Raw genomic sequence first — 57,671 nt, forward strand, 5'->3', positions numbered from 1 at the left:
AAATGGCTCGTAGCGGATGTAGGAATAAACATTAAACCCACACCAACTAAAAGAGAAACTCCGCTAACAACAAATGTTCGTTCTTCATGCAGAACCTTCTTCAATTCCTTCAGCGATAATCCAACCATCTTCACAAAGATAACGAATGTAACGGCATAGCCTATAGGCGCTGGAATACCGGATATTACGTTCATTATTGGCGGAAACAAGGATACAGAGATGACTAAGATGCATCCAATTAAAAACGATTTCCGTTCCCTCATCCCTGTTTGTTCAACATATCCCGCCGCTCCCGAAATAGGCACTGAGCCAATCGCTCCGAAACTGCCACCAATAAAATGGGTAATGCCAGAAGTAAATCCGGCACGCAAATAACGGTTATGATCCAATTTCTTTTGTTTCATAACGGTCTCCATCAACCGAATAGACGCAAGCGCATTGGTTATTAACAATAGTGTTAATAGAAAGGCCGTTGTGACTGTCCCGCTATCAAATCTTGGACTTCCAAAAGGAAATAGTTTTGGCAGTTTAAATAGTGTATCCGCCGGTGAAATCACCGGCATCTTGTCGCATATGATAAACAATAAGCAGCCTATCGATATACTGATTATTACTGAAAATTGGCGCAGCAAAACAAAGCGACTGTTCCCTAACCCAAAGGTAATGCAAATCACAATCACACTCAGCAAGAACACTTTAACATCTAACAAGGTGTGGCTTGACGTGATCCCCATCATACCTTTCATAAAAGAACCGCTTAATTGAAAGATCAATAAGAGCAAATATATAAAAGTGACCGTTGGCGTAAATAGACGAGCGATTTTATCCATCAGCTTAAATGCTGAGATTAGGATAAATAAAACTCCACTACAGATCATTCCCCCACTTAAAGCTTGCAGGGCAGCTATATTCGAAGAATACAATACCCCCACTAAACTTGCGTAAATAGTGAAAATGCTCCACCATAACCCTGCTGGACCTTCATGAATAGGGAATTTATGGCCGATGACGCCTTGTAAAAATCCAGCTATTCCTAAAGTAATTAGTGTGCTCTGGATAAGTCCAGAAGCCTCCATGGGTGTTAGGTTATATAAATCTGCGATAGCAATTGGCGCAGCAATTGCACCTGCGATCATAAAAATCATCCACTGCAATCCAGACAGTACTACCTTCATTTCTTTCTCACTCTCTTTTCTTACTACACTACTCTTATCGGTAGATTAGCTCTCAATGGCTGTGTTAAGAGCGATTTCGACCATTTCATAAAATGATTGTTCACTTTCTTGATGAGTTAAGTGCTCCTGTGTTAACAATTGACTACCTACTGTCAAAATAGATAGCGCTTTCACGCCATATTTAGCGGCTAACGTATATAGGGCTGTGCTTTCCATTTCAACTCCTAATACACCAAAATCCATAAACTTGTGAAGTCGATCTAAGCTCTCACGGTAGAATTCATCGGAGTTATAGATGTTGCCGACAAAGACATTTACTTGTTTAGCTTGTGCTTGTTGATACGCTTTCATTAACAATGAGAAATCTGCTGTAGGTGCATAATTACAGCCATGGAAGATCTTATCCGTCATATTACTATCTGAAGACACGGATTGGGCTATTACAATATCGCGGATATTAATTTCTTTCTGCATCGCGCCACATGTACCAATACGAATCAATTTCTTCACTTCATAATCGACAATCAATTCCGTTGCATAGATGCTCATCGATGGATTTCCCATCCCTGTCCCCTGAACTGATACCCGTATCCCCTTGTATAATCCAGTGTACCCATACATGCCTCTTACTTCGTTATAACAATTGGCCTCATCTAAAAAGTGTTCTGCTACAAATTTTGCACGTAAAGGATCTCCTGGAAGCAAAACGATGTCCGCTATTTCTCCTTTTTTTGCGCCTAAATGCCTACTCATATTTCTGCCTCCTACTCTCAATGTTGAACTCAGGCTTACCGAAATCTCTTCCGCTTGCCTTCAAGAAAATCTGTTCGGAAAGTACATTGAGCATAAGATTTTTCAGCATAACAAACTAGACCAAATTCTTACGAAGGATACGGGAAATAATTGATCAAATTATAAAAGTAATTCTTTACGAATATTGTCCAGATCTCTTTTAGACGGGATCGTAGAGATAATAACAACAGGCACGGTCTGCAATGCAACAGGGATATTACTAATGACAAAATCGATCTGATGTTGCTGCATCATTTCGTCGGAGAGCCCTTTCATTATGGAAGTAATGATGATCAGCTGATCCCCAATTTCCTTCTTAATCAAATCCGCTATGTAATGACGAATTGAAAATTCTTCTCCAATTACCAAGAAGGCCCTTTTCCTTTTATAACGTAAATTGGAACGAACAATTAAGGTTAGTTTGGTTAAATGAAAATTATTGTACAAGACGGCTGGATAAGCTTTACTCCACGTTTGCATGCAGGTTTGCAGTTCTTGATAAAGCTGTTGGCATTCCTTTTGAACATAAGCCGTTAAATTACTTTGTGAAATCATCATCCATTCAGGAATTGCATTATCGATTAATAACTTGTCAAAGAATGCGTATATCTCCAATAGAAATCGTTCTTCCATCTCCAAGTTAGGGTATATTTTGGCTAGTAGCCTTAGAAGCAGATTACCCATTTGATATTCTTCTTTGTCCTTATGCAATTCAACTTCTTTCATCGGCGTTATTTCTGATCCTTCATAATAATGATATTGGCTGAGACTGACCAGGGATTGCATAAAGTAAATTTCACTATGGGGAAAATCAATGGTAAGCTTCTCTCCAAGACTCTTGGCGAGGGTCTTCACAGGCATATAAAACATCCCCTTTTCCCAAGTGTAAGCACTTTCGTCGATTTTTACGTATTTCCCTTTAGCGACTCTTTCCACAACAATGGCCAACAAAAAAGATAATCTCCGTTTGGAATTGATAAAATACACAATATTTTTCTCATTCTCTGTATTTGTGATTAACTGATTGATATATGCAAAATCGACATTCGCAAAGGGCCATCCTGTGAACTCATACGCATCACAATATAACTTCCAATAGAAATATCGGATATTCATTTCATTCCCTTTGATTATCGGGGTTGAATATGTAATGCGTAACTTATACGCTTTTAGATCATTATTATTTAATTGCACGATCAGTTTCTTCAACGACGAGGTACTCATAAACATGACTCCGGCAAGCTCCTCCACGGACAGTCGATCCACATTCGTGAACAAAACATTCATCAGTCGATAAAAAATGGTTTGTCTGAACATTGAAGAAATCACTTCACTCATCGTCTCACTTCGCCCATCGCGCCGAAGAACGATTCCCTTTCCTCTAGAAACTTCTATGGTTACCGTAGGGGGTAATTGCTTGCTGATTTCCTCAACCATCTTACGTATGGTTTTATCGGAGATACCTAAACTTTTTTCAACTTCAGCTAAGGTAAACCATCTTTGTTCCGTATCAAGCAGCGTTAATAGTTGATTAGCTAATGTAAATCCTTTATCCATGTTTCCACCCTATTTCAATGTGATTTGAATGTCATCGTGTTTTTGGCTAATGAAACGTCAATTCCCTCATAAGAAAAGAATCGGCTCTTTAATGTATTTAAATACGATCTATGATAAACCAGTGTGAATAAGCTTAAACTATCCAATGCGTTAGTTCAATCCATATACAAGTCGACCCTTTCGACCACACCATGATATGATTTCCCTTTTTTATCCATAAAAAAATCCCCTCCGCTAGACAAGATTAAGTCCATCTTAACAGATGTCTTTTTTTTCTTGTCTACGAAAAGGGGATAAAAGCAATTTATATCTATAAATCTTATACTTTAATATTCAATTTGTGTTGTCTTCATAAAGATTAAGATTTCTTTCAAATTGTTCTTCTAAATGCTCTGCGTAACTGACAACTTGTGGGGATTCCAGAAACCTACCTACTACACAATATAATCCAATCAAAATACATACAGATATAATGATTTCAACAATGAATGGCATCATTCTTCCATATTCTCTCCTTACCAGGTAACGTCTAAGTCGGCCCACGTTAGATTTGATTATTTGCTTGGTTATCCACTACCATTCGACTTGGTCGAAACGCATGTTTTTATAGTAATACTCTCTGTCATGATCGGTGATTTCACGAAGGACCCTGCAGGGATTACCCACAGCGATAACATTACTAGGAATATCCTTGGTTACCACGCTTCCTGCACCGATCACACTACCCGCACCAATAGTAACTCCTGGCACAATCACAGCGCAGCTACCGATCCATGCGCCATCCTCGATGACTACCGGTAGGGCGAACATTCCACCTTCTTTGCGCTTTTCTGGGTGTACTGGATGATTGGTTACAGCAATCGTGACATTTGGACCAAACATGACATCGTTTCCAATCGTGACTTTATAGTCATCGACAACAGTTAAATTAAAGTTGATATAGACATTGTTGCCTACTGTAGTGTTTGATCCATACGACATCCGAATAGGAGGTTCCATCCAAACATTTTCACCAATACTACCGAAAAGTTGTTCCATCAGAGTCTTACGCATTTCAATATCATCGGGATGTAAGCGATTGATCTCATAACATAGTGCCTTTCCTCGTTGACGCGCCCGAGCCAGATCAGAAGCTTCCTGTGGATAATTCGCATCGTGATCCGTAAACAGTTGTCGGCTTGCCATTCGTTCTGTAATATTCATGCCTTAGTCTCCTCTGAATTTAATCTAATCTATTTATTTTAGTTGACCTTACATTCTTTGACCGTCTATTTCTTAACCTACTGGTGAAAAAGTCCTTGTAATATTATTTAGCCATTTGTATTGGCGATAACGGTAAAATGCCAATGGCAACTTAATGATCTCATCCAAACTAATGACGATATATAATACAAGGGGTGATACGTGCCAGACAAAAGCACAGAGATAACCAAGCGGCAAAATAATACCCCACATTACAATCGAATCACACCAAAAGCCAAATTTAGAGTCACCACCTGCAGTAAATATTCCTGAGATATTAGTGGCATTAATGGATTTAGCAATACAATAAAATGCACTGATATATAACATTCCATCCAAGTAGTTTTGAGAAATGACATTTAGATTTACTACGGAGAAAACAAGCGGTTTTATCAGGATAATTGTACATCCTGCTAATATTCCAAATAGTAAAGCATAAAGATTCATTCTGCTTCCCACCTGTTTTGCTTTGTCGATCTCCCCTTTACCTAGATATTTCCCAACCAATATAGATCCCCCACTAGCAATACCTCCACACAGGACAATGGTTAAATTCTTAACCACGGATGCAACAGAATTCGCTGCAACCATATCAACACTTACATGTCCAATAATTGCGGCAGTCGCAGTTAGTGCCCCTCCCCAAACAATGTAATTGCCTTGTACAGGCATGGTGTATTTCAGGAAATCCTTTAGGAGATTGCGCTGAATTCCATCCCATATGGGAAAACGAAAGCGAATCGATCCTCTCGTCACTGAGTATATAACACAGCAGCCCAACTCAATAAACCGAGCTAAAACTGTAGCAAGAGCTACCGCCATGATTGCCATTTCAGGTCTGTCTGGGAAAAGGACAAAGATACATAACGCATTAAACAAAATGTTTAACATTAAACATAGTGAACTAATCCAAGCGCTTAGTTTTGCATTTTCCATACTTCTAATCACGCTAAGATACATTTGTGAAATGCCCATTGCAAGATAAGAAAACGAATTCATCTTTAGAAATATTGAACCAAATCGAATTAATTCACTATCATTTGTAAAAAAACGCATTAACGTTTCAGGATATAAAAAAGATACTAAAAAAAACAAAATAGAGATACTAAATGAGAACAAGCAGGCAGTGCTGAGAATACGCTGTATGGTTTGTACATCCTTCTTCCCCCAATATTGTGCAGTCAAAACCCCTGCTCCCGTAGCCATTCCCATGTAAAACAATGTTAATGCGAAGGTGATTTGTCCCGCTAGCGATACGGCCGACATTGTAGATTGGCTAATCATTCCCAACATAACTACATCAGCTGATACAACTGTGGCTGAGATTAGATTTTGTAATGCAATGGGAATGACAAGCGTGATTAATTCCTTATTGAAATCTCGCGTCATAGGAGTAGTTAACTGTATGCGCTTTTTCTTTTTAACGTACATCCACTCCTCTCTGTTGGTATCCATATTATCAAGATAGGATAAATTCATTGTCCTTTCCATAAATATTGGCTATACTTTTGTCAAAATCGTATATTTATTGGAGGCACTTTGTTGGATGAAAAATTTAGAGGTATTTTCTGATTTATCGGAAAGATTGAATTATAATCTACCTGACCTACCCTTGTATGTCCGGAGAGGAAGCTTGAATGAATTTGATAATTTTGCAGCTGCCGCTCATTGGCATTCGGATGTTGAGTTTATTTACATTCTGGAAGGCTCCATGGAGTATTCTGTTAACGGACAGACCATTAAATTAGAGCAAGGAAATGGGATCTTTGTGAATAGCCATCGTTTGCATTTTGGTTTTTCTCACAGTCATTGTAATTGTTCATTTATCGTTATAGTGATCCATTCCTCTCTTATCGGGGAAGGTTCGTTCATACGAGCTTACTGGGAAGAGAAGTTTGGGCCAAACATGGATGATTTTGTATTACTAGCAGAACAGATCTCCTGGCAGCACGAGATATTGTTATCCATTCAAGCGATCTATGCTGAAATGCATAATAGCTTTGCTCCAAATCCGTTCCGCTTAACTTCTCAGGCTTTATCTTTATGTGCTGGTATTGGAGATCACTTGCAACCAAAGGTGGGAGATAGCCACGATGTGCAATTATGGACAAATATTCAGCAAATGACTCGATTCATTCATCAAAACTACGAGCAAAAAATAACTCTTGAAGACATTGCGTCCTCAGGAGCCGTTTGTCGAAGCCGCTGCTGTACTTTATTTAATAAATACGTGGGTCAAACTCCCAACAACTATCTAACTCGATACCGCCTTCATAAAAGTTGTGAGATGTTGAGGGAAACTAAAAGATCTGTGAGTGAAATCGCACTTGCCTGCGGCTTTCAAAGTGTGAGCTACTTCTCATCCCTTTTTTGCAAGCACATAGGATTAGTTCCGCTAGCATATCGAAAAAGCGACAAAAATGGCTTAAGTAAAACGGAGAATTAAACCTATAAATTACTTACAGTGGACCTTTTAACAACACGATTTAAAGTTCAGTTCTGTCCCGCCAAGCAAACCAGTATCTAAAAAAAGATTTTCCACAGTTAGCGATCTTCCCTCGCGTGGGAAAAGAACTTGTAGCAATAAAACAAAAAAGCCGCTGAATTAGCGACCATCTTTATCTTTTTTTCATTTTCAACGTATCTATTCTCGGGTTAACGCGACCCTCCTTAGATTCCTTTCATGGGCGTTGCCTTTGGAGTTCTTGGTGTTCTCCCTCTTATGAGCCAGATACTTCTTCCGTTTTTAACTCACTCTTTGCGATATCGATGAAGGCAGCCATTGATGGAGAAATCCATTTCTCACGATGCCAGAGCATCTGTGCGGAAAAGGATACCTCCGATAAATCCCATGGTAAAGCAACTAGTCTCCCCTTTCTTAATTCTTCCTTTAAAGCCATCTCAGGTAACAGGGCGATCCCAAGACCAGCCACAGCGCATTGTTTAATTGCTTCTACACTATGAAACTCCAGTTCTGTCAATGCATCGGCTCCTTTTTTCAATAAGCACTGGTTAAAAGGAGTGCGATAAGAACAGTTTTTTTCAGTCAACAAAAAATGCTGTTTGTGAAAATCATCAATGATCAATGAGGAGCGAGTTGCTAACATATGATCTGGAGAAACCACCATTTTAAAATACTCATCTTTCAAAAATTCTGAATGAAGATCTTTGGCTGCAACGAATTCATCCAATACAAATATCACATCTGTAAGTCCTTCTCTTAGGCTGTTTCTAAGCTCTTGTCCGGACAAGGGACGAAACAAAAGACGAACGTCTGGGTAGTTCTCCCGGAAGCGTTTGAACAAAGCAGGAAGAAAGTATGCACAAATAACTTCGTCTGCCCCGATAGTAACCGTTCCTGTCGTTTCCCCGTGCTGACTTGATACACACTTGGCCTCTTCTACATCGTTCAGGATTTTAGCAACATAAGGCAAGAATTGTTGGCCGGCATCCGTTAACATGACATTCTTGCCTAATCGATCCAGCAATTTCACGCCCAATTCTTCTTCCAATGATTTGATTTGCATGGTTATGGTAGATGGTACATAGCTCAAAAGTTCAGCAGTCCGACTAAAGCTGCGTGTAGAAGCCAGAGTCCAAAAGGTTTTTAGTTGACGTATTTCCATAATCGAACACCTTCTTTGTTCAAAAAAATTGAATGTTACCTTCAAAAACGTTTCGTTGAATTGATGATAAGCGTATTGTAGAGTGAAAATCAAGTTATTACTAATTTGGTTATGAAGGAGCATCCATCAATGAAAGATTATGAAACGCATCCCCTTGGAGATCTATTGCTTCAATCTGGTCAGCAACTCCCTCAAGCATTTATTGCTTATAAGACCTACGGTACCTTAAATGCCGCAAAAAACAATGTTATTGTGTATCCCACTTGGTTTGCTGGTCTTCACACCGATAATGAATGGTTAATTGGAGAAAACAAGGCACTAGATCCCAATCGATATTTTATCATTGTGCCCAATATGTTGGGTAACGGATTATCGTCCTCTCCCAGTAATACTCCTGCTCCTTTTGATAAATCCAATTTCCCTCTCATCTCTATGTATGACAATGTACGTGCTCAACATCAACTCATGACTGAAAAATTCGGTATCAGCAAAATCAAGCTAGTTGTGGGTTGGTCTCTAGGAGCAATGCAAGTTTTTCAATGGGGAACAAGTTATCCTGAAATGGTCGAACGTATTGCACCATTTGGCGGAACGGCGAAAACGAGGCCGCTAGCACAACTGGTATTCCAGAGTATGATCGCAGCACTACAAGCGGATTCAAAATGGGAAAGAGGACTTTACAAGCAACCACCTGTTGACGGTCTCGCAGCGATGGGGAGAGTTTATGCCCCTTGGGGATTTTCAAATTCATACTATTTGGAGAGATTGTATCAATCCGAGGGATACAGCTCATTGAAACATTATGCAGAAGAATACTGGGACCAAGTATTTTTGTCCTTTGATGCGAATGACTTGATTGCCATGTTACGTACAGGAATAAGTGGAGACATTAGCGATAATCCCGTGGACGACTACAACTTCGAACAGGCATTACGTAAAATCTCCTCTCCTGCACTCGTTATGCCGGGATCAAGTGATTTGTTTTTCACTCCGGAGGACAGTGTGTATGACGTTCAACATATGTCGAATGCTGTTTTTCAACCCATAGAATCCAAGTGGGGACACTGCTTTGGAATCGGTGCAAACGAAGCGGATTCACTCGTTATAGATAGTCATCTAAAGCGATTTTTGGAATTAGGCTAATTAAATAGGGACTTTCAGTGGGACTAAAACCTTTTAATCAGCCATCATTTCATAGGGAAGTGTCTTCTTTATATAGTCTCATTGATTTTGATCAACAATTTCTTTAATACTTGCTTCTCTTCGTCGGTAAGGACTTGAATGATTTCTTCCTCCACCTTTTGGAAAGAGTCTTGAAAATCTTCAATCAGTTCAATCGCTTTTGGCAATACGTATATGTTTTTTTGCCGTTCATTATTGGCCGGGATTTTACGCTCGATTAACCCTTTTTGCTCTAGAGCTTGAAGCATACTTGTAATGCTGGCCCGACTTAGATGAAACCGATCTGCAAGATCCATTTGAATAATATGACTATTTTGGTTTTCGTAAATATAATCGATTACTTTTCCTTGTTGAGCGTTTAAGCCCAGCTCTTTTATACTCTCGTCCGCTCTTTTCTTTAACTTAAGACCGATAATCTGAAATAAATCCAGATAAGGTGTTTCCTTTCGGGATTTCATAAATCTTCCCTCCTGTGATTGTTAGGAATCTAATTGTAAGTAAATAAACTATACAGCGATCCTATTGGCTTGTCAAAAAAACATTAGCTCGTTGACAGTTAGAAAACTAACAGTTATGATTCGAATTGTTCGATAAACAAACACTTTGGAGGAATTCAAATGGAGAAGGTAACTCAAAATGCTGCGTTAGAACAAGTTACAGTGATTACAAATGTACGTATCTTTGATGGGGAGCAAATCATTGCGCCTAGACATGTTGTCATTAAAGGGAACTCTATTGTTTCAGTCGGTGGAGACCTTCCGGCGGATGCAACAATTATCGATGGAGAAAATGCGACTCTAATGCCTGGTCTGATTGATGCACATGTCCACACTTCCATCGGCGGATTACGAGATGCGCTAAAATTCGGCGTTACCACTGAACTCGAAATGAACGGTGATTTTACTAAACGAGGGCGCGAAATTCAGTTGAAAAATGTGAATGACATCGCAGATGTCCGTTCTGCTGGCACAGCAATCACCGCTCCGGGTGGCCATCCGGATGAATTATTGCCGGATGGAGATGAAATACCTGAATTCGTATTAAAGGAACTAGAGAAGTTATCGGAGGAAGATCGGGAAGCAATGTTAGCCGCATACGCTCACGATCACGATGAAATACCGCAAGTGACAACAGTCGAAGAATCGAGTAAACATGTGCATACCCAAGTCGAGAATGGGGCCGACTATATTAAGATCATGATTGAAGAAGGAACGGTCATGGGTGCACCTGGCCTGCCTGTATTAAGCGACGAGATTCTAAAAACAGCCGTGACAGAAGCCCACAAGTCCGGTAAGCTGGTTATCGCCCACGTCTTGACAGCTCTTTCATCGCAACAAGCCATCGATTTTGGAGTCGACGGTTTGGGCCACTTGTTTATCGATAGACCCGAGTACACCTCCGAGTTAGTGAAATCCATAGCAGCTTCAGGCGCTTTTGTTACACCGTGCTTGGTGTTGAATTCGTCGATTATCGGTAATCCGGCATCCGAATTGGCCAATGATCCGCGTGTTCATTCCAAATTAAATTCTGATTGGATTGATATTTTGAACTCAAGCTTCAATACGTTCCCACAAGGCAATATGGAGAACAGCTTTAAAAATGTGATGGACCTTCACCGAGCCGGAGTTGATATTCTGGTAGGGACGGATGTCGCGCCGGTTCCCGTTCCAAACCTCGGTGGCCTTGCTCATGGGGCAAGTGTCCACCACGAAATGCAACTGCTGGTGAAGGCTGGGTTCACTCCGATGGAAGCTCTTCAGTCGGCCACTTCGAAACCGGCTCGTTGCTTTGGTCTCCATGATCGCGGCCGTATTACCGAAGGTGCGCGCGCAGATCTTATTCTCGTGGACGGTGATCCAACAACTAATATTTCGGATACCTTGTCGATCAAATCTGTGTGGTTTAATGGTTCGCAGCAACTAGGTTAATCCCATTCGATCTGCCCGTATATTGGAAAACTCCGTGCTTTGGCACGGAGTTTTAAGCATTTTCCTCTTTGAAAACCGTATCCTTGCCCTGAAATGCGTATTCACTCTAGGGCTCTTCAGGATCTACAGTTATAGGTAAAAGGATACGGGTTACCGTCCTATTCACATCCATTTCACTTGTCTGGATACGGATCAATCATGCGAATCGTGCCATCCGGATTGTACGTTAACTCAGCAAACTTTACGCAGCGCTTGTAATCGACGCCGCCAGAAAGGGAACAATCGTGATAGAACAAATACCACTTTTCCCGAAATTGTACAATCGAATGATGCGTTGTCCAGCCCATGACTGGCGGCAAAATGGTACCTTGGAATGTAAACGGACCCATCGGATTGTCGCCAATGGCGTACACCAGCTTGTGCGTTGTTCCTGTGGAGTAGGACAAATAATATTTCCCGTTATATTTGTGCATCCAAGGGCCTTCAAAATATCTGCGATCCTCATCCCCAGCGGTCAGCAGCTTTCCATCCTGATCCACGATGGATAACTCCAGCGGCTCCGACACCATCGAGAGCATATCTTCACTCAGCTTTACAACTTTTGGGCCGATCGCCGGAGCATCTGGAGCAGGGCCTTCCGCATGTTCCACGTAGCTTCCTGTCTGCCATTTCTCCAACTGTCCCCCCCACAACCCGCCAAAGAGCATATAAGCCTGCTCATCATCGTCTACAAACACAGCGGGGTCAATGCTGAAGCTGCCCTGAATATATTGCTCCTCCGGTTTGAACGGCCCTGTCGGTGAAGACGATGTAGCCACGCCGATGCGGAAAATGCCATCATGGTCCCGAGCCGGGAAAAACAAATAATAGGTGCCTTTTCTGTATGCGGCATCCGGAGCCCACATTTGACTGGACGCCCAAGGGACATCCTTCACATGCAGAGCTTCGCCATGGTCCGTCACGGCTGAATTCATGTCCGCCATAGAGAGTACATGATAATCCTCCATCTTGTACTGATCTCCATTGTCATTCACCGGTCCGTCGTGATCCAGATCATGGGAAGGATAAATATAAATGCGATCCTCGAAAACATGCGCTGACGGATCAGCAGTAAATATGTGCTTAACTAAAGGTTGATGCGGTTTAGGCAATTCGGACATACAAATGGCTCCTTCCAATAGATATGTACTCCCAAGTATCTCTTCGAGATGCTGTGGGTTAAACGAATCGATATTGATCCGTTTCATGTCACTTGGGTACAATGATTCGCGCAACACGCTGATACGCTTCCTTTGGACGATGCAACTCATCGAACAGGAATGGCCAGTTTTTTCGCCCTCGAACAGGGAAATTGTCAAGCCAGGTGTAGTCGTCGGCAGCCCCCCAGAATGTCACAGCGCTAATATGCTCCTTATATTCGTGGAGCAGGCGGAAGATGGATTCGTATCGCTCGGCTTGCAATTCCAGCATCTCTTGCGATGGCTGAACGAGATCTGTACGTCTGTCTTCAAAGCGAAATACCGATACATCCAGTTCGGTGAGCTGAAGCTGCAGTCCAAGCTGCGCATACCGCTCAATTGCTGCGCGCATATCATCCAAGGACGGATCATACAGATTCCAGTGCGCCTGCAGACCAACGCCATGAATTGGCACGCCTTGATCGAGTAATGAACGGACGAGCCGATAGATGCGTTCCCGCTTATGTGGATCAGATTCGTTATAATCGTTGTAGAACAACAACGCTTGCGGATCTGCTTCATGCGCGAATTCAAACGCTTTGGCAATAAAATCCTCTCCGGCGATATCCAGCCATTTGGATGGGCGCAGGAATGCATTTGCATCATCCGCATCATCGGAAATAACCTCGTTTACAACGTCCCAAGCATAGATAACGTCCTTATATCTGCCAACAACGGTCTCAATGTGCGCCTTCAATCGCTCCAGCAATACATCGCGCTCCACCAGTCCGCCAGTTTCATTCTCGAACAACCAATCCGGAGTCTGGTTGTGCCAGACCAGCGTGTGACCACGAAGCGCCATGCCTTGCTCTCTGGCAAAGGAAGCGATGGCATCTGCATCCTCAAACGTATACCGTTCCTGCTGCGGATGCACACTGGAGAATTTCATTTCATTTTCTGCCGTCAGGCTGTTGAAGTGATATGCAAGCAATGAACGCTGGCTGTCAATCGTCTTCGGACTCACTGCTGCTCCAATGTGGAATGCATCCTTGTACAATTCCTTCAGTGAAGCCTCTTCTCGAAACGAACCCATAATTTCCCTCCTTTAAATTTCCTTCTTCGCATTGATTTATTAGCAACTGAATCAGACCGAGTACTCGAACCAATCAAAATGGGCAGGTGTGCTGCTTGCCTTACCATTGCCGGTAGCGTATAGTCCGACCACCGCTCCGGTAAAGCACATTTTGTGCACAAAGTCCTCCGGTGATATGGCACGTGCCGAGCCTGAACCCAAGGCTGTCCAGTTCTGTCCGTCCTCGGAGCAAGTCAACCTATATTCCTTATCTGTCGATTCGATTCGGAGCGACAGCCGCTCTGTTACAGTCTCGCTCTCGTAAACCAAGTTCGACTCTCCACGCACCGTCAAACGAGCAAAGAGTATGTTTCGTCCGTTCAACCGTCTTATGCCAATCTCATAGTGTGCATCCTCATCCCGGCGAACACATAATCCCGCTTCTTCTCCATCGGCAACTGGCATGAAAGTCAGGCAGGTCGTAAAGCTGGCATGAATATGCTGCTGCCTGCGGCCAACAAACGTGATCTGACCCACGTCTTCAAGACTTCCATCCTGCCCATACAACGTCAGGTAACCTGGTTTTTCTGTAAGCGAGCATGCTCCTTCTGTAGGGTTGCGCACAAACATCCATTGCGACCCGAGTTCTCCGTCGAATTCGTCCCGGCCGACAACGATGGCAGTATGGCTCCCGGGCAAAGAAGGTAATGTCATTGGCAATCGCTGGACCTTCATGTCCAGACTCACTATTCCTTCATTGTTGTCAATGTGGGGCCACCCCTCGTTCCAAACGACCGGGGCGAGGAGGGTTTCACGTCCAAGCACACTATATCCTTCCTCTGTCAAACGCACGCCAAGGAAAACGGCCCACCAGTCTCCGTGGTGATCCTCCACCAGATCGGCATGACCCAAATACTGGATCGGATGGTCCAGATGGCGATGGGTCAGGATCGGCTCAGGATAGCGTTCAAACGGACCATAAGGTCGATCGCTTCGGCCGATGATCTCACGATGATCCTTGGCCGTCCCACCAGAAGCAGACATCATGTAATACAATCCATTGATTTTGTACAGATGTGGCCCTTCGGTCCATGGCCCTCCATCTCCGTGCCAGACAACTTGTGGTTCAGAGAGAGCCTCACCTGTAGCGATGTCGATCTCATACTGGATGGCATGAGAATCGTAATCGGCACCTTGTTGTGCGGTCACGTACACTTTGCCATCGTCGTCAAAAAACAGCGATGGGTCAATTCCACCGTATGGAATACGAATTGGATCAGACCAGGGGCCAGCAGGGTCGGTTGCCGTCACGTAGAAATTGCCGATGCCTCTCACATCTGTCGTAATCATGTAAAATGTACCTTCATGGTAACGCAGTGCCGGAGCATAAATGCCGTCTGAGCTTTTCCGTCCGGTCAAATCAAGCTGGCTGACCCGATCCAACACATTGCCGATTTGCTCCCAGTGAATGAGATCCCGGCTCCGAAAGATCGGCACTCCGGGAAAATACTCAAATGAACTGCAAATGAGGTAAAAAAATTCTTCAGCCTTCACAATGCTGGGGTCCGGATAGAATCCAGGAAGGATCGGGTTGGAATAACAGATCGTATTAGCTTGAAGCTGCTTCATCTATTCCTTCACACTCCCTACATTTAGTCCAACGACAAAGTATTTTTGCATAAACGGATACACCAGCAAGATCGGAACAGAAGCGACAATTGTAACTGCAGCACGAATGGAAATTGGAGTTACCTGTGTTGAATGCTCCACCCCCACGCCGTTCGCAACGGAAGGATTACTGTTGGCATTCATACTGGAAGACAACAGCTTCATCAGTTCGTATTGCAGTGTGCTGAGCTCCTGACGTGATGACGTGTACAGAAAAGCATCGAACCAGGAATTCCACGCGCCGACTGCGACAAAGAGCGCAATGGTCGCCAGCACAGGCTTGCACAGTGGAAAAATAATTCTCCAGAAAATTCTGAAATCTCCTGCTCCGTCAATTTTGGCAGATTCAATCAAGCTTTCAGGGATCGTGTATATATAAGTACGAATGACGATCAGGTTAAACGCACTAATCAGCGATGGTAAAACATATACCCAGAATGAATTGATTAAGTGCAGGTCCTTCATCAGGAAGTATCCCGGAATAAGCCCTGCGTTGAAATACATGGTGAGTACAAAAATGGTCGTAATCAGCTTGCGGAAAATATAATCGCGCCGACTCAGCGTATAAGCCAGCATGGTGGTCAAGAAAATGTTTAAAACGGTGGATAGTACTGTACGTGCAACGGAAATCAAAAATGCGTTATAAATTGTGCCTGATGCAAATACTGCTTTGTAATTCTGCATGGTGAAATCGCGGGGCCACAAATATAAGCCTCCTCGAATGGTGTCATTCCCTGCATTAAACGAAACCACAATTGTGTTCAAAAATGGATACAACGTCACAATCACCAGCAGAACCATGAAGATGGTGTTAAAGGTGTTGAACAGAAACGGTTCCATGCCTCTGCCACCTGGGCGGCGTACGGAAAGCGCCGCTGTATTTCCTAAACCAGACAATGGTGTTTTTTTCGTCATTATAACAGCCTCTCTTCCCCAAGCCGCTTGGCGGTCCAATTCGCTACAAGTAACATCGTAATGCTGACCACGGTCTTGAATATTCCGCCTGCAGTTGCGAGCGAATAGTTGCCCTGTGCAATCCCGTATTTGAGCACAAAGATATCAATCGTTTCCGACCAGTCCACAACGAGTCCGTTGCCCAGCAAATACTGAACCTCAAAGCCGGCTTCCAGAATATGTCCAATCGACATAATCAGCAGGATGACAATGGTAGGCTTGATTCCCGGCAAGGTGACATTCCACATTTTTTGATATCGATTGGCTCCATCAATATCGGCTGCTTCATACTGTGCCGGGTCAATAGAGGCCATGGCCGCCAAATAAATAATGGTGCTCCATCCGACTTCTTTCCAAATATGAGAACTTGCAACAACGCCCCAGAAATACTTCCCTTCCGTCAGCCACAAGATCGGCTCGTTGATTAAGTGCAGTTTCATGAGGATATCGTTGACAATGCCGTCAGAAGCAAGCGATGTCGCTACGATGCCGGTAACGATAATCCATGATAAGAAGTGAGGAAGATAAGAGATGGTTTGTACCGTCCGCTTCCACATGATCTTCTTGATTTCATTGAGTAACAATGCCAAAACAATAGCGGTAACGAAACCCAAAATCATGTTGATGATACTCATGGCAAGCGTATTACGAAGCACGCGCAAGAAATTGTCATCCGTGAACAAAAATTGAAAATGCTTGAACCCTACCCACGTTTGCTGCGAGAAACTTCTGGCTGGTTTGTAATCCTGAAAAGCCATCGTCCAGCCCCAGACAGGCACATAAGCAAAGATAATAATGTACGCAAGCAGAGGAACAGACATCCATATGAGCTGTCTCTGTGCTTTGATATTTTGCCAAGTAATCCGCCTAATTTTCGGTTTTTTCTTCGGTCGGAGCGGCTTGGTACCCACTACAATTTCCTCCATAATATCAGGCTCCTATCCATCTTTATATTGAAAGGAATAACGTCCAGCGATATGTTCTTTAAAAAAATCAGGAAGGAAGGTAGCCCTCCTTCCTGACAGCATTTTCTTATTTCACTGACCAGTTATCGATTCTCCACTGCAATACTTCATTGATGCGGCCTTCGAAAGCCTTGATATCCAGCTTTTGAATTTCGGAAACGTATTCGCTCCATACACTGCTGAATTCGGATGTGTTAGCCAAAATCGCTTTCGGTAAATATTTGGTTGATAATTCGTTCAGCTTCGTATTGGCAATTTTGGCTGGAGATCCCTCAACCAGATCGACGGACCAAGCCGGGTAAGTAACCGGATTCTCTGGTGGAGCACTGAAGAAATCCACATAGCTGTTGAAACCGTAGGCGTCCAAAACTTCCTTATCAAACGGTCTCAAGCTGGCTTGATATTCTTCCGGCTGATTGCTTGCTGAAGTAGCGTTGCCATCGCTAAAGTAACCTTCCATCTTCGGTGCGGTTCCATAGAAAGCATCTGCTTTATTGGCCAGTTTCCAGGCCGCATCTGCGGCATTGTCGCGCTGCTCTTGGGTTTTCATGAAACGGCCTTCGTCATTCACGTAATAGTCTTCATCCTGAATGCCCCAAGTGAGTGTCTTTTGCCAATCTTCTTCCATAAGCTTGTCGAGCGCTTTAATAATTTTCACAGGGTCCTTGGCACTTACAGTAATGCCGTAACCATTGTTCAGGTTGAGCGCCGCGCGGTCGCGATAGTAGTCCTTCGTGCTGCTGTCGTATACCAGCGGGAAGCCGACGTACGTGCGTTCAATTTTGTCCTGAGTTATGAGCGAATCTTCCGCGCTGAGAAAATTCCAGTGTTGGTCGAACATGCCGAGTACTGCCCCACTGGACAATTTGGCCATATATTGGTCGTAGTTTTGTGCAAAAGCCTCCTTGTCGAGCAAGCCTTGGCCGTTAATTTCATTAAGTTTCTCATAGTAGGTTTTGGCATAATCTTTGTCTGCAAAGATCTCTGCTTTGCCGTCGTTTACAACGACTCCCCCGTCATTCGGATGACCAATCAAATGCTGTGGCGGGTTCAACAACCCCCAGTTTTTCCAGTCATAGTTCAATACTTCAAAGCCAATGGTCGGCTTGCCGTCGATCGTGGGATACTTCTCCTTGTATTTGGCGATCAAGTCAAAGTACTCGTCCAATGTTTTTGGCGTAGGATAACCAAACTCTTTCAACACGGCTTTCTGAATCCAGAAGGCAGGTCCGCTGTAGTAGGTGTCCGACACCTCACCGTTGTATGCACCATAGTTGGGCAAGTAATAGATATGTCCATCGTTAGGGTCCTTCATCTGGTTCCAGTACTTCTCATAATGCTTCTTCAGATTAGGCGCATGCTCCTCGATCAGGTCTTCCAACGGAATGACCGAACCAGCTGCTGTCAGTTTGGTGTCCGCAGAGATCAGATCCGGATAATCTCCTCCGGCAATCATAACGCCAAGCTTTTGGTTTTTGTCGCCAGCCAAAAATTCAAATTTGAATGTAACGCCAAGCTCATCCTTGATTTTTTTGTAGATTTTGTTGTCAGCGGTTGGCTGTTGTCCGGCCTCGTTCAGGAATACCGAGATTTCTAACGGATTGTCAGCCCCCACCTCACTACCTTTACTACTCTCTTCTCCACTGCCTGAATTGCCGCCTGAGCAACCTGCTAGCACAACACTCAACGACAATAACAGTGTTGCCCCCATACGGAAGAATGATTTTTTACTGTCCCCCATAAAGCACCTCCAAAGTTTGATCTCACTATATGAAAGCCCTTTCATTTGAATAATTTAATTATAAATTTACATCTCCTTGGAAACTATATTCGAATTATAGCTCTTTCCGAGAAAAGCTCAGGTTTTCTTGTATTCGTTAGGAGACATGCCCATACGTTTCTCAAATTGCTTTAAAAAATGATGGTAATTGGCGTATCCAACCTTTTCCGAGATCTCGCTATTTTTGTACTGATTCATCTGTAGCAACCGACATGCCTCCTCAACCCTCAGGTTATGAAGCAGTTCATTGAAGCCGATTCCATTTTTGCGTATCAATAGTTGTCCCAAGTAGGCCGGATGCAGGAAGAAACGTTCCGATAGCAACTTAATAGTCAATCCCTCCTGGTAATGCGTATGAATATAATCGTTGATTTCCTGTACAATACCTTGCGCTTCGAAGACGCTCTCTTTAAGCAAAAACTCAAAGCAGACTCTTCCACACGAATGCAGCATGCCGATCAAATCATCAAGGGTTAACAGTGCTTCATCCAGTTCCGGAATTTCGAACATACGGTAATTCTCTGAATCTTCTGCCATTTGCGCCCTCATGTAAGCACGAATTTCATGAAGAAGGTAAATCACAAATTTTCGGGCTTCATCCGGGTGGACCCGCATCTGTCGAAAGGATTGCTCAATAAACTCCACAGCGGACTGGTAGTTGGCGTAATCAATGAGCTGAAGTGCTCCGAGTACTCGCTCGATCAGTTCAACCTGTTGGTTATGCCTTTGAAAATCGTGGTTCTGGATATCGGCATAATCCATTATGCTGTTCTCTTCCGCTTCATAAAAAGCGTGCAGCAACGCCTTCTCTGCTGTTATGCGGGAGTTGCTGATGTGATGAAGAGTGGATTCGGTTGAGCCAATCGCCATATATGTACGAAAGCCCGCCAGACGGCGAGCCAGTGTTTCTAATTGTTTTCTAAAATTTCCGCTCGTTCTCTGAGGTCCGGGGGAAACATTGCCAAACACAATGGATACAAGATCATTTCGCATACGAATGATATAGAGGACATCCCGTCCGTTCAGAATCTCTGAAGCAAGACTGCTCCACCGGCCAAACTCTTTCTCCGATACCTGAACCAGGCATACAATCCAGGATTCAGCTGACTGGGAAAGGGACTGCATCAATTGAGTACCCTCAGCAGACAGCACTTTGCCTAATAAAGCCTGCTTCATCGTCAACATTTCCTGCTCTCTCAATGCAATCTGCCCAATATAAAGCTGCTCTTGCTCCTTCATCAGTTCCATGCCCATCATGCGAATCTCGGACTCCGCCTGTTCCTCATCCAATGGTTTTAACAGATAACCGGAAACTTTGAATTTAAGCGCTTTTCGCGCAAACTCGAAATCGCTGTACCCCGTAAGAATAATGAACTTGGTCGACCAGTTTCCTCTACGTCGCCATTCTTCAATCATCTCTAGCCCATTCATAATTGGCATTTGAATATCAACCATGACAAGATCCGGCTGTAACTCTTCCATTCGTTCCAACCCTTCCGCACCGTTGCCACACATAGCGCATACCTCAAAGCCAAGACTTTCCCATGGAATCCACAGCTGCAAGCCCTCTAGCGCCCATGGCTCGTCATCAATCAGCAGCGCTCTAAATGCCATTGTCCTTACCTCCTTCTTCACCCTGATGATCTAACAGTTGCAATGGAATTTCGAAGGAGACCTCTGTCCCTTCTCCTATTCTGCTCACCAAGTTAAAATCCACTTTATCGTCATAATACAATTCAAGACGGCGATATACGTTACGTATGCCAATGTTACTCCCTCCGCTCTCCTCCTTGCTCCGCATATGATACAGAACCTCTTGCAGCCGTTCCTTATCCATGCCCTTACCATTATCGGATACAACGACGCGCAGGCGTTCGCTCACAACTTCCGCTTTAATCTTCACATACCCTAACCCCTCAATAGCCTGAATTCCATGTTTGCAAGCATTCTCGGCCAACTGCTGGATACTCATTTTTGGAATTCTATACTGCCTCGCCTCTTCGCTAATATCAATGTAATATTCAAACTTGTCTCGAAAACGGAACTTCTCGATCCCCAGATACATGACCGTAAAACTCATTTCCTCTTCCAGCGTGACCACATCGTCCTTCCAATTCAACAAGCGGCGAAGCAACTTGGATAGGTCCTTGATAATGTCTTTGACATCCGCATAATTGTTTTTGGTGCTAACCACCAGTAGCGCATTGAGCGTATTAAATAAAAAATGAGGATTCATCTGGCTTTGCAGCAAATTCAGTTCAGCGCGAATGCGCTCAGCCTCCTGGCTCCGCTGCTGAATTTCAAGCTTGTACACATTATTGATCAAGGAATGGATCTGAGCGGTCATCATATTGAAATTACGAATCAGATGACCTATCTCATCCTGTCCCCCATCAATGTTGATCAGATCAAATTTCTCGTTCCCCACCTTTTGCATATGTCTGGACAGACGTTTCACTCGATAATTGTATGAGCGCAGCATGACATAGATGAAGATGGAGGTAACCAAAGTAATGATACCAGCGAGCATGCCGAAATAAAGCTTCATGGAGAGCATCGCTTGTTTGACACGTGTTTCCTGAGGTACGCCAATGAGCTTCCAACCTTTCACATAGCTGGCCTTGCCAATCGGTACGATATGTAGGTCCTTGTCCGCCGCCTTGCTCCTATCAAATAACGCATAATCACTATCTACCTCACCCTGATACTTGTCATCTGTGGACACGATAATCTGATTCTTCGCGTTGACCAGATACAGGTCCAGCGAGCTTTTCTCTCTCGCAATAACGTCATAGAATCGATTAAGGTAAAAATCAATGCGCACTAACTTCTCGTAAGAGTTGTCTGCGTTATAATAGTCCATTTTTTCAATCACGCTAAAATACGACGAGGTCGCCGCGCGATCATTCGCTGCCTGATCGCGATAAGCGAGTACACTTAGTGATTCCCCTGCTGCTTCCCATTGTCTGAACCAGGCACTGGCGTTCATTGAGCTGTCCAGATAATAATAATCCCCTCCAGACACAATCGTTGGATTATCTGTGTAGATGCCGATCCGCTGGATTTGATTGTTCACGGGAATATAGGAAGTCACTCGATGGCGAAGCTGTTCATCGAATGTATTGTAGAAATCCAATTGGTCTTTGTATACACGATCCATGGATTCGGACAACAGCTTGTCCGTGATTAAGGCGTGACTGACAGCGATCCCCCCGTCAATCATGGTGTGAATGTCCTTTCTCGCCCGCTCCAGCGATATTTGCAGATTCTGCTCTTCCCGCTCCTTAATTAGCCCCGACATACGATCCATGAACAAATAATTGCTTGCTATGATCGGAAGCAAAATACCGATAACATAGATCAGCATAAACTTGTAGTTCAAAGGAATATCGTTCACGATGCCGCGAAATCGGAATTTCTTAAACATGTCTTCCATCGCCATCCTTCATTCATTAATTGTCGAGTCCCAATCTATGGTTGTTTTCGATACGCGGAGGGAGCCATCCCCGTCATTCGCTTGAACTGACTTACAAAATAGTCGGCATTAGGGTATCCTGAATGGACCGCAACTTCGGCTATGCTACAACAGCTCTGACGTAACAGTCTCTTCGCCTCCTCGATCCGTTTATCATTCAGATATTCCCGAAAAGACTTGCCAGTCTGCTGTCTGAAGGCTTGCCCCAGATAGTTGGCATTCATATGAAATTTCTGTGCAATCTCCTGGAGCTGCAGCTTCTCACGAAACTCATGGTTAACATATTGCACTACACGAAAAATCGTGCTGCATTCTTTTTCTTTCCGCTGCTCCTGCAGAGCTCTCAAAGCGTTGAGACTTAATATAAGTGCATAATCCCTAAATGCAGGAAAGGAATCAATGTCAGATAAATCGCCCAACATATGTTGTAACTGCAACACAAACCTGTCTACATTCCCATCCAGCTCCTTCATTTGCTTGAGAACTCCCATTTCAAGAGCAAGCAATTGTACCCGAACATATTCTATATCCGACACAGACAGCCCTGAATCTGGACTCGCAAGCAACTCGTGTACCTCTCTCTCCAACCCATTCTCTTCACCCGTTAAAATGGTTTTAAACAGGTTACTCAACGCTTTTTGATTTACAATCGCCATGTTACTATGCCGTGGCAAATCTTGATCGCGAATAATGCCGCTTCCTTTTTGATAACGCTTCCATTCCAAAGCAGATAACGCTTTTTCAAATGCTGACCGCATAGCGACTACTCCACCTGAGTGATATCCAAATGCCACAATAATTGATCCATGACCGGAGTAAATCTCAAACAAGGTTCTCCCTAGCCTCTCAAGCCAACTCAGAGAATCTTCAATTACAGCAGCAAACACACCCATTCTTCCTTCAGAATCCATAAAAAATTCGTAGTGATGAGCGCTAGCAAAACGCTGTACCTGTGACTTTATGTCTTCATTGCAAATATCCGTTTCAATTAAAAGACAGGCCATATTCTCATGACCCTCCATTTGCAATATACTTTCCACTTCGGCTTGCAGATCGCTGCTATCCTCCCCCTGAAACAGACGGTTGAACAAGCAATTTACATATAAAGTACGCTCATGTTGATGCAATTTCTCTGCGACAAGCTCGTTCTGAATTTTACGACTCATCTGTTCTAATACGTTTTCAATCTCAACCTCATCAATGGGTTTGAGTAAATAATCCTCCACACGCTGTTCCAGCGCTGTTTTCGCATAATCAAAGCTATCGTATCCGCTTAATATGACAAATCGCGGCGGTTTGGCTAGTTTTTGTATCGAGCGGTCAATCAGTTCAAGTCCGCTCACTGAAGGCATATGAATATCTGTAAACACCAGGTCTGGCCGAAGGTTCTCAATAATGGACCAAGCAGCGTTCCCGTTCTCAGCCTCTCCACAAATTTGAAAACCGTATTTGTTCCAATCTACCATTGTCCGCAGACCTTCCAGTACCCATGGCTCATCATCCACTAACAAAACATTCATCATTCTTGTTCCCCCCCGTTAATAGTGATGAATAATCTGCGTTTACCTTGGACAAAACATGGATCATTGTACTTTGGAAAATGTTTACCTATAGCTTTATGTACCACATTCGACGGTTATTCTGGTTCAATTCTGTCATTGTACACCTTGAATTTGCGACTATTAGTTAATCATAACATCCGAGCAAAGAATGCCAATACTTCAAACCAATATACAATAATTTTTAAAGAAAGTACTTTAATTTGAACAGTAACTCTGCTTGTATACACTCCCTGACAACTGATTTAATGTCTATGAGCAAGGATATTGATCAACTTACCAAATGGATCACGGACATAGAATCGACGAACTCCCCAAGGCTCATCCGTAAGTTCATATTCTATTGTATAACCCGCGCTTTTCATGCGTTCGTACACTACATCGACATCATCAACTTCAATCGAAAGGTCAGGTGTAGGTGTATTGGAGCCACCTTGTGTGGCGATACTTATTTGAACGTTCTCCTCTCCAAGTAATCCGTATGTTTCAATCCAACCATGATTCATCAATAAATCAAGTTCAAGCACATCCTGGTAAAAGCTTTTTGCTGCTGGAACGTTTTGTGTATTAATATTGGTGACAATTCGTTTCACCCTCATTTTCAGAACCTCGATTCAATTAGTATATTCCCCCAACGAGGAATCCTCGCCCTTATTTTACATTATCATCTAGTACCACGTTATTCAATCGACAAAAAGACCAACCAAGGGATTCTGGCTAGCCTGATAATACAAAAGTGGGATGCATCCCTTATGAAATTATAAATTTGGTTAATAATAAGAAATTATTCAGGTGAAAACCTATGGGAGTGATTCGATGCTGGGGAATGTCATTTTTGGTATGGTTATCCCCATCTTAATCGGTGGATGGATTCTACGTAGAAACGTCAACATCCTCTTAGCTTATTATCCGCTGGGAGTAGCCACCTCTTCTTGTTTAAACAGTGCGGGCTTCAATTTTTTCTGGAATATCCTTCCCAACACCCGTAACCAATCATATGCGGGGCTCCCTTTCGACTTAGGTATATACCCTATTGCTGGATGCCTCATGATATACATGATTCTTGAAAAAAATACGAAGTCGTGGCTAGCAATCTTAATAACTTCTTTTACATTAACGCTGATCGAATGGTTGGCTAAAGAAATGGGTAGAGTTCTTTATTTTAATGGCTGGAATATCTATTGGACTTTCTTTTCTTATTTTCTTCCTTTAGTCGTGGTGTACGGATATAGTAAAGTATTCACTCTGATGTACAACGTTTCTGATAAGAGGAGAACATAAAGTTGGTTCTTTCCAACATAACAATTATTGCGATGCAAGAATATATCGATTCCATTTCTGCTGCCAGGGGACATCGTCCCAGAAAGGATGATGCGGCGCACAGTTAGAGCATAGAGTCATTCCCCAGAAGCCAAGAGCCATTCCTTTGCGCAGCGCGTACTCTGCAATGAATTTCCCAACAGGCCCCTCTTCGAATCCCGCCAACAGCGGCGTATAACCAACATATCCTTCCCCAATAACGACCGGCAAGCCAGAATGAGCCGCCCATTCGTGGGCTTCCTCGAAGCGCATATCTGCCTTTTGCAGCATAGCCAGCTTATGTTTACTATAATTGTCGTATAAAAAAAGATCCCATTTATCCGGCTCCACCCAGTCATGCAGATAGAGCAGCCTTAACCCTACCGGATTACCTTCCATTCTCCATTCTTGGTCGCGCGGTAGCGTATACTCTTCAAATGGAGGCGCATCCTCCCGCAGGAGCGATTGGACGAATGAGCCGGGAAAAGGCGCCTGCTCATCATCAATTCCAGCCGCTTCGGTTAATTCATTCAATACCCCTTTGATATAGAGATGGAAATGTGCAACCTGTAAATTTCCCGCTACATAGGATTTGGGATATGCTTCATTTAGTGTATAGCTTGCTGTCATCAAAATATCCGGGTGGACACTTCTAAGATAACCTACGGCCTCTTCAATATAAGGCTGCATGGCTTCCACCAGTGCCGGTACATTGGACGGGGCAATGCCTCGAGCGGTTCCAATCTCGGTCAGTTGCCCGAACTCCACCTCATTATGCAGCTCCGCGTAGACGATCTGCTTGTCGTATCCTTCCGCTTTTATATACCGGATAAGCTGATCCATGGATCTCGCAATAGCCATAAACCGCTCCTCCGGAGCTATGGCAGCCAGTTCATGGCGCAACCCGGGAAATGCCAGGAAGCTGGGGCTCTGCTGATATTCCCAAGAAGACAGGATGATATAACAGCCATGGGCATTGGCCTGTCTGAACAACTCCAGTAAATGCGCATGTCCATCCAGCTCGGCGCCGCCCCGGCAGTTATACCAGCGTGTCCGCTGCCCGCTCTCTCCAAGGCTACCGAAGTGTAACGGACCCGGCCGCTTGCCTTCCGCCGTGAACAATAAAAAGGGCATCGCACAGATTCGGATCGTATTGTAGCCCCTCTCCACTGCTTCCTTAAATCTCGCCTCAAGGTCGCTATAGGGTTCTCCCGGTAAGGTCATGGTGTACCAGGAAAAATCCCACATCGTGATGGTCAGTTTGCGCGGCAACTCCCTACGCCCTACATCCATTATCATTACACCTTCCTTTTTGTTTGTAGCAATACAGGTTTATTCTCTATAATACAGCCAATGGACAATATCTCTACATCTCTTTGATGATGGAGCATTAAGGTTGAAATCCTTCGCCCAGTCGTTGGGAATACCGTCTATGAACCATTGCCCCTTGATGATTAGGCTCCATTTCCAGAGCCAACTCAAGTTCGGTTCCGGCCTCTTTGTCACGGCCAAGCCCCAGAAGTCCCAATCCCCTCATGTACCGGCAATGGATTACATTTCGCCGGTTCAGATCATCCTCAAATACTAGGAAATCCGGCAAGGATACCGCAAAATAATCCATTTTGATATCGTCAAAAATATGCTTTTCAGCATAATCAATCAGTTTATTAAAACGGCGCTTAGCTTCCTTCCCGTTACGGAGCTTTAACCAGGCCAACCCTTGGTAAAAAATCATTTCTGGCGGCTGATCGTTGTAGAACAACGCACTTGTCGGCTCGGCTAGACCCTGTGAAGCTATGGTATAACTAGCGATAGCTTCTGTTTCCCGCTGCAGACCTTCGTAAGCCATGCCTAGATAATAATAAATATTATTCTCCTGAGTTCCTTCCAACTTACCTTCTCCCAGATTCAACGGATAGACTAATGCTTGTTGTAAATGCTGAACTGCTGCTTCATAATGACCGTTTTGCAGCGCTTGTTTACCAAGCTCAGTATGAGCCAACTTATATTGCCCAGTCACTTTCCCTTCTCCACCTTCCCACGGATGGAAATTGCGCAGAGACAAGGCTGCGATTGCCTCTTGATAACGTTCAAGATTGTTTAGCAGGGATACGTATTCCACATACAGATCATCTCGCTTCTCGACCAGATCTCGCCGCTCTTCAAGGAACTGGAGGCGTTTGTCTGTTGACCACGCAAGCTTCTTACGCAGCTGATCCAGTTCAAAGAAAATACGACCATCATCCGGTGCATAAGCAAAGGCCTGTTCAAGCGAAGCTAGGGCCGCTTGCGGATTGTTCTGTTTGTTGTAATAGGCCAGCCCCAAGTTGCGGTGTACCGTCGGAAAATCATCCCGCAGTTCGCGGGATTTCTCCCAGCTCGCAATCGCCTCGATAGGTCGTTTTTTGTCATAATAAAAGTTTCCGAGGTAGTAATGAGCCTTGTCGTCCTTCGGGTTAGCATGAACTGCACTTACCAGCAGCTCAAGTTCAAACAACGTGTTCGGGAAACAATAGGTTGGATTGGCCAATTGTCCCTTACGACGTGCTTCTTGAGCATGTTCATGTTGTCCGATACGTTTATATAATTCAGCCAGTGCATAATGCAGCATCGGATAGACTGAATTTTCCGGGTCCACTATTCTTTTCCCTACTGCAATGGCTTCTTCATAGAAACCGCTGTCCATATAATCTGCGATGACATTCAGATAGTTGTGGGCGTCATCTCTCATCAATTGCTGTAATTCAGTCAGAATACCTTGTGCAGCATCCTTGTCTCCCATAGCTGTATGAGCCAAAGCCAACTCATTATAAGCTCCAAAATCCGCAATATCCAATTCAAGGGTTTCAAGCGCACAGGCCTTTGCATTATCAATCAGACCAAGCTTGCGCAGCAGTGCGGCTTTCAGATTACGTGCTTTGTAGTTTCGTGAATTGCGGATGAGTGAACGCTCAATCTGCTCCAGTGCCTCGGTGTACTGGCCTTTCACGCTGGAAATCTGAGCAAGAGAGAAGTACCCCGCATCCTGCCACGTTGCCGACCATACCGATTTGTGAAAAGCAGTAAACGCTTCATCCAAACGGCCTTGGCCACGAAGTGCTACCCCCAGCTGGTAGTAGGCCTCGCTGTCATATGGGTTCGGATTACGCCAGGTCAACCGCTCAATAGATTTACGGAAATACTGCTCGCTGTCTATGTATAATCCACGACGAAGTAGTAACGTTCCATAAGCTACATTTAACCGGATATCTCCGTTATCCCGCTTCAATCCTTGCAGATAGTACGCTTCAGGCTCAAACGTAGCATGCCGATATTGCTCCAGATGCTTGCCTGCCAGAAACAGTTCTTCGGTCGAACGCAGTTCTTCTGGTGCTGCCAGTGGTTTAGCAGCTTCAGGAATCTGTTCAATATCCGGACGTTTCGGTTGATAGGAAATCAGCACTCTGCCTTCCCTATTTCGAACCAAAAGCTTCAGATCATGCTCCTGCTCCCCGCTCTCCAGCGGAATAACCTTCTGATATACATCTACAGGGGACAATTCAACCGTTTCCTGCAAATACCGGGTTGCCGCCCCACTCAACTCCACAACGGCATGTTCGAGTTTAGATGTTGCATATACCTTGATCACTGCCTCTCCGGCTTCAGCATCAACTTCCAGATTGATGGCTGCTTCGATGGAGGCATTTTTTACGACACCGATGTTTTTGTAAGGCATGAAATACTGGGTAAAGGTCTTCTCCTCGTAGGGCTGTAGCCAAGTGAAGTCGGGCTGATTGTCTGTGTACACTCCAGTCATAAGTTCAATGTATGGGCCATCTTCATCCGTCAATTGACGGTCCCACGCCTGACCGAACTCCCCATTCCCCCAAGTCCATTGTTTCTTGCCGGGAGAAATATGATGATTCGCCACATGCAGCAATCCGGCCTCTACGCCGTGATCATATGCGCCGACGAAATTATAATCGGATTTATAAGCCATGTACGAAGTCGGAACCGGGATGTTCTTATACCGGGAAATATCAACGCCTTCCGAGTAATCCTGTTTGTAATAAGTTCCGGTAGCAATAGGAAAACGGGAGACATCCCTTTTGCCATGATCGAATACAGCCGTTACGTCTGGTGGAAACACGGATTGTGTATATTCATTAACTGCTACGGCCGGATTTGCCCACCACAGAAAGGTCTGTGGCTCAGGTGTCCGGTTGTATAATTGAGCCTGGATCTCCAAATAGGCTTTATCCGGATAGAGTTTGAAGGCTGCAGTGACTTTTGTACCGTACATCCGGTCAATCTCACTAACCCATACTGTAGCACTGCCATCGCCAGTTACTTCGTATTTGTATTCAACCGGACCAAATGTATTAGGACGGTGATGCTGCGGCCAGTTAAATTCAATTCCTCCGGAGATCCAAGGACCAGCAAGGCCCACCAGTGCAGGCTTAATGACGCGGTTATAATAAACAAAATCATAATTGTTCGTTTTATCAAGCGCACGATAGATTCTACCGCCGATTTCCGGCATGATCTCCATACGGATATATTGATTCTCCAGAATAACCAATTTGTAATTTTTATCATGCTTCACATCCGAGATACTCTCGATCACTGGATGCGGATACACACGACCGGTGCTTCCCTGATAGACTCTTTTCTCCAGAAACATCGGATTTGGGTCAGCTTCACCCGCCTCATATGTAGGTATCAACACGCTTGTCTCCCACACTTGTACCTGACTGGATCCGGTTGGATCCGCCTCCAGCTTGTGATCCACAGCCTCATGCTTCATGTTAGAACTGCCTCCCTTGTCTTGATAGTTATACTGTATATTCTGGCAAGGAAGGTTCCAATTGACGAAATGCGGGAAGTGATGGATTATATTCTTATTCGGATTATGAATTACGGGGGTAACTGGAATGAGTCCTGACCACATACGCAAGCGTGAAGGATTTGCAGAGGAGAAGCTATATGTACTTCCTGAATACTGGATGAAAGAACTGGAACAAGAAGAACTAACCTCTACCTTATTTATTACGGACATCGGCTATTTCCCCAACGCTCACTATCATTTCAGGGAGCGTCTGGAGGGCAGCCCCTCGCATATTTTCATCTTTTGCGAAGCGGGAGAAGGATGGGTTGAGTTGAATCATGGAGAGCGATTAATCATGCAGCAAGGAGATATGATGATAATCCCACCCGAAACTGCACATCGTTACGGGGCAATGCAGGAGAATCCATGGAGTATCTACTGGTTTCATTTCAAAGGCAGCCATTCGAATCGATTGGTGAAGATGTTTGGTTTATCTAACGCCACACTCGCTTTATCCCCAAGCGGCAAGGCCCGTTTAATGGAATGGTTCCTACCTACCTATGAAATGCTGGCCGAGCGGACATATGCCCTGACTACCCATGTACATGTGGCCCAAACTACTAGACAGTTGCTCTCCGGGATTGGCTTAAATGCCGTCAAATCGGCACAAGAGAAGAAACGTGAAACTTATCTGGAACAGGCCATTCAATACATGAATGTACATATGAGTGGCTCTATTTCTCTTACGGAGTTGGCTAATCATGTCGGGGTGTCGAAACAGCATCTGATCTTTCTGTTTAAATCTGAAACGGGCGTCGCTCCGATCGAATATTTTCTACAGCTCAAAATTCAGCGGGCAGGTCATCTTCTGGATCTTACCGAATTGAGTATTAAGGAAGTCAGCTATGCAGTGGGCATTAGTGATCCCTATTATTTCTCCAGGCTCTTCAAGAAGATATCGGGATTCTCCCCTTCCAGCTACCGGAAGATCCCGAAAGGCTAACCTTTCAAAAGTTCTTTGCCGTCTTTCCTTCATTACCATAATAAAAAACCGTTGAGTCTTTAAATTAAAGATCAACGGTATTTTATATCTAATAGGATCAATCCCTCATATTCTCAATTAAAAGTTAGCATCAGACTGAGCATGCTGAGGTGTGTGATGCGATATTTTTTTAACGAGTAGGAAGTACGTAAGAATCGCAACGAGACTGGTCATTAATAAAGTGAGTCCAAGTGGGACGGCAGTGTCTTCACCTGCGATACCAACCAGAGGAGCAACCAGCGCGCCTAAAAGGAAAGGAACAACTCCGAGTAGCGCTGCTGCACTTCCAGCCATCTTGGCTTGGCTCTCCATCGCAAGCGGAAATGCTGCAGTAGACGTAATACCTATGGAGCAAACAAAGAAGAACAATGGAATGACCAATGCGAACAGCGGGCCATGAACTATGGTTACCACCAAAGCTGCAACGCTTGCCGCTAGAGCAAGCCACAGTCCAGATAATAGAAGAGTCTGCTCAGGTATACGTTGTGCTAACCGACCCACAATTTGGGAACCGATGATCAAGCTGATCCCGTTCGAAGCAAACAATATAGCAAATACAGTTGGTGTGACTCCATAAATATTTTGGTAAATAAATGGTGTTCCTGCTACATATGCAAATACCCCAGCCGTCATGATTCCCTGTGCAAGCATATAGCCGACAAACTTGCGGTCACGTAGTAGCGTTCTGTAATTGCCCAACTGTTGTTTGAAGTTGGGAGCCATACGTCGTTCAGGTGGGTTAGACTCCTTCAAGCCCCACTTTGTCATTATTAATAAGAAAACGCCCAAAAATGAGAGTGAGATAAACACTCCAATCCATGTCGTGAATGAAAGAATGCCACTTCCAGCGATCGGTGCTGCCAAAGGCCCTAAATTCCCTACAAGCAACAGCAAAGAGAAGAATTTAGTGAGTTCATGTCCACTGTACAGGTCTCTAGCTATCGCGCGAGAAATAACAATTCCTGCTGAAGCCGCAAACCCTTGAGTGAACCGAAACAAAATCAATAGTCCGATATTAGGAGCAAAAGCGCACGCCAAGGAGCAAATAATATAGGCTGCCATGGAGATTAACAACGGTTTACGTCTACCGTGAGCATCACTCAAAGGACCCATAACGAGCTGCCCCACACCTAGACCTAATAAACAAGCAGTAAGACTAAACTGAACAAGTGATGCACTTGTATTGAAATTCTTTGCAATCTCAGGAAAAGCCGGTAAATACATATCAATAGTAAATGGGCCTAATGTTGAAAACAAACCCAGCAACAAAGCCAGGCCAAATACATTCCAATTATTACTCTTTATCATTGTTGATTAAATCTCCAATTCATTACGTAATTTAGTTTATTTAAATCGTCATTACAATCCATTTAGCGTTACCTATCCCCCGTTCACACCCCACATCTATGATCCTAACAAATTGTAACTGCCCTACTCCAGAAAAGCCACTTATTTTTCTTTCCTATTCGGAGTATAAGACATAGAGTTAACTGTAAGTCAATAGTTCGTTTAAAAGCAATCATAAAACCCCCTACTAGAGCAAATTATAGTTTTGCTTTAGTAGGGGGTTTTAGACTATTCATGCAACTCGTGTTCCGCATTAGTATATCAATGCATCAGTCTTGCAGTTTCCTAAGGATTTAGTGCACAATGAGCACTGGGCATTTCGATAACTGTGAAACCTTGTGGCTAACACTTCCAAGCATCATTTCTTTTATGCCACTTAGCCCCCGGCTACCAATAATAATAAGTTGCTGCTCAGTATCCTTAGCATATTTTAATATTTCATGTGCAGGATCTCCCTTAAGATGAACTGTTTCTGAGTTAATCCCCGCAGATTTTAATTTGGATTTGGCGTGTTGCAACTGTTCCAGACTCGCTTTCTTCATTTCGTTCAATATTTCTTCCAAGAAATTCTCTGGTAAATAGGTCATACCACTCGATACATATTCCTGGCTAACATTAACCAAGGTAACTTGGCTTTGTTTGTCTCGGGCTATTTCAACGGTTGCATTGAGAAGTTTGTTCGTTATTCCAGCTTGATCAATTGCCACAATAATTTTGTCAAACATAGTTATCGTCCTTTCCGTGGCAGCTCGTAACGACTTTCGCTACCTACAAAACGGTTTCTTGCTGCTCCCATTCCGGCTAACAAAAGTAAGACCGAAGCGCCCAGCAGAATGAAAAGTGGCATATCCCAACTATTTGTCGCATCATGCAGATATCCAATAAGGGCAGGACCAATTGCGGCAAGAAGATATCCGATCGATTGCGCCATGCCAGACAATTCCGCTGCTTGATGCGCATTTTCAGTGCGTAACCCAAAAAACATCATGGATAAACTAAAGGCGAAACCTACACCAATTCCCAGTATTATGATCCACAATAATATAATATTGGAGCTTCCGTAAAGAAGCCCGAGTGTTCCCGTCAAAAGCAAAATGGTTGTGATAACCACTAACAAACGTTGGCTAGACATGCGCCCAGCAATAACAGGGACAATAAATGTAAATGGAAGCAGTGCTAACTGCATTATCGAGAGGTACCAACCAGATTGGGTTGAATCAATTCCTTGCTGCTTTAAAATTTCAGGTAACCATGCGATCAACACATAGAAAACCATGGACTGTATACCCATAAATAAGGTTACCTGCCATGCAAGAGGGGACCGCCAAACATTCACATCGTTGCTGGCCCTCTGCTGACTGGTCGTGACTGTTTGCTTCGATTGATTTCTTAATTGGGGTAACCAACAGAGAATGGCTACAAAACTTAGAATCCCCCATATTCCTAATGCTCCCTGCCATCTTAGACCTGCGTTCACAGCTAGCGGTACACTGATTCCTGATGCAATGGCTCCACATAAACACATTGAAACGGAGTAAAGACCTGTCATAGAGCCAATTTTGTTGGGGAAATCCCTTTTGATTATACTTGGCAATAATACATTACATATGGCAATTGCAAATCCTAGAATTACTGTTCCAATATACAGATTAGCTGCACCAGATAAAGAACGTATTACAATGCCAATTGTCAAAAAGATTAGGGCAAGCAAAATGATACGTTCAACCCCATACTTTCGGCCTAATTTCGGTACTAGAGGCGATAATAAAGCAAAGGCTAGCAAAGGTAAAGTCGTTATCAAGCCCGCTAATGTATTTGAAATATGAACGTCATCCCTTATTAGACTCACTAAAGGACCGACTGATGTTAAGGGAGTACGTAAATTAGCAGCAATAAAAATAATGCCGAGAATGATAAACCCTATAGAGGAAGGTAGGGCTTTTGTATTTTGATTGTTCAGCATTCTTCAATTCTCCTTCCTGAAATCACAGGTATTATTTGTTCCCTGTTGATTGTAAAAATGGTGCAATAATTATCCGCGCGGACAACAAAAGTATATTATAGTATATCATTATTTACAATAAGTATTTTATAATATAATTAAATTGTCTAAAAAAACAAAAATACAACTCTGAATTCCGGTAATGGAATTCGGAGTTGTATTCATAAGTGGAATTTGCGACTTTTAGAAACCATACTTCAAGGCTATATGCAGCACGGTTTCACTATTCGTATGATTAGTATAAGAGTGAGGAGAATCAGCACGAAAACTAATCGTATCGTATTGATTCAAGATGTGAATCTCTCCATTGACTTGAATTTCAATGGATCCCGTCATTACGGTCGCAATTTCAGTTGTATTCACATGATGTCCTTCAGGATGGTAGGAGCTATTGGGCTGTAAGTAAGCCCGACACATTTCAATATCGCTGCTAGCGTTTTTAAAGACGGGTTCAATAACCCAATTTTTTTGTTCATTAGAAAACCGCAGTCCTTCGCCTGCTCGATACAAACTTACAGGGTCTTCTGATTTGAACAAAGCCAAGAGTGGTAAAGATATGCCTTTTGAGATTTTCCATATGATCGCCAAAGTTGGATTTGTCTCGCCACGTTCGATATTTCCCAGAGTAAGTTTGCTTACGCCTGTCAATTCCGCTAAGTCGTCTAAGCTCATGTTGTTTTCTTTTCTGTACCTTTTCAAGGCAGCGCCAATTTGTAATACAAGTTGTTTGGATTCGTCGACTTCTTCCATTTGCTATTCACCTCAACAAAAAAGCAGTTATAAGCTAGTATATCGTTTATCTAGATTCTTTTCCATACGATTAGAGTTCAGAAGAAGAAGGCGAGATTTCGGCCAATCATTTATTTGTGGATGCTAGCTGCGGAACACGGGTGCCGTCATCTATAAGAATCATATAGTCGAATTTCAAACACTTCTGCCCGATCGCCACCGTGCGTTTCCTTAATGATCACCCTAATCCGTTTTGATTGGATCGGATTCTCAAGACGATGAATCTTTTTGCGAGTAAGGTTATGGCTATCACCAGCAAAACGTTCCCATTCCCCATTAATATATGCCTGCACCTCGTAGCTCTTAACCAACTCGGGAATGATCAGAAACGGTGTCTCGTGATGATGCAAATTGATCAAATCCTCATTAACATCGTCATTAAAGGTAAGGTGAATTTCCCGAATATCCACTGGTTCTGGAAGCTTGACTTCAATCCATTCTTCACGGCCATTAGTGATGGGCTCCGATATCCACAACTGTGGACCGCCAAACGGGCGGACATAGCCGTTGATGACTTTATCAGGTGAATACGCGCCAGTCTCAACTGCAAAACAGAATGGCTTTCGGACAAGTCGCTTCATCGACCATTCGATAATGGGCTGATTCGGCTGATGATCCTCCAGATCAGAGCTGATTATTGGCTTAACTCCCCGCTCAAACGCGAGGACACCGCTGATCGGGACAGCTGATGTATAGAGACTGACTGCTTCATTCGCACGAACAATGATAAAAACATTACAAGGATCGCCTCCAAACATTGCACTGTCTGCAGGCACATCCAACCATTGATTTTCACCTGCATCGATCTGGATATGCAAAGCTTGCTTGAAGTTTGCCGGTACATAATTCTCATGGCGACCGGTATCCCATAGTTCTATAGTGAGACTTGTAGCCTCACGGGCAGAGACCAACAGCGTAAATCCCTCAATTCCACCCTCGGTCGGGAACAGCCATCCAACATCAGTGACCAGCCGGTATTCCTCGGAAGGTTCGTTGATCAAAATTCGGGTCATCGTGCTTGAAGCCGTGATGGTCCCCTTTCTCGCAATGTCAGCAGAATCCATATTTCTCAGTCCTATAATTGAGGCATCGGTCCGTAACATCGTTTGCTGCAATTCGGTTAAATGCTGCTCACGCAGCTCACGAGGCGTAACGCCTTTGATTACCGACAAGGCAGCGCCTACACCTGCCGCTTCTCCCATTACCGCACAAGTTGCCATGACGCGGATTGTTCCGAATGCAACATGCGATGCACTGATATTACGTCCCGCAAACAGCAGATTGCTGACATTGCGGGAGTACAGACATCCAAACGGAATATGATAAATGCCATCCGCATGCAGATGTTTGGAGCCGCTCTCGCTTGCATACATCCCTTGTGGGGGATGCAGGTCGATGGACCAACCACCAAAGGCGACCCGGTCTTCGAATGGGCGTTGAGAGATAACATCATTTTGCGTCAGAATCGTATCACCAAGGAAGCGGCGGTATTCGCGTTTGCCTGGAATCGAGCCTACCCATTCCAGCGTCATCTCCTCGGCCTGAAACTTGCCGGAGTTCTTAATATAATCCCAGATGCCATAAATAACAGACCATAACTCATCCCGAATCTGCTCATTCTCATGTACCGTATCCAGCTCGCCGCCCCATTCAATCCACCAGTAATGACAGCCAGAATCTCCACTACGGATCACACGCTTTAGCGGAATTGGGGTTGTCGTAATGTCTTTAGCAAACGATGGAGCTACAAACCGTACCGGTTTTCCGGTATCTTTCGTATAGAACAACAGTGTGCTGCCAAGCGTAATATCATCAGCAACTTCCGGTGCCCATTCTTCCCCGAACTCATGACGGGCTTCACGGCCAATCCGGTATGCTGCTCCAGCGAGAAATCCAACAAGTCCGTCCCCTGTACAGTCAAGAAAGATCTTACTTTCAAACGTAATCTCACGCTCGGAGCCCATCATCCAGCCTTTCACGCTACGAATTATCCTTGCATCCTTCTCACCGTCTGCTTCTACTTCTCTAACATCCGTATTCATAAATAGAGTCAGATTAGGTTCGGCTCTTACCGCCTCCAGCAAAGTAACGTCCCACAAATAGGGGTTGCCTTCCGGATTCCGTTGTTGATTTTGAATGAATAATTCACCCATAATGCCAGTCTCCCGGGCGTAACGGTTCACGCCATGCCCCGTTGCACCGCATACCCATACACGTACCTCGGAGCTGGAATTGCCGCCAAGTACAGGACGATTATGCACGAGGGCAACCTTTTGACCTAATCTTGCCGCTGCAATAGCGGCACAAATCCCGGAAAGTCCTCCGCCAATGACCGTAACATCGAATAATAGTTTCTCGCGTCTCATTATATAAGCCTCCTTTGAATTAGCCTTTTACAGCTGAACTGGATACACCTTGAATAATATATTTCTGACCAAGCAGAAAGATTAAAATCATAGGGATAATCGCTGCGGAAGAAGCTGCCATCATTCCGTTATAATCAACGTTGTTTTCCAAAACGAAATTTTGTAGACCAAGCGGAATCGTATAAAGCTTTGGACTCTGCAGGAAAACCAGAGCATTCTCATAATCATTCCACTGCCAGGAAAAATCGATAATCGCAAACGTTGCAAGCGCTGGTTTGGCTAACGGTAACACAAGCTTGAAGAAAATTCGAAAATGACCCGCACCATCGAGTAATGCAGATTCTGTAATCTCGTTCGGTATACTGAGAAAGAATTGACGGAGCATAAATACGCCAAATATCGAGAACATGGCTGGCAGAATTAATGCCCAATGCGTGTTATAAATATGAAGCCAGTTAAACAGGATAAACTTCGGAACAAAAACGACTTGAGGAGGAATCATCATCATGGATAGATACACGATGAAGAGGGTATTACGTCCTTTAAATTCCGTACGGGCGAAGCCATAAGCAGCAAAGGCCGACAAAAAAACGGCACCTGCTGTACCAATCACGGCAATCTTAATTGAGTTCAAATAATAAGGGAGAAAGTTATAGTTTCCCGTCCAGATTCGCTTATGGCTGGTCCAGTCCAGCTTCGAAGGAAGCCATTGGCGGAATACCTCACTTGGGGTCTGGAAGGAAGTACTGAGCATCCATAAAAAAGGGACAATCATAAACAACCCTGCAATCAGCATAAGGATCGTGACAGAAAGCTTAACCGAGCGTGTCTTCGTTGTTCTAAACATAGAGCCAGCTCCTCTCTAGTAATGGACCCAGCGTTTTTGGCCGACCCATTGGATAATGGTAATGACAAGAATAACCGCAAACAGGAACCAGGAAATGGTTGATGCATAGCCCATCTCATAATAGCTAAATGCCGTTTTGTAGACGAACAGCGACAGAATCGTAGTGCTTCCGCTTGGGCCGCCGCCCGTAATCGCTTGGATGAGAGAGAAGGATTTGACCGTCATAATCAGCCCCGTAATCAATAGCATAAATGTCGTTGGACTAACAAGCGGCCATACAATCCTCCATGTAATAGTCACTTTCCCTGCCCCGTCGATACGCGCCGCTTCAAGTTGCTCGGTCGAAATCTCTTGCAGAGCTGCCAAATAGATAATCATGTTGTAACCTAACATAAACCAGATTTGCACGACGTCAATGGCATACATCGCCGAACTTGAATCGGCGAACCAACCCGGAGGCGATACAATGCCGATAAAGCGAAGTACTTCATTAATTGGCCCCTGGGACGGCTGGAACAGCAGCATCCATACAAAAGCAACAGCAACACCGCTTGAGATATATGGCAGGAAGAACATGCCTCTAAGCAATCCTTTCAAATACACGCTCCGGTTAAGCACAAGAGCAACGAGAAATGCAATTGCTAATGAGACCGGAACGGACATCAGGAATATGATCGTATATTTGATTGAAGCATAGAACTGATCATCACCAAAAAGGCGTTGGATATTATCTAATCCGGTGAACGTCCAATTCGGATTGGCGAATTGATAGTCCGTGAACATCATAAAGAAGGAGTACAAGGCAGGCAGAATAAAAAATGCCAGGATACCGAGCATATTAGGCAAAATAAAAACGTAGCCCACCCAGCCTTGTTTCCGAATCCAGCTGTTCCTTTTCACAGAAAACGCCGCCTTTCTTCTCGTATGAAACTTTTTAAATACAGCAAAGAGAGAAGACGGAAGCGAAGAATCCTTCTTCTCTCTTAAGGATATTGTCAATATTCGATTATTTGATTATTTGATATATTCCTGATGGCGTTTGGCCATATTCTTAAGCGTTGTATCGATATCCTGCTCATTCAGGAAGTATTTCTCATATTCTTCCTTGCGGGCATCCAGCGCTTGCTGCGGTACATTCAGCTGGAATGATGGGAACTCACCGAACACAACGCTATTCATCGACTCTGTATCGTATTTGTCTTCAACACCTTTGAGCAGCAGGTCCATCGCCTGCTTGTTATCAACGCTCTTCGAGGATGGAAGGCGCCCTCCACTTGCCATCGGCAACATTCCGCCGTCCGCATACCACTTTGCGAACTTCCATGCCGCATCCTGATGTTTGGATTTTGCGTTAACGGAGAGCATATCACCTAAACCACCAGCATACTTATAATCCTTCTGATCGGCAGATACTTTCGGAATTGTAGCGAATGCGATTTTGAAGTCATGTGGAAAATCCTTCAGGTTATTGGCGTTGCGGAAAATAAATTCTCCTGCGGCTAACATAGCTGCTTCCCCTTTAAGGAACATTGTGTCTACCGGCATCTTGCTTGTTACTTGTTCTCCATATTCGGGCGTCGATTTGTCCACAAACATCATGTCATGCACGATTTGAAGCTGCTTTTTCCAAAGATCATTATTAAAGTTAGATGTTCCTTCCGGCGTGGTTACCCCAAGACCCGCTATGGTACCGTCAATTGCGGCGGTAAAGGCAGCATCATGCTGCATAAGACCGTACACATTTGATTTTGTTAGCGCTTTCGCATATTCTCTCAAGTCATCCCATGTCCAATCAACGGGAGGAATCGGAAGACCGGCTTCATCCAGCATGCTTTTGTTAAGCCAGATGAATAACATGTTTTTCTTTGTCGGAATGCCATAATACTTATCCCCGATTTTCCATTGAGCGGCGTCTACCCCCATTTGCTCGTCGATGTTGTAATCTGTTCGGCTGCTCAGATCCAAAGCGACTCCTGCATCAACACGTTTCTGTAAACGGTTAAGCGTGTAGTTGACGAACAAGTCTGCGTCCTGACCCGTCATGAGCGCCGTATCCAGCTTTAGGTTACCGGGGTCATCATTTACATAACGGAAGTACTCGACCTGAATGTCGGGATTTTCTTTGTTCCAGCTGTCAATCACTTCTTGAGGTCCAGCCTCGGCAGGAACAGCTCCCCAAAGCGTGAGGTTGATGGTCTCACCGGCATTTTGATTTGCCGATCCTGCACTCGCTCCCTCGTTGTTAGCCCCTCCGCACGCGCTGAGCATCGAAGCTGTCAAAGTCGTAATCAAAGCTGCCTTTAACCAATTTCTATATTTCATTTACAGTCCCCCTTATCGAGTTGATAAGCTGCTTGCTACGTCTTTAACTTTATCACCAGCCTGACATTGGGGGTATGAACGGTGTTTGGATATTCATAGAACGATTTTTTGTTCTTTCCGGTATTCGTTCGGGGTCAACCCACACCACCGCTTGAATATTTTAATGAAATAATTGTCGTTCTCGAAGCCTACCAACCTGCCAACTTCACTCACCGTTTTCTCCGTCTCTGTCAGCAGCATTTTCGCTGCTTGAACGCGGCGGTTCTGAATAAAATGCGTCATCGTGATCCCCATCTTTTTCTTAAATAAGTCACTGACATAACTGGCATCCATGCGAACATATTCAGCCAATCTCTTTAATGTCACATCCTCGGCGAAATGCTCCTCAATGTAGGTAATCATTCGGTTCAGCTCTGGATGATCTGTTGGTTCTTGGGTAGTCTTATCCGGGAACCATTTATCTGCCAAGCGAAGCTTATCCATTCTTGTCAGCTCTCCGGCTACTTTGTCCATGGTTTGCTTCAGTTCCTTCAAATCCAGAGAAAGTTTCATCAAATAACCTGAAGCCCCGTATTCCAATGCTTGTCTGGCATACTCGAATTCACTTACTGCCGTCAACATAACGAATCGGCATTCATGTCCTTCCTTTCTCGTGAGCTGGAGTAAACGGATGCCATCCATTAGCGGCATGAAAATGTCGGAAATGACAACATCAGGCTGCAGTTCCCGAATCAACTGCAAACCTTCCTCGCCATTTACCGCCTCACCGATAATTTCAAACGGAATATTCGCCTTTGTAAACAATTTGCGCAAGCTTGCTCTTGCGTACTGTTCATCTTCAACGATCAATGTGCGCCACAATGGTGCTCCCCTCCTTCAAATAGGGTTTGGATAACAATAATGGGAAATGCATGATGACCTGCGTCCCTTCGTCCGTTGACTCTATCCGAAGTCCTGTTGGCTGGTTTTTAAACATAAGCTCCAAACTCTCGCGAAGGTTCTGTACACCAATGCTTTTTCGTTTCCGGTAGGACTGATTCGCCTGGGATTTTTTCATTCCTATGCCATTATCCGCGACCTCCAAAATAAGCAGAGAGTGGTGGCTTGATGCACGAATGTCGATCTGCCCCTCAAGCTGTGTTTGTCCAAACCCGTGAATCAATGAATTTTCTACCAGCGGCTGTAGACAAAATTTCGGAATCAACGCATACTCCAGATCTCTGGAAACTTCATAGTGGAGCTCGATGCCATGTCCAAACCGTTTCCGTTGGATATCCATATAGGATTCAATTAGCACAATTTCCTCCTTCAGAAGAATAAGATCAACCTCCAAATTCAGCGTAGTTTCTAATATTTTTCCTAGCGATACACAAATCTCGTAAATCTCATCTTCATCCTTATCCAGTGCAATGCTCTTGATTGTATTCAGCGTATTCAGCAAAAAATGAGGGTTCATCTGACCAAGCAACACCTGAAATCGGACAAACTGCTTCTGCCGCTCCTCAAGCTTTAACTGTTCCAATAGATTATTGATGTCTGTGATCATGAAATTGAAGCTTCGGGTTAGCGCCAGCAATTCACCTCTGCCTTGTTCCGGCAGCTTTGTCTTCAAATTCAACTTTACAGTTGTCTCCATCTTTCGTTGAAGATGCTTTAAAGGACCGGTAACGGTTGAGGAAATGAAGTAAGTCAGCAACACAAACAGCAGCAGGATGGCCCCATATACGGTATAGAACCTCAGCTTCTGTTTGTTCACTTCTTCAAATAACAAGGACAAGGGAATCTTTTTCACAAGATAACCGTCAAGCTCTTGAATTTTGTTATAGGTATACATCATATGATTGTTCACAATGGATTGGGAGGAGGTATCCTGTCCCTGGCTTTGACTTGCTGCTGTTATGGCAGATGACACGGTAGAGGGTATGTTCTGCCCCGACTTGGATTGGAGCATAATATTACCATATCCATCCATTAGAAAATAGGCTCCTTCGCTATCGCTGCCGAATGTATTTCCCTCCGTTTTTTCCTGAAACCATGCTTCATAATCGATACTAAAACGTCCATAAGCAAATGGTTTTAGTCCGTCGTCACGCAGCACTTCGTAAAGGCTCAGCATCCGATTTCCTTTTCTCTCACGAACGCCAGTCGTCAAATCATTGGATTTCCATACGTACCGTTGTCCCTCAGTCCTCTTCAGCTCCTGTACCCAAGGCTCGGAACTGATGTGGGCATAATTCAGAGAATTCTCTGGCGTATACGAAGTGTAAGCGTTTCCTTTTAAATCGATCAATGTGTAGAATACGGTAGCTCCTGTAAGGAAAAAGCTGTTTTCAATACTAGCGAATTTATTTTCCACAATCCGCTTTCGATGGATAGCATCATATAATTCCGGCTTCTGCATCACTTCCCGGAGGACAGAATCCTGATCCAGCAGCATCCCAGTCTTCATCACAAGACTCATCAAATCAATAAGATCGGCTTTGATGCCTTCGAGTTGCTTGACGTTAATGTCCGAAGCATCCCGCTGGAGCATAACTTCCGTTTCTCGGAAGTTGTAGAGAACTAATATGGCTATAGGCGTCAGGAGGAATAACAGAAACGAAAATAGTATTCGGTGTTTAAACGTGCCTGGCGTTATTCGTCGCAGCCATCTGGTCAACATGTTTATTGCTCAGCCCTCCCCTCGGTGTATACCTCCCAATTTACTGAACATTATGGGAGATCGCAACAGTAAAATGTAAGCGCTCATATAAGAAGTTGGGAATCTCCTCTTTCCTATGGATAAAAAAACGACAGCCAAATAATTGACTGTCGTTAAGTTGATGCTATTTCCGAATCGACTTGAAGGACTCCGTCTGCTGTGTAATACCTTTCTCTGCCGCAAAGCGCTCGATGCTGGATGCGCCGAAGAATCCATCGATGCCCTTCGTTCTCTCAATGACATAGGCCGCATCCTCCGGCTCTGCAATGGGTCCACCGTGGCAAATAATCATGATCTCCGGGTTCACAGCCCGCCCTGCTTCAATAATAGCTTCAATTCGTTGTACACAGTCGTCCAGGGTCAGTGCTGTTTTTGCACCAATGGAACCCTTGGTCGTCAACCCCATGTGCGCAACCAAAATGTCAGCCCCCGCCTCCGCCATAGCTTTTGCCTGAGCAGGATCAAAAACATAAGGCGTAGTCAGCAAATCCAATTCATGGGCGATACGGATCATTTCAACCTCCAGGTCGTACCCCATACCGGTTTCCTCCAGGTTTTGTCTGAACACCCCATCGATCAAACCAACGGTTGGGAAGTTTTGAACTCCGCTGAAGCCCTGCTCCTTCAGCTGCTTCAGGTATACCTCCATTATTCGGAAAGGGTCGGTGCCGCACACCCCTGCCAGAACAGGCGTATGTTTGACGACGGGCAGCACCTCGGCTCCCATCTCAACGACGATTTGATTGGCATCTCCATAGGAGAGCAGGCCCGCCAGCGAGCCGCGGCCCGCCATTCTGTACCGACCGGAATTGTATACGATTAACATATCTGCTCCGCCCGCTTCACTGCTCTTGGCCGTAATGCCTGTGCCTGCTCCGACACCTAGTAGGATTTTACCCTGCTCTACCTCTCCCCTAAATTTGTCCATAATTTCTGATCTGTTCAGCTTATTCATTTCGTTATCCTCCTTATTGGATTCATTAGGAATTTGATGTCATGAGAGCGATCAGTTTTTGTGCTGCGGCCTCTGCAAAGGCTGGATCGTTGATGGCGCAATCCATTTCAATCACTTCAACAATTGAGCGATCGACATACTGGCGCAGGGTATCAAACAACATCCGGTCCTCCTCCGGTCCGTAGAAAGGCTCCCCCTCCACATCAATTGCGGATACGCCTCTAAGTGGTAGCATTAGCACGGTGCGTTCCTTTGCCATGTTCAGCTTCTCCGCAAGTTTCCTGCCGATCTGCTCATTCTCTTCCACTGTGGTTCTCATCAGGGTTACCGTCGGATTATGCTGATAAAACGTATGATCCTTGAATTTCTCCGGTACAGTATCGCTCGGCCCAAAATTGCACATATCCAAGGCGCCCACCGAGACTACCTGCGGAATGCGATTGTGGCCTGCAGCCTCTAAACGATTCGGCCCCGCATTTAAAACACCGCCGATGATTTCATCCGCCCACTCCGTCGTGGTCAAGTCCAATACCCCTTCAATGAAGCCTGCTTCAATCAACGCCTCCATCGACTGCCCTCCGATGCCCGTAGCGTGGAACACAAGCACCTCATAGCCCCGCTCCTCCAAATATTTTCTTGCCGCTGTCACACATGGTGTTGTCACTCCGAACATCGTGGCTGCAACCAGCGGCTTCTTATCCGGTTTGTGCGTATGCTCAAACTTGAGCATGCCCGCCATCGCAAATAATGCATTTGTAAATATTTTCGTAGAAATGGAGTTCAATCCGGCTACATCCACCACAGACGGAATCATGACAATATCACTCGTGCCTACGTATGGAGCTGTGTTTCCAGAAGCAACGGTCGATACCATCACCTTTGGGACACCAATCGGCAGTGCTCTCATGGCAGGTGTGACCAGTGAGGTTCCGCCAGTCCCACCAAAGGAAATGATTCCGTCAAATTTACCTTGTTTGTACAACTGTGGCACCAGCTTCTTCAAGCCTATGGACAAAACCTCTGTAGCCAAAGCCCGATCCTTCTTTGCCGCAAGTTCTTCTATGACCCTGCCTGCGGCGTGGGCGACTTCCTGATTGGACACATCCGGAACAAAGGACGGTTCAAATACACCTGTATGAATCATCAAAGTCCCCAACCCAAGCTCCTCTGCAATGCTCTTGATGTAAAGGTATTCATCACCCTTCGTATCAAATGTTCCAATGATTGCGACGGTCTTCATTCCACGGCCTCCTCGTATGACTCTTTAGAAACCAAGCTCGATCGCAGGTAGCACGCTGATTTTTTTTGCTAACAGAAAAACCAGTACGATCGGTATAGCTTCATCATACTGGTCCTGTTTATTTATGAAAACGCTTTTAAGTTCTATGTTTTTGTGTTTAGGTTAGATCTGTACTTTTTGGGAGAGCAGCCCTTAAGCTTTTTAAACATTTTGCTGAATTGTGCGTAATTGGGATACCCTACCATCTCAGCCACCTCGGATAATTGAAGCTGCGGCGCATGAAGAAGCGTGACGGCTTTATTGATGCGGAAGCTTACCAGATAGGTCTGAAAGCTGCAGCCAACCTCCTTTTTAAACAAACTGCTCAAATAGCTGCGGGAAACATGAGCAACCTTGGCCAGATCCGAAAAAATAATTTCACTACTGTAGTTTTGCGCCACATACTCTTTGACAAACTCAACGTAATCATAATGCTGGGTAATGCCTTTCAGCATTTTGACCATAAAATCGTCCTCATCCAGTTTACCCAGGCGTTTAAAATCGCGAGTAACTGCCGTAATCGACTTCTCGGAAGGAATTCGTTCAAAAGCAGACCCGCCAATATACCCCATAATGTCTGTGTTGTCGCTATACATGTACTGGACATCGACCGGCGTCTTTACCGGACCGCCATAAATCATCTTGATCAAATCCGGCTTAAGCTGATTGCAGGTATCAAAAATACGCAGTGCCTTTGATTTGGCGGCCTCCAAGGATACAACCTTCCGTGCACCCAATAACCCGCCTTCGGTCAGGCCAAGATGAGCACAGATTACATCTGCCCCCGCTTCAATCATCTGGGCAGCCTGAAGCTCATCAAATACGAACGCCACCGTAAACAAATCCTGTCGATGGGCCAGACGTATGGCCTCAACCTCGACGTCATAACGAATCCCGTCTTCCTCCAGAGCCTCTCTGAATAATCCGTCGATCAAGCCGACCGTAGGATAGTTGTTGACTCCTGAAAACCCTCTCCTCTTGATTTCCTCTATATAATCAGCCATTTCTATGGTTGGATCATTCGCATTCAGTCCAAAGAGTACGGGAGAATGCCTCACCAGCGGCACAATTTCTCTTGACGCAAAATCCATCACCATATCATTACTGTTGCAGAACGGCAAAAAGCCGGCTAGAGAGCTTCTCCCCATCTGGCGAAACTTGCCGGAGTTCAGCATTAAAATAAAGTCCGCTCCGCTCTGAGCTGCATACTTGGCTGTAATCCCCGTGCCTGTCGAGACACCGATGATGTGATTTCCCTCGTACAGCTGTGATTGAAGACGCTCCAGTATGACTGTTCTGTTCAAACTCCATCCGCTCCTCATCACAATTTACCAATTGTAGTTTTTGTTCCTCAATATTGTTATTGTACATCATTCCATATAGCTCATTCCCTCCTTCCTCGATCCGTTTGGTTAAAAGGCATCAAAAAAAAGCCGATTTCCCAGTTGGGAAATCGACCTTAGACATGCTCTTGATATTATTGTGTGACAATGATCGGGCCATTTTTAGTAAGGATAATCGTATGTTCCACTTGAGCTACATAGCTTTTTTCTGTAGCAAAGGTCCATTCGTCTTCTTTTTGATACACTTGTTCTTCTAAAGTTGAGATAAATGGTTCGAATGCAATAACCATGCCTTCTTTTAATAACTCATCATCCGATGTATCGTTATAATTATAAATATGGTCAGGTGCTTCGTGTATGTTACGTCCAACACCATGTCCTGTAAGGTTTTTAATAACGGTTAATCCATGCTGTTTTGCTGTTAGGAATACCGCTTTTCCGATGCCGCTTTTTTTGGAACCAGGTTTTGCTTTTTTAAGACCTGCTTCAAATGCTAGTTTAGCAACGTCGCATATTTTCGTTAACACTTCTTCTCCTTCGCCTACTACAAACGAGATTCCTGTATCAGCGAAATAACTGTTCTTCGAGCCAGAGACATCTATGTTGACTAGATCTCCTTCTTGAATAACCCGTTGCCCCGGAATACCATGTGCTACTTCTTCATTAACACTAATGCAAGTATAGCCAGGAAAATTATATGCACTTTTTGGAGCTGAGACTGCTCCTTCTTTCTCAAAAAGCTCTCCAGCTATATCATCAAGTTCCTTCGTCGTTATGCCAGGAACTGTTCTTTGCACCAATTCATCTCTGATAAAGGCAACAATTCTGCCAATTTCCTTCAAACCATTAAAGTCTTCCTCTGTTTTTGCAATCATTGTTTTCTGACCTCACTATCTTTTATCATCAATTAAATGTATAAGCTGAAACAACCAATTAGATAATCATATCCAAATGGTCAAAGCTTCGCAACTTTTTTTATCAATAACACCTTGACACTAAAAAAAGAAAAGCCCCTTCCGTCTTCAAAGGGGCTGAATATTGCATTATACCTCTTGTTCTTCGGCCTGACTAGGCGGAGCCATCAGACCTTTGACGGCACCCATAAACGGATGGATGGATTTGATCATGCCGTAGCCCATTTTCATGACCGGCATGAATTGCTGGATCATGCCGAATATCCGCATTCCGCCGCCAAGCATACCGCCAGCCGAAGCCGCACCGCCAAGCCCGCCAAACAGCGAACCCATCATCGGTAGAAAGGACGAAACCTGCGCACGCGACACTGTGCGCGAACGGGTAGACGGCTTGCGCGTACCATTCACCCGTTTCCGGTTCTGAGAACGACCGCTCTTGCTGGGTGCAACCTTTCGCTTGGAACGCTGGGAACTGTCCCCTGTGGTCGCCGTGCGCGATATTTTTCCTCCCCCGGTAAGCACCACGCCTCCGCTATTCACGTCAGAAATGTAACCGATATACGTTTCACCACTATGAAGAGTCACGCAGACGGGCCGGGCCTTATACCGCTTTGCCTTTAGGCGTATTTCGTTGGTTTTAGCCATTGAATTTCACCTCGCTCTACTGAATCTACTTCAGTTTACGCGATAAGTGGACTGCTTGCCTGTGCGAATGGGACATCTGTGCGGTATTCGCTATAGGTCAATTCATCAATTTAAGTGATACGACTGGAAATATAAATGCAAGATCATTGAGCGCAACCAATCTAAATCTTCGCCTTCTCCTCTTCCGCCATCGACCGGATGTAGAAAGCACCCAGCACCGAGCAGAGCAGGAATGAGAAGAAAGCAATCGCTGCGGCTTGTTCACGCTCCTGGAAAACGCTGAATACCTGCTGCATGGAGACACCAAGCATCTGCGGAGAGTTGGCTCCGATCAGATAGGGTGCAGTGAACGAGCCGATGACCCCCATGAAGACAAAGGTCAGGGCAACAAGAAATGTCTTGTACGACAGCGGGAAAATAAACCGGGTAAATAGCGTCAGTCTGCCTACACCCACGTCCTTTGCACTCTCAATGATCGATGAAGGAATGCCCGACAGCGCGGAACTGAGCAGCATCGTCGTAAATGGAATGTTGAACCACAGGTTGGCGATGATGATTCCTTTCTCGTCAAAGATGATGCGTGGCAGCGTAATCCCGACCACCTCAAGCATACGGGCGAGCCAGCCATGATTGCCAAGCAAATTGATCAGACCGTAAGTTGCAATAACACCAGGGATAAACAGCGGAATCATGTACGTTTTACGAATCAGATTGACGATCGGCCCCTGGTTGAAGCGCATATAGATCGCCAGGGTGTAGCTGATCAAGATTACGGCAACACACGTAATGGCAGTGACCCGAAGTGTAAATACGATATTGCTGCGCATCCCCTTATCTGTGAACAGATAGGTATAGCGACTCAGATCGTATCCACCCGAGCCGTTGCTCAGGCTCATGATGAAGGATTGAACAATCGGGATAATGACAACGATCAACAGGATGGCGAAGGAGGGGAGCACCATCGCCAGGCCTGTGATCGACTGTCTGGCTTCCTTACTCATTTCGCGGCAACGTCGCTCTGCCAGCGTTTGTTAATTTCCGTGCCCAGATCCCCGATGTTGAACGTGCGGAAGCCTTCGGCCACACCGTCGAACTTATTCTGCATTTCCTGTGACATATTGGAGAGCTCAATGCCCGGGAAGCCATTCATTTTGTCAACGATCACTTCCTGCGCTTCAGGGGACAGAACAAAGTTCAGGAATTCATTGATCGCTTGCTTCTTGTCCGACTCCTGGTTGACCATCAGGTACGTTGGTCCGCCGTTGAAGCCTGGCGTGATCTGCTGCATCTTAATTGTATCCGGCAACAAACCTTCGTTCATCTGCTGCAACACCATGTCGGACCAGGCCGGAATTAAGGACACTTCGCCATTCATCAACAGATCCAGCGTGCCCTGGTTTTTCTTCGGATAGATGCCCTGCCCATAGACATACGGTCCGATTTCTTTGAGCGTGTCAAAACCGCCATCCCACTTCTCCATGATCGCCGGATCGGAGTTGTGGATGTCCTCTTCCGGCAGGTCCTTGTAGACAATCGTCTGCACGAACGAGCTGCCGGAACCACCCGTTGACGGGTCATTGTAGGCGAACTGCTCGGGATTGGCTTTGATCCACTGCAACAGCTCGTCCAGCGTAGTTGGTGGATTGGAGATTTTGCTGCTGTCATAGGCTAGAACCACGGCGGACGAACGATACGGAACAGCGAAGTTGTCCACATCATTCATCGTGTCTGTGTTGACTTTGCTCAGGTTAGGAATGTCCTTCTCGTTCAGTTGCTCCCAAATACCATCCTTTGTGCCCTGAGCAACGGAGGTGATTCCGTCCTCGTAGAGGTCAATGTCTCCTGAGCCCTTACCCGCTTTCTTGGCGGCCACGATCCGGTCGTAGGTCGGCTCAGCACCAGTACCGGACGGGATATAGACCAGATTCACGTCGATATCCGGATGCTGTTTCTCAAACATTGGCTCCAGCGAATCCCACAGATCCTTGACGTTCTGAGAGCCTGTAAAGTAGAAGTTAAATTTCACCTGATCGCTCGATGCAGCAGCGTTCCCCCCGGTGGTGGTTGTACTTTTAATCTCGCTTCCGTTTCCACACCCGGCCAGCAATGACACTGATAATCCCACAACAGTCAACAATGATAAAAATGGCTTTTTCATACGCATATCATTCATCCTCCTCAGTTCGATTCATCGACCGGGAATCCGGTCATTTTCGAGATCGAGACGCCGACGTCTTTTCCTACCTGCAGCTGCTCAACGAATTCCTTGTTCAGAAAAGCACGTATAATGCCGAATTCCACCAGTTCCACGGTAACTTCGGCGTAATGGCCAAGAATCATGACCTGCTTGACCTTGCCCGCCAAAGTACCTTCACCCATCATAGTACTGCTCACCTGTACGTCTTCTGGTCGGACCGCAGCTGTCACCTGTCCACTTAACCCCTTCTCGTTCGGCAGGCGAAGATGTGCAATCCGGATGCTCTCCCCTTCCGCCACCCCCTTAAGGAAATTCATTTTGCCGATAAAACCGGCGACGTATAATGAAGCGGGCTCATCGTAAATCTGCTGCGGATGAGCAATTTGCTCGATGCGCCCGTGATTCATGACGATAATGCGGTCGGACAACGACAGTGCTTCTTCCTGATCATGCGTGACAAAGACCATTGTCAGCCCGGTCTTCATTTGGATCTCACGCAGCTCCTCACGCATTTCGTGCCGCAGCTTGGCGTCAAGCGCCGAGAAAGGCTCGTCCAACAGCAGTACCGCCGGATTCAGTAGCAGAGACCTAGCCAGCGCAACCCGCTGCTGCTGTCCACCCGAAAGCTCTGCTGGATATTTCTTCCCGTAGCCCGATAGTCGGACCAGCTTGAGCGCATCTTCAACCGCTGTGCGGATCTCTTCCTTTGGCATTTTGCGGATCTTCAGACCGAAGGCCAGATTGTCGTATACCGACATATGCGACCATAAGTTATAGCTCTGGAACACCATCGAGGTCGGCCGTTTCTCCGGTGGCAGTTGAATGACACTTTTGCCCTCGATCAGGATGTCACCGGAGTCCGGTTCGAGAAACCCGCCGATGCTCCGTAATACGGTAGTTTTCCCGCATCCGGAGGGACCAAGAAGGGTGACCAGCTCGCCTTTTTCAATATCGATGTTGATGCCGCTGACCCCGTCACCCGTTTTGTAGCGTTTGGCTAACTCTCGTACAGACAACTGCATACTTCTGCCTCCCCTTGCTTCGGTATATTGACCGAAATATTTTTATTTCATTTGAAAACCACTCGCCAGCACGTCCGCACTCACCAGCCGCTGGGCTGCCACTAGCAGAATAATGGTCGGCAGCGTCAGGATGATCGAAAATACGGCTCCGGCGCTGCTCGGAAAGTCGGAAATAATGGAGTACATGACGATTGGCATTGTTTTGTAATCGGGAATACCAACCAGGAACGTGCCCTGCGCTTCGTCGAGCGAATTGAGGAACGTGAAGATCGAAGCGACCATGATGCCGGGCATCGCCATTGGCAGGGTGATGCTGCGGAACACTTTGAACGGGCTTGCCCCAACGTCCCGCGCCGATTCTTCCTGCGCCCGGTGCACGTTGCGAAAGGCGGAGGTCGGAATCCAGGTCATGAACATCAACACATTAATCATATGGATAAGCACAACGCCGAGCAGCGTGTTCATGAGTCCAATCCGGTAGAAAAGAACCGCGATGGAAACATACAACCCCATTTTCGGAAAAGCATGCGTCAGCAGGAACGAGAACAGGAACATCCGCTTCAGCGGAAACTGGAGTCTTGCGAAGGCATACGCTGCTGGGATGCAGACGACGATGGACAGCAGGGTCACCAGAGTAGCAATAAGGAACGACAGTGAGATCGACGAGACAATATCGTCCTTCGCCAGTACGAACTCCCACCATTTGAAGCCCCATACCTGGGGCAGAATATCCGGATAATCCCACTTTTCACTAAAGGCAAGCACTAGCAGGTTGACCAGCGGACCTGCGAAAAAAATGGCGAACACGGTCAGCAACACAAATTCGATTATTCTTCTCGGACCTACGTGTTTCCAGTACCAAGACATGTTCCGTCCTCCCCTCCATTTGTCGATTGACGAACAATCACTTCGCTTTCGTATTCAATCAGGCGCGGCACGCTCCCCTCGCCGCTAATCAGGCGATCCAGAATCGATACCGCGTCTCGGCCAATACCAGATGCATCCACGCTGACGGTAGTCAGTGAGGGGTGGTACATTCCGGCCACTTCGGTATTGTCGTAGCCCATAACGGATACTTCCTCCGGAACGCGGACTCCGCGCTCCAGAAGCACCTTCATCGCACCCAGTGCAAGCATGTCATTTGTACTGAACAGAGCGCTGTATCGTCCATCCCGGAATGCCACATAATGCTCCTCCATCAACTTCCGACCGGAGTCGAAGCTCGATTCCGATGACTCGACAACGGTAAATCCGTCCTGTTCAGAACTAACGCCGAGGGACTCCAGCCGTTTTCGGAAGCCCTCCAATCGCAGCGAGTGGCTCCGATGCTCGCCCGGTCCAGCGATGATAAAGAATTTGCGGTGTCCGCAGTCATATAAATGCTGTGCCGCCCGTTCTCCACCGGCTTCATCGTTGCTCACGAGATGCACGACGTCCGGATCTTCCGTCGATCCGTTGACCATCAGATAAGGGATATTGAAGTTCTTGACGTAATCGATGACGTTCTTCTGCAGCCGGCTGACCAGGATGAGTCCATCCACCCGCTGTTCCAGCATATAATCGGTGGAGCGCAGCGACATTTCCCTATCGGTCTTCAGGAAAATCGAGTAGCCCATCTCTTCAGCGGACATCAGTATCTCGTCAATGATTCTGCCATACAGCGTGTGGGACACGATCGGCAGCCTGTCACGGAAAACGATGACTCCGATGTTGTACGTGCGCTTGGCGACCATCGCCCGGGCGACGGCGCTCGGCTTGTAGCGAAGCTGCTCGACCGCCTTGAGAACGCGATCCCGGACTTCAGGACTCGCATATCCGTTTCCGGAGATAACCCGAGAAGCAGTCGATTTCGATACACCAGCCAGTTGAGCCAGCTCCCGCAAACTATGATTCAGCTTATTGTCCAATCCCTATTCTCCTTTGCAAAATCCGTCTCTTCCCGGACGGCAATTAGCTTCGCCGGATCACGGGTTGTTATCGAGTCGACGCCCAACTGTGCAAGTCGCCGCATATCGTCCGCCTCTGAAACCGTCCAGACGTAGATAGCCAGACCCCTCCGTTGCACAGCTTCCATAAGTTCTGGCTGAACGACCTGATACGGCACGTTAATCCCAAAGCAGCCGGCTTCGCGAGCATCTGCACACGCCTGGAACACTGCCTCGTCGTAGCTCAGACTGCCGAAGCTTTGCTTGTTCACATTAAGAAGCCTGCGTATGCTTGGAGCGTAACGACTAGCTTTAACCGCTGACCCGTAATCGCAGCCACTGAGAAACACCATCTCCGCCATACCCATCCGATTCACCAGAGCTGAGACCGGCTCCAGAGCGCTGTCTGTTTTGATATCAAGGTTCATCACTTTACCGGCTGCGCGTATCTGCTCAAGCACATCCTGAAGCGTTGGAATAGGCGATAGTCTAGCGGTGTTCAACTCCTTCAGTGTCATTTCTGCAAGACTGCCGCAGCTTCCATCTGCCAAAGTGATATTGTCATCGTGGGCAAGCACCGGCACATGGTCCCGAGTCGAACGGATATCGTCTTCGTAAATATCTACGCCAAGTGTTAGGGCTGCCTGAAGTGACTCGAAAGAATGATCGGGATGGCCCATACAGCCAGTATGGGCTGTGATCAGCGGGAATTTGTTCATCGCGGGTATCCTCCTTCTTCGAAATAGATCGCGTTGGTAAAGGCGATCAGTACATGGACTCCTCGCACGGTTCCCCACAGCTCAGCGCGAATCCACCTGCGGGGGATATCTGGAGTGGAATCCCTCAGTTGGGCTTCAAATTGCATCATCTGTTCGTCCGATGAAGACGGAACTTCAAGATTAAGCTCCTCGCCCAGATTGGAACATAGCTTCAATCTGCAGACCTGCTTCTGTAGCGACCAGAGTCCGGTGCGTACCGAGAAGTCCAGCGTCAAGTTCGCCCGGACCGGATCCTCTGCAGCTTCCCGTCTCTCGACTACCGTTGGAACGGTAGAGCCGATTGCATACAATGCATCTCCAGCTTCCAGCGTCAAGGTCAGCAGAGGACCTATCGTTACCGACGCGCGCCCTTCCCGCAGCGCTTGGATAAGCGTTTCTTCATGGAGCGAAAGGGCTGTCGAGCCTCCGTTCCCCGCCACTGCGTCGTCCTCAATCCCGAGGTAAGTAACCGAGATCGGATCGTCTGTCTCGCCCTGCGCATGCCAGTCCCTGCCTGAAGTGGCTGCAATCCGATATCCTTCATTCAGCTTGTGAGTCCACAGATCAAAAGCTCGCCGATTGTTCGTCTGAATGGAAGGGAACGTGCCGGACCAGACTTCGATATAATCGACAGCGGACCAGTTCCCAATCTCGTATTCCCAGAAGCAACCGGTACAGGCAGGACTGCCGATTCGGAAGGGATGAGCAAGCCCGGCGATTCCACCGAGGCGATGTACGTTCTCAATTCCCACATCGATTCCATCCCGATTCGCTTGACGCCAGTCGGCAAAAGCGCTCAGTCCTATCGTCACCATATGGCCGTAAAAAGTTGTCCACTCCATACCGGGGATGATTCGTAGTCCGTACCTCTGCTCGATTTCCGCTTTGCCGCTCAAGCCGGACATCGTGTTGTGATCGGTCAGCGCGATGGCGTCGAAGCCCAGATTGGCTGCTCCCGCTGCCAGTTCTCCCAGCGTCTGACTGCCATCGCTGTGCAGCGTATGTGTATGCAGTTCACAGGCGAACCACTTCATATCGAGTCCTCCTCTGTCGTCCAGACTTCCAGCCGATAAGTGCACGTATCGGTCACGATGCAATGCAGGCTTAATGTGACGCTCCAGGGCCCCGGAACCAGCTCGCCCGCCATAAGGCCGGGAGAAGCTTCTCGATCCGATACGTATAGATCCTGCACCTCGTCTTGGCGGTGGCACGCCCCTCGGTATCCGCGAGCATCGTCCAGCGAGAGTGTGATCAGATTTTTCAGAGGGAGATGCCGATCAGCATTGGCAATCGCGTATTCCCGATGTTCCGGCAAAATGTATAGATCGTAACTTTCCTTGAGCAGCCGTAGCGCATTCTCCCGATTCTCGAGCGTCTTCGGCGTATATTGTAATCGCAGGTTCAGCTTCACGTAGCACTCTTCCAACTCAAAAGGAATGCGGATATGTGTTTTGGAATCCTCCGGAGATGCGTATCCTTGTAAATCCAGCAGCTTCATTGCGGCGCACCACCTTTCATTAATCCGTTATCTTCATGACTTACGTTATGCACGTTTTGCTGAATGTGGGACCGTTCCCACATCTAATACTTATGTTACGGGATAAAAATCAGGTCCATATCTGCATCGTGTTAATATTCTGTAAATGCAAAAAAGACCAGACTTCTATTAAAAGAAGACTGGTCTTTTTATCTTTTTATCGCTAGATTGTTTTCGCACTGCATACAAGTGGCAGCACATAAATTTTCTCCTGAATGGATTCTTAAAATCGATTGATTGAAAATGGAGAAATGTTATGTTCCGTTTTCCCTGATATAATCAAATCACTTAAAATCTGTCCAACTACACTACTAAATTTAAAGCCATGTCCTGAGAAACCTGATGCAATGGCAACGTTAGGATAGTTAGGATGTGTATCGATAATAAAATCTTCATCAGGAGTCATTGTATACATACACGTTTTACCGAACTTCAATTCTTGTGCTGAGGGCATATAGTGTTGCAAAAATTGTTTTAAATCTGTCGTGTCTTCCTCTAGTTCACCAAATTCCAGGATGGCTTCATCTGGATTGATTGTATCTCCTCCATCATGTCGGCCTAATTTTAATCCGGAACCATCAATGCTTGGGAAACCATAATAATGTCCGTGAGATGTTTCAAACGAAAAGGCTGGGAACTCCTTATGATTATATAAATCATCTTTAGTATCAAACCAGGCAAATGTTTTTCTTATAGGATTAAGAGGAAGATTTAGATCCAACATGGAAAGGAGACTTCCTGACCAGGCCCCTGCTGAAACTACTAACGCATTAGCACTAAAAGTATGATCTTCGGTCTTGATGGTAACTCTTTTATCATGAACCATAATTTCTTTTACTTTACTATTGGTTATGATGGTAGCTCCGTTTTGCTCTGCGAGTTCTCGATATGCTTCAATGCATTCCTCACATTTCAACACTCCTGAGGTTGGTTCGTAGCAACCAATGTAATTGTTCGGTAAATTGATGCCTGGCCAGCGCTTATTTACTTCATTAGAATCTAAAATCTCAAGTGGTAATGAATAGGTTTTTGAGCTTGAAATGATATTTTGGATAAAATCTGTTTTCTCGTAACCCACGTTTATAACCCCAGTAGGGAGAAATAATTGTTTTCCCGACACTTTCTCTAAGTCATTCCATAATTCTTGAGCCTTGAGTGCCAACGGAACATAATTTTCACCTTCACCATACGCGTGCCGAATGATTCTTGTCTCTCCGTGATGACTGCCTTTGTTATGGGGCGGGTTAAAGGAATCTATTAATAGTGTACTTTTCCCACTCTTGGATAAAAAATAACCCGCCGCCATCCCCATTGAACCTGCTCCTATTACAATTACGTCATAATGCATTGCAAGTTGCCTCCTTGTAAGAAATCCCCATGTAACTTAAGTATTAAGTATGGCTAGTATTCTTCTATATTAC

At 45.3% G+C, this 57,671-nt stretch carries 48 protein-coding genes (1 of these 48 only partly in view); 5 read left to right on the forward strand and 43 right to left on the reverse strand.

The window, feature by feature from the left end; genetic code table 11:
* The 5 genes from AC4PM4_RS05585 to AC4PM4_RS05605 all read right to left on the reverse strand — a co-directional run.
* A protein-coding gene (locus tag AC4PM4_RS05585) for a purine/pyrimidine permease (protein WP_491612957.1) crosses the window boundary here: on the reverse strand, positions 1–1,175 show its 5' portion. The gene continues 142 nt to the left of window position 1, outside the view; 1,175 of the gene's 1,317 nt are visible here — the first part of the coding sequence; it begins with the start codon at positions 1,173–1,175; its stop codon lies beyond the left edge, outside the window.
* Between the two features lie 45 nt (positions 1,176–1,220).
* A complete protein-coding gene (gene deoD, locus AC4PM4_RS05590) occupies positions 1,221–1,928 on the reverse strand; it encodes a purine-nucleoside phosphorylase (RefSeq protein ID WP_064637627.1) in 708 nt (235 codons plus the stop codon).
* A 159-nt stretch (positions 1,929–2,087) separates the two neighbouring features.
* The gene (locus tag AC4PM4_RS05595; RefSeq protein ID WP_491612959.1) at positions 2,088–3,524 is read right to left on the reverse strand and encodes an AcpB/EbpR/MafR family transcriptional regulator; all 1,437 of its coding nucleotides are present in this window, start codon (positions 3,522–3,524) and stop codon (positions 2,088–2,090) included.
* A 573-nt stretch (positions 3,525–4,097) separates the two neighbouring features.
* On the reverse strand, positions 4,098–4,727 hold the full coding sequence (locus AC4PM4_RS05600; protein ID WP_064637624.1) for a DapH/DapD/GlmU-related protein: 630 nt from the start codon (positions 4,725–4,727) through the stop codon (positions 4,098–4,100).
* 72 nt (positions 4,728–4,799) lie between these two features.
* Positions 4,800–6,221 carry an MATE family efflux transporter gene (locus AC4PM4_RS05605; RefSeq protein ID WP_491612960.1) on the reverse strand — a complete coding sequence of 474 codons (1,422 nt, stop codon included), beginning with the start codon at positions 6,219–6,221 and terminating at the stop codon, positions 4,800–4,802.
* Positions 6,222–6,312: 91 nt separating this feature from the next.
* Between AC4PM4_RS05605 and AC4PM4_RS05610 the strand changes: the two genes are divergently transcribed.
* The gene (locus AC4PM4_RS05610) at positions 6,313–7,212 is read left to right on the forward strand and encodes an AraC family transcriptional regulator (RefSeq protein WP_491612961.1); all 900 of its coding nucleotides are present in this window, start codon (positions 6,313–6,315) and stop codon (positions 7,210–7,212) included.
* Between the two features lie 274 nt (positions 7,213–7,486).
* On the opposite strand, the gene AC4PM4_RS05615 is transcribed toward AC4PM4_RS05610, so the two are convergent.
* Positions 7,487–8,392, reverse strand: a complete 906-nt coding sequence (locus AC4PM4_RS05615) for a LysR family transcriptional regulator (protein ID WP_491612962.1) — start codon at positions 8,390–8,392, stop codon at positions 7,487–7,489.
* A gap of 129 nt (positions 8,393–8,521) precedes the next feature.
* Between AC4PM4_RS05615 and AC4PM4_RS05620 the strand changes: the two genes are divergently transcribed.
* Positions 8,522–9,535 (forward strand): alpha/beta fold hydrolase, encoded by a 1,014-nt coding sequence (locus tag AC4PM4_RS05620; RefSeq protein ID WP_491612963.1) that lies wholly within the window; start codon positions 8,522–8,524, stop codon positions 9,533–9,535.
* A 68-nt stretch (positions 9,536–9,603) separates the two neighbouring features.
* Here AC4PM4_RS05620 and AC4PM4_RS05625 read toward each other — a convergent pair whose 3' ends face one another.
* A complete protein-coding gene (locus AC4PM4_RS05625) occupies positions 9,604–10,032 on the reverse strand; it encodes a MarR family winged helix-turn-helix transcriptional regulator (RefSeq protein WP_063563662.1) in 429 nt (142 codons plus the stop codon).
* Positions 10,033–10,191: 159 nt separating this feature from the next.
* Here AC4PM4_RS05625 and AC4PM4_RS05630 point away from each other — a divergent pair, with 159 nt between their 5' ends.
* Entirely contained in the window at positions 10,192–11,502 is a 1,311-nt protein-coding gene (locus AC4PM4_RS05630) for an amidohydrolase family protein (RefSeq protein WP_491612964.1), read from the forward strand.
* Between the two features lie 173 nt (positions 11,503–11,675).
* On the opposite strand, the gene AC4PM4_RS05635 is transcribed toward AC4PM4_RS05630, so the two are convergent.
* The 10 genes from AC4PM4_RS05635 to AC4PM4_RS05680 all read right to left on the reverse strand — a co-directional run bounded on the left by AC4PM4_RS05635 (position 11,676) and on the right by AC4PM4_RS05680 (position 24,752).
* Positions 11,676–12,662, reverse strand: coding sequence for a glycoside hydrolase family 43 protein (locus AC4PM4_RS05635; RefSeq protein ID WP_491613086.1), 987 nt, complete (start codon positions 12,660–12,662; stop codon positions 11,676–11,678).
* A gap of 88 nt (positions 12,663–12,750) precedes the next feature.
* Positions 12,751–13,773, reverse strand: coding sequence for an endo-1,4-beta-xylanase (locus AC4PM4_RS05640; protein WP_400345295.1), 1,023 nt, complete (start codon positions 13,771–13,773; stop codon positions 12,751–12,753).
* A 51-nt stretch (positions 13,774–13,824) separates the two neighbouring features.
* A complete protein-coding gene (locus tag AC4PM4_RS05645) occupies positions 13,825–15,381 on the reverse strand; it encodes a glycoside hydrolase family 43 protein (RefSeq protein WP_491612965.1) in 1,557 nt (518 codons plus the stop codon).
* Positions 15,382–16,335 (reverse strand): carbohydrate ABC transporter permease, encoded by a 954-nt coding sequence (locus AC4PM4_RS05650; protein WP_063563657.1) that lies wholly within the window; start codon positions 16,333–16,335, stop codon positions 15,382–15,384.
* Positions 16,335–17,300 (reverse strand): ABC transporter permease, encoded by a 966-nt coding sequence (locus AC4PM4_RS05655; RefSeq protein WP_063563656.1) that lies wholly within the window; start codon positions 17,298–17,300, stop codon positions 16,335–16,337. The genes AC4PM4_RS05650 and AC4PM4_RS05655 overlap by 1 nt, the downstream gene beginning before the upstream one ends.
* Before the next feature lie 106 nt (positions 17,301–17,406).
* Positions 17,407–19,080 carry a type 2 periplasmic-binding domain-containing protein gene (locus AC4PM4_RS05660; protein WP_063563655.1) on the reverse strand — a complete coding sequence of 558 codons (1,674 nt, stop codon included), beginning with the start codon at positions 19,078–19,080 and terminating at the stop codon, positions 17,407–17,409.
* Positions 19,081–19,197: 117 nt separating this feature from the next.
* The gene (locus AC4PM4_RS05665; protein WP_491612966.1) at positions 19,198–20,733 is read right to left on the reverse strand and encodes a response regulator transcription factor; all 1,536 of its coding nucleotides are present in this window, start codon (positions 20,731–20,733) and stop codon (positions 19,198–19,200) included.
* A complete protein-coding gene (locus tag AC4PM4_RS05670) occupies positions 20,723–22,546 on the reverse strand; it encodes a sensor histidine kinase (RefSeq protein ID WP_491612967.1) in 1,824 nt (607 codons plus the stop codon). The genes AC4PM4_RS05665 and AC4PM4_RS05670 overlap by 11 nt, the downstream gene beginning before the upstream one ends.
* A gap of 44 nt (positions 22,547–22,590) precedes the next feature.
* On the reverse strand, positions 22,591–24,117 hold the full coding sequence (locus AC4PM4_RS05675; RefSeq protein ID WP_491612968.1) for a response regulator transcription factor: 1,527 nt from the start codon (positions 24,115–24,117) through the stop codon (positions 22,591–22,593).
* 281 nt (positions 24,118–24,398) lie between these two features.
* Complete coding sequence (locus AC4PM4_RS05680) at positions 24,399–24,752, reverse strand: VOC family protein (protein WP_063563652.1); 354 nt, start codon at positions 24,750–24,752, stop codon at positions 24,399–24,401.
* Positions 24,753–24,969: 217 nt separating this feature from the next.
* Here AC4PM4_RS05680 and AC4PM4_RS05685 point away from each other — a divergent pair, with 217 nt between their 5' ends.
* The gene (locus tag AC4PM4_RS05685; RefSeq protein ID WP_063563651.1) at positions 24,970–25,434 is read left to right on the forward strand and encodes a CBO0543 family protein; all 465 of its coding nucleotides are present in this window, start codon (positions 24,970–24,972) and stop codon (positions 25,432–25,434) included.
* A 24-nt stretch (positions 25,435–25,458) separates the two neighbouring features.
* Here AC4PM4_RS05685 and AC4PM4_RS05690 read toward each other — a convergent pair whose 3' ends face one another.
* Positions 25,459–26,745, reverse strand: a complete 1,287-nt coding sequence (locus AC4PM4_RS05690) for a cellulase-like family protein (protein WP_491613088.1) — start codon at positions 26,743–26,745, stop codon at positions 25,459–25,461.
* A gap of 97 nt (positions 26,746–26,842) precedes the next feature.
* On the reverse strand, positions 26,843–30,238 hold the full coding sequence (locus AC4PM4_RS05695) for a tetratricopeptide repeat protein (protein WP_491612970.1): 3,396 nt from the start codon (positions 30,236–30,238) through the stop codon (positions 26,843–26,845).
* Positions 30,239–30,365: 127 nt separating this feature from the next.
* On the opposite strand from AC4PM4_RS05695, the gene AC4PM4_RS05700 reads away from it, so the two are divergent.
* Complete coding sequence (locus AC4PM4_RS05700) at positions 30,366–31,262, forward strand: AraC family transcriptional regulator (RefSeq protein ID WP_079693775.1); 897 nt, start codon at positions 30,366–30,368, stop codon at positions 31,260–31,262.
* A 117-nt stretch (positions 31,263–31,379) separates the two neighbouring features.
* Here the strand turns inward: AC4PM4_RS05700 and AC4PM4_RS05705 are convergent, their stop codons facing one another.
* From AC4PM4_RS05705 to solA, 24 genes are all read right to left on the reverse strand, one after another.
* On the reverse strand, positions 31,380–32,609 hold the full coding sequence (locus AC4PM4_RS05705) for a multidrug effflux MFS transporter (RefSeq protein WP_063563647.1): 1,230 nt from the start codon (positions 32,607–32,609) through the stop codon (positions 31,380–31,382).
* 332 nt (positions 32,610–32,941) lie between these two features.
* The gene (locus AC4PM4_RS05710) at positions 32,942–33,355 is read right to left on the reverse strand and encodes a universal stress protein (RefSeq protein ID WP_491612972.1); all 414 of its coding nucleotides are present in this window, start codon (positions 33,353–33,355) and stop codon (positions 32,942–32,944) included.
* Between the two features lie 20 nt (positions 33,356–33,375).
* Positions 33,376–34,611, reverse strand: a complete 1,236-nt coding sequence (locus AC4PM4_RS05715) for a CynX/NimT family MFS transporter (RefSeq protein WP_491612973.1) — start codon at positions 34,609–34,611, stop codon at positions 33,376–33,378.
* 222 nt (positions 34,612–34,833) lie between these two features.
* A complete protein-coding gene (locus tag AC4PM4_RS05720; RefSeq protein ID WP_063563645.1) occupies positions 34,834–35,400 on the reverse strand; it encodes a helix-turn-helix domain-containing protein in 567 nt (188 codons plus the stop codon).
* Between the two features lie 146 nt (positions 35,401–35,546).
* Positions 35,547–37,805 carry an FAD-dependent oxidoreductase gene (locus tag AC4PM4_RS05725; RefSeq protein WP_491612975.1) on the reverse strand — a complete coding sequence of 753 codons (2,259 nt, stop codon included), beginning with the start codon at positions 37,803–37,805 and terminating at the stop codon, positions 35,547–35,549.
* 19 nt (positions 37,806–37,824) lie between these two features.
* Positions 37,825–38,652 carry a carbohydrate ABC transporter permease gene (locus AC4PM4_RS05730; protein WP_064637560.1) on the reverse strand — a complete coding sequence of 276 codons (828 nt, stop codon included), beginning with the start codon at positions 38,650–38,652 and terminating at the stop codon, positions 37,825–37,827.
* Positions 38,653–38,667: 15 nt separating this feature from the next.
* Positions 38,668–39,552, reverse strand: coding sequence for a carbohydrate ABC transporter permease (locus AC4PM4_RS05735; protein WP_090806840.1), 885 nt, complete (start codon positions 39,550–39,552; stop codon positions 38,668–38,670).
* 114 nt (positions 39,553–39,666) lie between these two features.
* On the reverse strand, positions 39,667–40,974 hold the full coding sequence (locus AC4PM4_RS05740) for an ABC transporter substrate-binding protein (RefSeq protein WP_072733141.1): 1,308 nt from the start codon (positions 40,972–40,974) through the stop codon (positions 39,667–39,669).
* 93 nt (positions 40,975–41,067) lie between these two features.
* Positions 41,068–41,835, reverse strand: coding sequence for a response regulator transcription factor (locus AC4PM4_RS05745; RefSeq protein WP_063563642.1), 768 nt, complete (start codon positions 41,833–41,835; stop codon positions 41,068–41,070).
* The gene (locus AC4PM4_RS05750; protein WP_491612977.1) at positions 41,813–43,636 is read right to left on the reverse strand and encodes a cache domain-containing sensor histidine kinase; all 1,824 of its coding nucleotides are present in this window, start codon (positions 43,634–43,636) and stop codon (positions 41,813–41,815) included. The genes AC4PM4_RS05745 and AC4PM4_RS05750 overlap by 23 nt, the downstream gene beginning before the upstream one ends.
* A gap of 163 nt (positions 43,637–43,799) precedes the next feature.
* Positions 43,800–44,603: a phosphoenolpyruvate hydrolase family protein gene (locus tag AC4PM4_RS05755; protein ID WP_371121623.1), complete on the reverse strand. Its 804-nt coding sequence runs from the start codon at positions 44,601–44,603 to the stop codon at positions 43,800–43,802.
* A gap of 52 nt (positions 44,604–44,655) precedes the next feature.
* On the reverse strand, positions 44,656–45,870 hold the full coding sequence (locus tag AC4PM4_RS05760; RefSeq protein ID WP_491612978.1) for a Tm-1-like ATP-binding domain-containing protein: 1,215 nt from the start codon (positions 45,868–45,870) through the stop codon (positions 44,656–44,658).
* Positions 45,871–46,013: 143 nt separating this feature from the next.
* On the reverse strand, positions 46,014–47,213 hold the full coding sequence (locus tag AC4PM4_RS05765) for a phosphoenolpyruvate hydrolase family protein (RefSeq protein ID WP_240321592.1): 1,200 nt from the start codon (positions 47,211–47,213) through the stop codon (positions 46,014–46,016).
* Positions 47,214–47,386: 173 nt separating this feature from the next.
* The gene (gene map / locus AC4PM4_RS05770; protein ID WP_063568306.1) at positions 47,387–48,127 is read right to left on the reverse strand and encodes a type I methionyl aminopeptidase; all 741 of its coding nucleotides are present in this window, start codon (positions 48,125–48,127) and stop codon (positions 47,387–47,389) included.
* 168 nt (positions 48,128–48,295) lie between these two features.
* A complete protein-coding gene (locus AC4PM4_RS05775; protein WP_079693786.1) occupies positions 48,296–48,811 on the reverse strand; it encodes a hypothetical protein in 516 nt (171 codons plus the stop codon).
* Between the two features lie 161 nt (positions 48,812–48,972).
* A complete protein-coding gene (locus tag AC4PM4_RS05780; protein ID WP_063568308.1) occupies positions 48,973–49,812 on the reverse strand; it encodes an ABC transporter permease in 840 nt (279 codons plus the stop codon).
* Positions 49,809–50,975 carry an extracellular solute-binding protein gene (locus AC4PM4_RS05785; protein WP_491612982.1) on the reverse strand — a complete coding sequence of 389 codons (1,167 nt, stop codon included), beginning with the start codon at positions 50,973–50,975 and terminating at the stop codon, positions 49,809–49,811. Before AC4PM4_RS05785 ends, AC4PM4_RS05780 begins: the two co-directional genes overlap by 4 nt.
* A 14-nt stretch (positions 50,976–50,989) precedes the next feature.
* A complete protein-coding gene (locus AC4PM4_RS05790; RefSeq protein WP_491612984.1) occupies positions 50,990–52,030 on the reverse strand; it encodes an ABC transporter ATP-binding protein in 1,041 nt (346 codons plus the stop codon).
* 42 nt (positions 52,031–52,072) lie between these two features.
* Positions 52,073–52,897, reverse strand: coding sequence for an ABC transporter permease (locus tag AC4PM4_RS05795; RefSeq protein ID WP_491612986.1), 825 nt, complete (start codon positions 52,895–52,897; stop codon positions 52,073–52,075).
* The gene (locus AC4PM4_RS05800) at positions 52,873–53,937 is read right to left on the reverse strand and encodes a LacI family DNA-binding transcriptional regulator (RefSeq protein ID WP_090950840.1); all 1,065 of its coding nucleotides are present in this window, start codon (positions 53,935–53,937) and stop codon (positions 52,873–52,875) included. The genes AC4PM4_RS05795 and AC4PM4_RS05800 overlap by 25 nt, the downstream gene beginning before the upstream one ends.
* Positions 53,922–54,674, reverse strand: coding sequence for a glycerophosphodiester phosphodiesterase (locus AC4PM4_RS05805; RefSeq protein ID WP_491612988.1), 753 nt, complete (start codon positions 54,672–54,674; stop codon positions 53,922–53,924). Before AC4PM4_RS05805 ends, AC4PM4_RS05800 begins: the two co-directional genes overlap by 16 nt.
* Positions 54,671–55,747 (reverse strand): CehA/McbA family metallohydrolase, encoded by a 1,077-nt coding sequence (locus AC4PM4_RS05810; RefSeq protein ID WP_491612990.1) that lies wholly within the window; start codon positions 55,745–55,747, stop codon positions 54,671–54,673. Before AC4PM4_RS05810 ends, AC4PM4_RS05805 begins: the two co-directional genes overlap by 4 nt.
* Positions 55,744–56,211: a hypothetical protein gene (locus AC4PM4_RS05815; protein WP_491612991.1), complete on the reverse strand. Its 468-nt coding sequence runs from the start codon at positions 56,209–56,211 to the stop codon at positions 55,744–55,746. Before AC4PM4_RS05815 ends, AC4PM4_RS05810 begins: the two co-directional genes overlap by 4 nt.
* Positions 56,212–56,473: 262 nt before the next feature.
* A complete protein-coding gene (solA, locus tag AC4PM4_RS05820; RefSeq protein ID WP_079693793.1) occupies positions 56,474–57,598 on the reverse strand; it encodes an N-methyl-L-tryptophan oxidase in 1,125 nt (374 codons plus the stop codon).
* Positions 57,599–57,671 lie beyond the last annotated feature (73 nt).

It is taken from the genome of Paenibacillus sp. MDV22-iso6 (genome assembly GCF_058408365.1).

What these genes read in the sequence shown, in the direction of transcription:
- deoD (WP_064637627.1), bottom strand. Translation starts at nt 1,928, where the DNA reads ATGAGTAGGCATTTAGGCGCAAAAAAAGGAGAAATAGCGGACATCGTT.
- AC4PM4_RS05595 (WP_491612959.1), bottom strand. Translation starts at nt 3,524, where the DNA reads ATGGATAAAGGATTTACATTAGCTAATCAACTATTAACGCTGCTTGAT.
- AC4PM4_RS05600 (WP_064637624.1), bottom strand. Translation starts at nt 4,727, where the DNA reads ATGAATATTACAGAACGAATGGCAAGCCGACAACTGTTTACGGATCAC.
- AC4PM4_RS05605 (WP_491612960.1), bottom strand. Translation starts at nt 6,221, where the DNA reads ATGGATACCAACAGAGAGGAGTGGATGTACGTTAAAAAGAAAAAGCGC.
- AC4PM4_RS05610 (WP_491612961.1), top strand. Translation starts at nt 6,313, where the DNA reads ATGAAAAATTTAGAGGTATTTTCTGATTTATCGGAAAGATTGAATTAT.
- AC4PM4_RS05615 (WP_491612962.1), bottom strand. Translation starts at nt 8,392, where the DNA reads ATGGAAATACGTCAACTAAAAACCTTTTGGACTCTGGCTTCTACACGC.
- AC4PM4_RS05620 (WP_491612963.1), top strand. Translation starts at nt 8,522, where the DNA reads ATGAAAGATTATGAAACGCATCCCCTTGGAGATCTATTGCTTCAATCT.
- AC4PM4_RS05625 (WP_063563662.1), bottom strand. Translation starts at nt 10,032, where the DNA reads ATGAAATCCCGAAAGGAAACACCTTATCTGGATTTATTTCAGATTATC.
- AC4PM4_RS05630 (WP_491612964.1), top strand. Translation starts at nt 10,192, where the DNA reads ATGGAGAAGGTAACTCAAAATGCTGCGTTAGAACAAGTTACAGTGATT.
- AC4PM4_RS05635 (WP_491613086.1), bottom strand. Translation starts at nt 12,662, where the DNA reads ATGTCCGAATTGCCTAAACCGCATCAACCTTTAGTTAAGCACATATTT.
- AC4PM4_RS05640 (WP_400345295.1), bottom strand. Translation starts at nt 13,773, where the DNA reads ATGGGTTCGTTTCGAGAAGAGGCTTCACTGAAGGAATTGTACAAGGAT.
- AC4PM4_RS05645 (WP_491612965.1), bottom strand. Translation starts at nt 15,381, where the DNA reads ATGAAGCAGCTTCAAGCTAATACGATCTGTTATTCCAACCCGATCCTT.
- AC4PM4_RS05650 (WP_063563657.1), bottom strand. Translation starts at nt 16,335, where the DNA reads ATGACGAAAAAAACACCATTGTCTGGTTTAGGAAATACAGCGGCGCTT.
- AC4PM4_RS05655 (WP_063563656.1), bottom strand. Translation starts at nt 17,300, where the DNA reads ATGGAGGAAATTGTAGTGGGTACCAAGCCGCTCCGACCGAAGAAAAAA.
- AC4PM4_RS05660 (WP_063563655.1), bottom strand. Translation starts at nt 19,080, where the DNA reads ATGGGGGACAGTAAAAAATCATTCTTCCGTATGGGGGCAACACTGTTA.
- AC4PM4_RS05665 (WP_491612966.1), bottom strand. Translation starts at nt 20,733, where the DNA reads ATGGCATTTAGAGCGCTGCTGATTGATGACGAGCCATGGGCGCTAGAG.
- AC4PM4_RS05670 (WP_491612967.1), bottom strand. Translation starts at nt 22,546, where the DNA reads ATGTTTAAGAAATTCCGATTTCGCGGCATCGTGAACGATATTCCTTTG.
- AC4PM4_RS05675 (WP_491612968.1), bottom strand. Translation starts at nt 24,117, where the DNA reads ATGATGAATGTTTTGTTAGTGGATGATGAGCCATGGGTACTGGAAGGT.
- AC4PM4_RS05680 (WP_063563652.1), bottom strand. Translation starts at nt 24,752, where the DNA reads ATGAGGGTGAAACGAATTGTCACCAATATTAATACACAAAACGTTCCA.
- AC4PM4_RS05685 (WP_063563651.1), top strand. Translation starts at nt 24,970, where the DNA reads ATGCTGGGGAATGTCATTTTTGGTATGGTTATCCCCATCTTAATCGGT.
- AC4PM4_RS05690 (WP_491613088.1), bottom strand. Translation starts at nt 26,745, where the DNA reads ATGGATGTAGGGCGTAGGGAGTTGCCGCGCAAACTGACCATCACGATG.
- AC4PM4_RS05695 (WP_491612970.1), bottom strand. Translation starts at nt 30,238, where the DNA reads ATGAAGCATGAGGCTGTGGATCACAAGCTGGAGGCGGATCCAACCGGA.
- AC4PM4_RS05700 (WP_079693775.1), top strand. Translation starts at nt 30,366, where the DNA reads ATGAGTCCTGACCACATACGCAAGCGTGAAGGATTTGCAGAGGAGAAG.
- AC4PM4_RS05705 (WP_063563647.1), bottom strand. Translation starts at nt 32,609, where the DNA reads ATGATAAAGAGTAATAATTGGAATGTATTTGGCCTGGCTTTGTTGCTG.
- AC4PM4_RS05715 (WP_491612973.1), bottom strand. Translation starts at nt 34,611, where the DNA reads ATGCTGAACAATCAAAATACAAAAGCCCTACCTTCCTCTATAGGGTTT.
- AC4PM4_RS05720 (WP_063563645.1), bottom strand. Translation starts at nt 35,400, where the DNA reads ATGGAAGAAGTCGACGAATCCAAACAACTTGTATTACAAATTGGCGCT.
- AC4PM4_RS05725 (WP_491612975.1), bottom strand. Translation starts at nt 37,805, where the DNA reads ATGAGACGCGAGAAACTATTATTCGATGTTACGGTCATTGGCGGAGGA.
- AC4PM4_RS05730 (WP_064637560.1), bottom strand. Translation starts at nt 38,652, where the DNA reads ATGTTTAGAACAACGAAGACACGCTCGGTTAAGCTTTCTGTCACGATC.
- AC4PM4_RS05740 (WP_072733141.1), bottom strand. Translation starts at nt 40,974, where the DNA reads ATGAAATATAGAAATTGGTTAAAGGCAGCTTTGATTACGACTTTGACA.
- AC4PM4_RS05750 (WP_491612977.1), bottom strand. Translation starts at nt 43,636, where the DNA reads ATGTTGACCAGATGGCTGCGACGAATAACGCCAGGCACGTTTAAACAC.
- AC4PM4_RS05755 (WP_371121623.1), bottom strand. Translation starts at nt 44,603, where the DNA reads ATGGACAAATTTAGGGGAGAGGTAGAGCAGGGTAAAATCCTACTAGGT.
- AC4PM4_RS05760 (WP_491612978.1), bottom strand. Translation starts at nt 45,870, where the DNA reads ATGAAGACCGTCGCAATCATTGGAACATTTGATACGAAGGGTGATGAA.
- map (WP_063568306.1), bottom strand. Translation starts at nt 48,127, where the DNA reads ATGATTGCAAAAACAGAGGAAGACTTTAATGGTTTGAAGGAAATTGGC.
- AC4PM4_RS05775 (WP_079693786.1), bottom strand. Translation starts at nt 48,811, where the DNA reads ATGGCTAAAACCAACGAAATACGCCTAAAGGCAAAGCGGTATAAGGCC.
- AC4PM4_RS05780 (WP_063568308.1), bottom strand. Translation starts at nt 49,812, where the DNA reads ATGAGTAAGGAAGCCAGACAGTCGATCACAGGCCTGGCGATGGTGCTC.
- AC4PM4_RS05785 (WP_491612982.1), bottom strand. Translation starts at nt 50,975, where the DNA reads ATGCGTATGAAAAAGCCATTTTTATCATTGTTGACTGTTGTGGGATTA.
- AC4PM4_RS05790 (WP_491612984.1), bottom strand. Translation starts at nt 52,030, where the DNA reads ATGCAGTTGTCTGTACGAGAGTTAGCCAAACGCTACAAAACGGGTGAC.
- AC4PM4_RS05795 (WP_491612986.1), bottom strand. Translation starts at nt 52,897, where the DNA reads ATGTCTTGGTACTGGAAACACGTAGGTCCGAGAAGAATAATCGAATTT.
- AC4PM4_RS05805 (WP_491612988.1), bottom strand. Translation starts at nt 54,674, where the DNA reads ATGAACAAATTCCCGCTGATCACAGCCCATACTGGCTGTATGGGCCAT.
- AC4PM4_RS05810 (WP_491612990.1), bottom strand. Translation starts at nt 55,747, where the DNA reads ATGAAGTGGTTCGCCTGTGAACTGCATACACATACGCTGCACAGCGAT.
- AC4PM4_RS05815 (WP_491612991.1), bottom strand. Translation starts at nt 56,211, where the DNA reads ATGAAGCTGCTGGATTTACAAGGATACGCATCTCCGGAGGATTCCAAA.
- solA (WP_079693793.1), bottom strand. Translation starts at nt 57,598, where the DNA reads ATGCATTATGACGTAATTGTAATAGGAGCAGGTTCAATGGGGATGGCG.